Below are 56,177 nucleotides of genomic sequence, written 5' to 3' on the forward strand. Positions count from 1 at the left end.
CGGCGCTCCGGCTCGGGCCCGGGCGCGGCGGGATCGTCGGTCGGCCCCGAGCAGGCCGTCAGCGCGGCGAGGGCCGGGGCGCCGGCGAGCAGGGCGCGACGGGCGGGACGAGGGGCATCGGCGGGCATCCTCCGATTCTCGCATCGGCGGGGCCCTCCGTGGTGACCGGGCGGCGCGCTCCACACCACCTGCACATGGGCCGCCCGCAGGGCCTGCGCGGCCGCGGGAGGACCAGTACTGTGGCCGGTATGACGAGCACGCAGCGCATCGCCCAGCTTCCGGCCCCCGACGGCACGACCGATCCCTGGCAGCATCTGGAGGACGTGACGGGCGAGGAGGCCCTCGCCTGGGTGCGGGAGCGCAATGCCCGTGCGGAGCGCGAGATCGACGCGATCGCCGGGCCCGGGGGAGAACCCCTCGCCGCGACGCTGCAGCAGGAGATCCGCGAGATCCTCGACGCGAAGGACCGCATCCCCGCGGTCACCAAGCGCGGGGGCTTCCTCTACAACCTGTGGACCGATGCCGAGCACGAGCGCGGCCTGTGGCGCCGGACGACCCTGGACTCGTACCGCACCGAGGACCCCGCGTGGGAGGTGCTGCTGGACATCGACGCGCTGAACGAGGCCGAGGGCGAGAACTGGGTGTGGCACGGTGCGAGCCTGCTGCGCCCCGCCCCGGAGGAGGGCCCGGACGCCCCCTACCGCCGGGCGCTCGTGACCCTCTCCCGCGGCGGCTCCGACGCCGACGTCACCCGTGAGTTCGACCTCGAGGCCCGCGCCTTCGTGCCCGAGTCCGAGGGCGGCTTCGTGCGCCCCGAGTCCAAGGGCGGGATCAGCTGGGTCGACGCGGACACCCTCCTGGTGGCGACCGACTTCGGCGAGGGCACGATGACCAGCTCCGGGTACCCGCGCCAGGCGCGCCGGTGGCGGCGCGGCACCCCGCTCGACCAGGCGGAGCTGCTGTTCGAGGCCGATGTCGAGGACATGGGCGTGTTCGTCTCCCATGACTCGACCCCCGGCTGGGAGCGGGACTGGGTCATCCAGATGCATGCCTTCTACTCCTCGACCGTGCACCTCCTCGACCTCGCCGCCGAGCCCCCGCAGCTCACGGCCCTGCCGGTCCCGAAGGACATGGAGGCCAGCGCCCACCGGGACCTGGGCGTGTTCATGCCCCGCTCCGACTGGGAGATCGAGGGGACCACCTTCCCGGCCGGGTCCCTGGTCGTCGCGGACTTCGACGCCTTCCTGCGGGGAGAGGCATCCGCGCGGGCCCTGTTCGAGCCGACGCCGTCCTCGTCCCTGCAGGGTCTCGCCATCACCCGCAGCACCCTGGTCCTCACCATCCTGGAGGACGTGATCGACCGGCTCGAGGTCCATCACCGCGACGGCGCCGGGGCCTGGATCCGCGAGGACCTGTTCCCGCAGCTGGAGGGGGCGATCGGCGTGAGCGCCGTCGACGCCGACGAGGACGACCGCGTGTGGGTGAGCGTGACCGGCTTCCTGACCCCGACCACGCTGCTGATGGGCGACCTCGCCGGCGTCCCCTCCGGAGCCGGCGCCGGCGACCTCGAGACGATCAAGGCCACGCCCGCCCGCTTCGATGCGACCGGCCTGCAGGTCACCCAGCATTTCGCGACGAGCGTGGACGGCACCCGCATCCCCTACTTCGAGATCGGGCCCGATGCCGAGCACGCCCCCGCCGGCCCGCGCCCGACGCTGCTGTACGGCTACGGCGGCTTCGAGATTCCCATGACCCCCGCCTACCTCGGCGCGATCGGCAAGGCCTGGTGCGAGCGCGGCGGCACGTACGTCGTGGCGAACATCCGCGGCGGCGGCGAGTACGGCCCCGCCTGGCACCAGGCGGCGCTGCGCGAGAACCGGCACCGCGCCTACGAGGACTTCTCCTCCGTCGCGACGGACCTCGTCGAGCGCGGCGTCACCGACCGCGATCACCTGGGCGTGCGCGGAGGCTCGAACGGCGGGCTCCTCACCGGGAACATGCTCGCCCAGTACCCGGAGCTGTTCGGCGCCGTGATCATCCAGGTGCCGCTGCTGGACATGAAGCGCTTCTCGCACCTGCTCGCGGGCGCCTCCTGGATGGCGGAGTACGGCGATCCGGACACCGAGGACTGGGAGTTCATCCGCACCTTCAGCCCCTACCACCTGCTGCGCGAGGACGTCACGTACCCGCCCGCCTTCGTGCTCACCTCGACCCGAGACGACCGGGTCCATCCGGGGCACGCCCGCAAGTTCGCGGCGGCGCTCGAGTCGATGGGCGCCGATGTGCGCTCCTTCGAGAACATCGAGGGCGGCCACGGGGGCGCGGCGACCAACGAGCAGGCCGCCCGCATGAACGCGCTCATGTACACGTTCCTGTGGAAGAGCATCGGCGGCAGGTCCGCGCAGCGGTGAGCGGGAGCATCGGACGTCCCGTGCGGCGGGCCGTGCCGTGAGACGGGGCGGGGCATGAGCAGGGCACGGATCCTGGACCGCGCGGCGCAGGACGAGCTGCTGCAGATCCGCAACGACCTGGTGACCGTGTACCGGCCGATCAGCGCCGAGGACCCGCGGCTGTTCCCGCTGCGGTACTCCCGGCAGAGCCCCCGCCCCGTGCTGCGCCCGCGTCGACGGCGCGCGCCCGCACCGGCGCCCGTGCCGCTGCTGCTCATCCCGGACGGCCCCGGCCTGGCCTCCGTCCTGCCGTACGATCCGCTACGCCGCGCCTTCAGCGCCGCCGGCCTGGACGTGGTCATGGTCGAGCACCGCGGTGTGGGGCTGTCCCGCCTCGACGCCGAGGGCCGCGAGCTGCCGGGGGCCGCGATGCGGGTGCGGGAGGTGATCGAGGATCTGGCCGCCGTGCTGGACCATGCCCGGATCCGGCAGGCGGTCGTGCTCGGCACCGGCTACGGTGCCTACCTCGCCCAGGGCCTCGCCGCCCTTCACCCGCAGCGGGTGCACTCGCTGGTCCTGGACTCGCCGCTGACCTCCGCGGACGATGAGCTCGTCGCGCAGGCGGAGCTGCGGCGGCTGTACTGGCACGGGGAGGACCCGCGCACGGACACGATCGCCGCGGCGCTGCGCCGCCTGGTGGACGACGGTGTGATCGACGGCCCGCATGCCGGGTCGGTGATCCTCGCGGTCCACGAGTACGGCGGCATCGGCGCGGTCCGCGAGCTGGTGGACCTGCTCGCGACCGGCCGCGGCGCCCTGACCTGGCGCAGCGTGCGGCAGGTCCTCGCCCAGGACTGGCTGCAGTCCACGCCCTACGTCCACGAGCTCGATCTGGTGGCCCCGATCGCCCGGACCCGGCTGGGCCAGGGCGCCCATGCCGACGGCGGCCCGCTGGACAGCCTGCAGATGGTCGAGCAGCGCACCCGCGGCGTCGCCGACTTCGCGGGGGAGGAGCTGGACCTCCACGCGCTCTCGCGCCGCATCGAGGCCCCCGCGCTGGTCCTCAGCGGGGAGCTGGACCTCATCACCCCCCGCCGCGTCGCCGAGGACCTGGTGGACCGCATGCCGCGGGCACGGCTGCTGCCGCTGCGGGAGTCGGGCCACGGGATGCTCGACGTCCACTCGTCGATCGCGCTGGTCGCGGCACGCTGGAGCGCCGCCGGGGCCGGGCACCTGCTGCCCGAGCACGCGACCGCGCTCGCCGGCCTGCCCTCGGCCCCGGCCACCGTCGCCCTGCGCGGCAGCCTCCACCTCGCGCTCGCGGCGGAGCAGATCGCTCCGTGGCGCCTGCGCGCGGAGACCGTCCGGCAGGCGCGCGAGGGCACGCATATCGATCCCTCCTCCCGGCGCGCCCGCACCGCCCGGCCGTGATCCCGGGCGGCGGACGGATCCGGCTTCGGGTGGGCCGGGGGCGCGGGCGCCGATAGGATCGGGCGACACGGGGCGCCCCGGGACGGCGCCGCGCCGGCACGCTCGAGAGGGACGAGATGCGCAGACGAGCACGCGGGGTCCGGTCCGCCTCGGAGGTCCGCCGCCCGCGGCCCTACGCGGCCGTGGCCGGCGCCGCCCTCGCGATCCTGGCCGTGGGCTCCCTCGCCGTCGCGGGAGTGGCGGGCATCGGCCCGCTCGCCGCGCTCGCCGGGGAGGGGCCGGGCACGAGCGCACCCGTCTCGAGCACGCCGGGGCAGTCCGCGTCCTCCGCGGCGGAGTCGACCGCGCCGGCCCCGACGAGGACCATGCCCTCGACGACCCCGGTCGCCACCTCCTCCGCCCTGGGCGAGGACCCCGAGCAGGATCCGAGCAGCGAGCCCGAGCCGGCGACGGAGCCGGAGCCGAGCAGCGAGCCCGAGCTGCGCGAGGACGACACCCGCGACCCGCCGGCGACACGTCCGTCCCGTCCCACGACCACGGATCCGACCACCACCGTGCCGGAGCCCGAGGAGCCCGGGACGACCGAGCCCGAGCCGACGGAACCGACGGAGCCTGGGACGACGGAGCCGACGGAGCCAGAGCCGACGAGCCCCGAGAGCCCGGGACCCACGGAGCCGGAGGGACCGGGGACGACGGAGCCAGGGACGACGGAGCCAGAGCCCACGGAGCCGGAGAGCCCGGGGACGACGGAGCCGGAGAGCCCCGGGACGACGGAGCCGGATGGCCCGGGGCCGACCGCGACGGAGCCGAACACGACGGAACGCGCGGCGACCGCCCCGACCACGGTCGAGCCGAGCGGGAGTGCGCCGGTCACGATCGAGCCGGGCAGGACCGCTCGGTCATGACCGTGCCGGGTGGGGCCAGCCCGACCACGACCGAGCCGCGGACCATCTGACCCCGTTCATCGGCGCCCGCTGCTCCGCATCCGTCCGCAGCGAGCCGTCTTCCGGCATCACATCGATGCGATGTCGCCTCCGCCGATCCTGTCGCGGACGATCGTGGACGAGCAGGCGTCCCGCACCGATCAGCGCCCCGCAGCATCCGTCGATACGGCGGTGTGGACGACGGAGACGACGGTGGAGGACGGCCAGCGCGGGGGCGGCGGTTCCGGGGGGGCAAAGGATGAGTGACGTGTTCGTGTCGTTCTGGGCGGTCAGAACGGCGTGGATCCTTCGGCCGGCCCCGAAGGCGGCCGATCAGGAACCGGCCGTCTCCGGAGGACCGTTCAGAGGACCTCGGGTCGGCAGGTCGCGATGAAGCCGCCCTCCTCCGACAGCGGCTGGTATGCGACCTGGTAGGTGTCCGCCGCCCACTGCACAGGATCGGCGGGCGGGGCACCGGACCAGGAGAAGGCGGCACGGTCGATGACCACGCAGTCGGGCACCCGGGCGTTGGGCCCGTGCGTCCACTGCACGTCATGGCCCGGGACGAGATAGGCCATGAGGGTGATGTCGGAGGCGACGGTCGTGCCCGCGGGGAGCACCGCCATCGTCTGCTGCGCCGCGTCCCATCGGGGGCTGCGGGCCAGAGGATCGGCGGAGGCGAGGGAGGCGATCGGCATCTGCCCGCCCAGGATCGCGGTGACCGCCACGCTCGCGAGCACCGCGCCGCGCTGCACCAGCCGCCGCGGGCGCAGCGCGGCATCGGTCGCGAGGTACGCGGTCGCGCGGCCCGTGCGACGGTCGCCCAGCGCATCCAGCAGGGCGACGAGCGCGATCGGGACGAGGACCGCGTTGTAATGCCAGTACCAGGTCCAGTAGTGCTCGACGGTGCCGGTGAAGCGCCAGCCCAGGGTGGGCACCATCAGCCAGATCAGGGGGGAGCGGGCGCCGATGACCCCGGCGGCCAGCAGCAGCATCCCCACCGTCATCCATTTCTCCGCCGGGAAGAACACATCCAGCGGCGAGCCCAGGTTCCCCGTGTAGTCGTACTGCCCGGCCGTGTTCAGCAGCGGCAGGATCACGAAGGTCGACAGCAGGAACCAGCCCAGACCCCAGGCGGCGAGGACGGCGCCGTGCAGGCGATGACGCGCGTCCCGCAGAGCGATCACCCCGCCGAGCACCGCGACCGTGAGCCCCAGATCCTCCTTCACGAAGACCAGCAGCCCGGCGAGGACCAGGGCCTGCCGGAGCCGGCCGCGCAGCAGGGCGGTGAGGGAGAAGGCCAGCAGCGGGACCGCGAGCGCGATCTCGTGGAACTGGACATCGGCCGCCGCCTGCAGGCCGAAGGAGAAGGCGTACCCGACCCCGGCGAGGATGCCGAGACCGCCGCCCAGCCGGTCGATCGCCAGCCGCGTCAGCGGGATCGCGCTGATCCCCAGCAGCAGCGCCTGCGCCCACAGCAGCGCGAGGCCGGAGGGCCAGAGGGCCCAGACCGGGCCCAGCACCACCAGGAGCGGATGGAAGTGGTCGCCGAGGAGATTCACCGCGTCGCCCTTGATCGACACGATCGGCGCGTCCAGGCGCGAGTAGGCCTTCGCGAGCTCCGAGAAGATGCCGAGGTCCCAGGAGCGCGGGGCCAGGGATCGCCATTGCTGCACGCCCAGCAGCCCGTAGAGGAGGGTCGCGGTCGCGGCGATCGCGAGCGGCGCGGCCCAGCACAGCCACGGCGAGGGGCGCTCCGCCGGGTCGGGGGTGCCGATGGGATCGGTGCTCACGGCCTCGCTCATGCGCACGAGGGTACCGGCGCCGTCCCCGGGCCCGCGCCGGAGGTCGGGTGCGGGGCGCGACCTTCGTCGTGACGGGCCTCGGCGGCAGGCTCCTAGACTCCCGATATGACGACGCACCCCGCCGCCCTCGCCGCCCGCCCCGCCGCCGTCCGCACCGGGAGGATCGCCGCGCTCGCGATCGGATACGGTGCGCTGTCCCTGGTCGATCCGCGCGAGCTCGGGCCGTGGGCGCGGTCGGCGCACCGCACCGCCCGAGCCACGATCACCGCCGTTCTGGTCGCGGACACGCCTGGGGAGCGGCTCGTCGGCTCGATCCAGGACGGCGTGGTCGCCGGCTCGCTCGAGATGGGATTCTCCGAGCTGACCGAGCATCTGGACGCCCGCGGCGTCGCCTGGCTGGGTCGCCGCGGCGTGCCCCGTCCGCGGGTGCTGCTCGCGGGGCTGTCGGCGCTGTCCGTCGGGGCCGCCTACGTCCTGCCGGCCCTGCTCGAGAGGGTCGCCGAACGTGCCGAGGAGCGTGCTCAGGAGCGGGACGGAGAGCTCGAGGACGCCCCCTCCGTGTCGCTCGACGAGGCCACGGCGGCGCTGGTCGAGAGGCTCCTCCAGGCGGCAGGACCGCAGGCCGCCGGGGCCGATGCGCTGCGCGGGCAGCTCGCAGCCGCCCGGCGGGAGGACCTGCCCGAGCTGACCGACGTGGTCTTCGAGGTCACGGAGCCGGCGGCGCGCGCCGTGCCCCACACACAGGTGTGGCCGGTGCAGGGTGCTTTCGCACATGAGGGGCTGCGCTTCCTGCTGCAGCTGCACATCGACGGCGGGGTGCTCGAGGCGCTCACCGTGGTGCCGGACGTCGAGGACCCCGATGACCAGGACGAGGCCTACGCCCTCCTCGTCGAGGGCTTCCCGCTCCCGCGCGCGGACGAGCTCGAGCTCATCGCCGAGACCGCCTGAGGGGCCCGCCCGGCGCAGGAGAGGGAGCAGGCGACGCCCGGGAAGCCGCCGTGGATGCGGCGGCCGCCGGGGGTTCGTCGCGGTGATGTCAGCGCGAGAGGATCCAGTCCATGTCCAGGCGGGCGATCATGATCGTCTCGTCCTGGCCCTCGTAGGCGAGCAGGTACTCGTCGCGGCCCGTGGCGATGATCACCGAGTACTGGCAGGCGCCGGGCTGGAAGACCCGCTTGCGAGCCCAGCTGGCGCCGTCGTCCTCGGAGATCTCGACGGTGCCGTTCACGCGGTCGTTCGGCGCGTGGTCGGCGTGGGAGAACAGCAGCACCCGCGCCTTCGCCGACCCCTCCGGCGCCTGCGGGTAGGCCCGCGTGAGCTGGGCGTTGTTGCCCGGGTCCACGAGGCTCGGATCCCGGTGCAGATCCTCCCAGGTGGCCCCGCCGTCGTGGCTGAGCGCGACCCAGCGCCGGCCGGTGCGGCGGTTCTCGCGGGAGTTCATCATGAGGGTGCCGTCGGAGAGCTCGGCGACCTTGTTCTCGTCCAGCTCGGTGCCGACGGGGGTGCCCATGGTCCAGGTCTCGCCGTGGTCGTCGGAGAACACGGAGTAGGCCTGGACGATCTCGCCGCCCTCGGGGCCGCGGAACCACCCGGCGTACTGCTGCACCAGCCGTCCGCGGTGCGCGCCGTAGCGCAGCTGCACCCCACAGCCGGAGCTCGCGAACATGGCCCGGCAGTCCTCGGGCTTGACGACGTCGGTGAGGGAGCGGTGCTCCCAGGTGCGACCGGAGTCGTGGCTCACGGAGAGGCTCGCGCTGACGACCATGCGGTCCTCGTCGTCGTCCCCGTAGACGCCGTTCCACACGCCGGCGTCCTTGGAGTGGACGCAGAACAGGAAGATCGTGCCGGTCTCGGTGTCCACCACGTAGGAGGGGTCCGAGTAGCCGGTCTTCTCTCCGGGCACGGTGGACTCGTTCCCGGCGCGCACCACCTCGGGTTCGCCCCAGGTGCGGCCGCCGTCCGAGGAGCGGCGCTGCCAGATCGAGTTGGGGCTCGGGGCGTCGCCGTGCACGGGACGCTTGTCGAAGGCGGCCAGGAGGTCGCCGTCGGGGGCGACGGCGAGTGCGGGGATGCGGAAGTTCGCCACGCCCCAGTCACCCGGGGCGGCCAGGACCTGCTCCTCGTACATGCCTCGTCGGGTCCTCTCGTCCTGGGCGGGCGGCAGCGCGGCAGCGGTGCCGGCGCCGGTGAGCGCGGCGCCGATCGCGGCCGAGGCGCCGATCAGTCCGCGGCGGGTCATCTGTGCATCCATCGGGGATTCTCCTTCATCGGGGGTCCTTCAGGGGGTGCCGGCCCACGGGATCGCGGGGCGGGGTCGGGATGCGCCGGCGCCCGGGCCGGGCCCGCGCCCCCCACCCGTCATGGAACCGTGCTCGGACGCGGGGTGCGGGGGGCGGAGGCCGGCCGACGGCGGGGCTCCGGGACGGGGAGGGCACGGTCAGGGCTGGGTGAGGGCGCGGTGGAACCACGTGGTGAGGGTGGTGGGGTGGGTGATGGCGGTGCCGACGACGACGGCGCGAGCGCCGGCGGCGCGGGCGGCGGCCGCGTGGGCGGGGGTCTGGACGCGGCCCTCGGCGACGAGAAGGGCCGTGGTGGGGAGCGCCTGGGCGAGCTCCTCGACGAGGCGGAGGTCGGGGCCGATGGTCGTGGCACGGGCGGGGGTGTAGCCGGCGAGGGTGGTGCCGACGATGTCGGCGCCGAGGTCGGCGGCGATGTGCGCGCTCTCGACGCTGTCGCAGTCGGCCATGATGGGGCCGTCGAAGCGGCGGCGGACGGCGGTGAGGGTCTGTTCGAGGGTGCGGGAGTCGGGACGGGGGCGGGTGGTGCCGTCCAGAGCGAGGATGTCGGCTCCGGCGTCGACGACGGCGAGGGCGTGATCGAGGGTGGGGGTGATGAGCACGCCCTGGTCGCCGTCCTTCCAGATGCCGATGACGGGGATGTCGACGGCGTCCTTGACCTGGCGGATGTCCTCGAGGCCCTGGGCACGGACGGCCGCGGCGCCGCCGGCCTGGACGGCGGCGGCGATCTGGGCCATGGTGCGGGGGTCGCGCATGGGCTCGCCGGGGTAGGCCTGGCAGGAGACGATGAGGGTGTGCTCGAGCGCGGCGGTCATCGGATGCACGGGAGGGGCTCCTTCGGGAGAGGGGATCAGAGGGAGGCGGCCGCCTGGTGCGCGGCGCCGAGGAGGGCGGCGTGCTGACCGGCCCGGGCCGGCACCACCGGGGTCGCGGCGACCACGTCCATGGCCTGCTCCGCCATCCCCTCGGCCAGCGCCTCGCGCCATACGCCGCCGGGGGCGGAGACGCCGTCCGCCTCCGCGACCCCACCGGTCAGGGCGACCAGCTCGGGGTCCAGCACGTTCAGCAGCCCGCCCAGCACCCGGCCGGTCGCGCGGCCCGCGATCGCGTAGGCGCGGGAGGCAGGGCCCTCCGGATCGGTCAGCGCCAGCGCGGCGAGGTCGCGGCCGTCCGTCACCGCCCCGCCGTCGGCGAGCCGTGCGCCGAGACGACCGGCGAGGGCGAGCACGCCCGGCCCGGAGGCGAGACCCTCGAGGTGGCCGGTCCGTCCGCAGGTGCAGGGCACGTCCGCCGCCTCGGGGACCGCCACGTGGCCCATGTGGCCTGCCGCACCGCGCGCCCCGACGACGACCTCGCCGTCCAGCACGTGGCAGCCGCCGATCCCGGTCCCCACCGCGAGGAGCAGCAGGGATCCGGCGCCGCGGCCCGCACCGGAACGGGCTTCGCCCAGGCCGTGGGCCTGCACATCGTTCAGCACCCGCACGTCCACGCCGAGACCCGCCGCGAGCGGACCCGCGACATCCGTCCCGGCCCATCCGCGCAGCGAGTCGGTGGCATGGGTGATCGTGCCGCGGCGGACGTCCACGACGCCGGCGGAGGCGACCCCGGCGGCAGCCACCTCCACCTCGCCGCGGGCCTCGAGGGCCAGGGCGAGCGCCCGGTCGAGGATCGCCGCGGGGCCGGCCGCGGCCGGGGTGGGGGCGGTGCGGAGGACCAGGACCTCCGCCGTGCCGTCGGCGGCCTCGCGGACGAGCGCGGCGCTCGTCTTGGAGCCGCCGATGTCGAGGGCGAGCAGGTGGCGTCCGGCGGGATCAGGCATCGGCCAGCAGCCCTGCGTCGGCGAGGATCGCGCGGATGCGGTCCACGGCCCCGCCCTCGATCGGGGACATGGGCGTGCTCATGGTGTTCGTGCTGATCACGCCCAGCTCGCGGAGCGCGGTCTTGAAGGCGCCCACGCCTGCGGCGGGGCCGGCCTTCCCCTCCGGCTGGAACACGATCTCGAAGAGGGCCGCGAGGCGGTCCTGCTCGGCGCGCACGGTCTCCCAGTCGCCGGCGCGGGCGGCGCGGTCCATGCGCACGTAGCCGGCGGGGTCCACGTTGCCCAGGCCCGGGACGGAGCCGTCGGCTCCGGCGAGATAGGCGCCGTCCACGACGACCTCGTGGCCCGTGAGCAGGGTGAGCGGGGAGCCGGCGGCCCGGTTGATCGCGGCCAGGCGGCGGAAGGACACGTCGTCGCCGCTGGAGTCCTTCACCCCGGTGAGCACGCCGTCGGAGCCCAGGGCCGCGAGCTCGGCGGGGGAGAGCTTCACGTGCACGCACACGGGGATGTCGTAGGCCCAGATCGGCGCGTCCGCAGCGGCGGCCACGGCACGGAAGTGGGTGTCGATCTCCTGGGGGCCGGTGATCGCATAGAAGGGCGCGGTGACGACGTAGCCGGCCAGGTCGAGGCGCTCGGCGGCGCGGACATGCTGGATCACACGGTCGGTCTGCATGTCGATGACGCCGGCGAGCACAGGCACCTGCCCGGCGACGGTGCCGGTGACGACCTCGAGCACCGCGGCGCGACGGGCGTCGTCGAAGAAGGCGATCTCACCGCTCGAGCCGAGCGCGAACAGGCCGTCCACGCCGCCCTCGAGGTGGCGCGCGACGAGGCGCTCGAGGGAGGGGACGTCGAGGTCGCCGTCCGCGGTGAGGGGGGTCAGCAGCGGCGGGACGACGCCCGTCAGGGGGGTGGTCATGGTGGAGCTCCTCGGCGGTGGTTGGGTTCGGGCGGGCGAGAGGATCAGAGCAGGGTCGGCGCGGCCGCCAGCAGGCTGCGCGTGTACTCGTCGCGAGCGGAGGTGAAGACCGTCTCGGCATCGCCGTGCTCCACGACCTTGCCGCGGTGCATGACGATGATCGAGTCGGCGACGAAGCGCACCGTGGACATGTCATGGGAGATGAACACGAGACCCAGCCCCAGCTCTTCCCTCAGATCCATGAGCAGGTTGAGGACCTGCGCGCGGACCGACACGTCGAGCGCGCTGGTGGGCTCGTCGGCGACGATGACGTCGGGCTGGAGGGCGAGGGCGCGCGCGATCGCCACGCGCTGGCGCTGGCCGCCGGAGATCTGCCGGGGCAGCACGTCCAGCGCGGAGGCGGGGAGCCCCACCTGGTGCACGAGCTCGGTCACAGCGGCCAGGCGCTGCGCCTCGGTGCCGATGCCGTGCACGCGCAGCGGGTCCATGAGCGCCTCGCGCACCAGCATCCGGGGGTTCAGCGCGGTCGCCGGATCCTGGAACACGACCGAGACGGTGCGGCCCAGCTCGCGGCGGGCACGCCGGGAGCGTCCGAGCGCCGTGCCCTGGAAGAGCACCTCGCCGCTGGTCACGGGCTGCAGCCCGGTCATGACGCGGGCGAGGGTGGACTTGCCGGAGCCGGACTCGCCGACGATCCCGAGCACCTGGCCGCGCTCGATGCCCACGGAGACGCCGTCCACCGCGCGGATCGTGTCCGGTCGCAGCAGGGAGCCGGTGCGCAGGGTGTGCACGACATGCACGTCGCGCAGCTCGATGACGGGGGTGCTCGTGCTCATCGGCTCTCTCCTGGCTCGACGGCGACCAGCGGTGCGGGCAGGTCGCCCGTGCTGGCCACGAGGTGGGTGCCGCCCGAGACCTCCAGGAGGCGGGGTCGCAGGTCGGCGCGGGCCGCGGGGTCCAGGGACCGGGGGGCGAAGCGGTCCCCGCGTGCGAACTCGCGGGGCGAGGGCACGGTGCCGGGGATCTGCAGCAGCCGCACGGCCTGCGCCTCGATCGACAGCACGGAGCCGAGCAGACCGCGGGTGTACTCATGGCGTGGGTCCACGAGCAGGTCGCGGGTGTCGCCCTGCTCGACGACCTGGCCGGCATACATGACGGTCACGCGGTGGGCGATCCGGGAGACGAGAGCGAGGTCATGGCTGACGAACACCATGGCGAAGCCGAGCTGGTCACGCAGCTGCAGCAGCAGCTCGACCACCTGCTTCTGCACGGTCACGTCGAGGGCCGTGGTGGGCTCGTCGGCGATGACCAGACGCGGGTCGCGGGTCAGGGCCATCGCGATGAGCACGCGCTGGCGCTGGCCGCCGGAGAGCTCGTGCGGGTACGAGGCGAGGGTGCGCTGCGGGTCCAGGCCCACGAGCTCGAGCAGCTCCTCGGCGGAGCGGGTGCCGCCGCGGCGGGTCAGCTGCGCCATCTGCGAGCGGATGAGCATCGAGGGGTTCAGGGAGCTCAGCGCGTCCTGGTAGATCATCGCGACGCCGTGGCCGCGCAGCGCGTTCAGGCGACGCTGATCGAGGTCCAGGAGGTTCACGCCGTCCAGCAGCACCTCGCCGGAGACCCGGGCGGTGCGCGGGAGCAGGCCCATGATCGCGAGGCTCGTGACGGACTTGCCGGAGCCGGACTCGCCCACCAGGCCCATGGTCTCCCCGGGGCGGACGGTGAAGGAGACGCCGTCGACGATGTCCACGTCGCCGTGCGCCTCGGGGAAGGAGACATGCAGGTCCCGCACCTCGAGCACGGGGGCGGCGCCCGGGTCCGCGGCGGGGCGCGCGGGGCGGGACAGCTCGGCCTCGCGCAGGCGGCGCAAGGAGCTGCGGAGCACCGAGTCGGTCGTCGACTCGGAGACCGCGCCGAGGATCTCGCCGGTCTCCGCCTCCTCCTCGTGGACATCCTCGTCGGCGTCGACGTCTGCGCGGTGCTTCACGCGGGGGCTCGCGAGCGCGTCGGTGAGGCCCTCGGACAGGATGTTCAGGCACAGCACGGTGAGCAGGATCGCCACCCCGGGGAAGAAGGTGGGCCACCAGTAGCCCGCGAGCAGCACGGCCTTGCCCTCGGCGAGGATGTTGCCCCAGGACGGGGCCGGCGGCTGCACGCCCGCGTTGATGAAGGACAGCGAGGCCTCGAAGACGATCGCGTCGGCGACCAGCACGGTCGCGAACACGAGGATCGGCGCGAGGCAGTTGCGGGCCACGTGCCTGAGCAGGATCCACGCGGTGGAGGCGCCCATGACCTGGGAGGCGGCCACGTAGTCCTCGCCGAACTGGGCGAGCACGTTCGCGCGCACCACACGGGCCAGCTGCGGCACGTAGAGGAAGGCGATCGCGAGGATCAGCACCGGCAGCGAGGTGCCGAACACGGCGACGAACACGGCGGCGAGCGCGATGCCCGGGAAGGACATGATCACGTCGAGGATCCGCATGAGGACCTCGGAGGGGAGCTTCGCGGCGGTCGCGGCGAAGGAGCCCAGCAGGGCGGCGACCACGAGGGCCGCGGCGGTCGCGCACAGGCCGATCAGCAGCGAGGCGCGGGCACCGTGCAGGATGCGGCTGAGCACGTCGCGACCTACGGAGTCGGTGCCCATGAGATGCGCGGCGCTCGGCGGCTGCACGGGAGTGCCGGTCTCGAGCGGATCGTAGGGGGCGATGAGCGGGGCCAGCATCGCGGCGAGGACCAGCAGCAACAGGAAGCCGACGGCGATCCGTGAGGGGAGGGGGAGCCCGCGCAGGCCGCCGAGGCGGGCTCCGGAGACGGCGGTGAGACGGTCCTGACGTCGCATGCGCATGTCAGATGCTCCTGATCCGTGGGTTGACGAGGACGTACAGCAGGTCCACGAGGATGTTCACGAGGATGAAGGCGATCGCCACGGTGAGCGTCACGCCCTGCACGAGGAACACGTCGTTGCGCTTGACGCCGTCGAGGATGAGCTGGCCCATGGCCTGGATGTTGAAGATGATCTCGATGATGACGGCGCCGCCCATGAGGTAGCCGACCCGCAGCCCGAGCACCGTGATGGGGGTGATGAGGGCGTTGCGGAGCACGTTGCGGGAGACGACGACGGGGTAGGGCACCCCGGCGCCGACGGCTGTGCGCACGTAGTCGCGGTCCAGCTCCTCGACCATGGCGGTGCGGACCACGCGGGTCAGCGATCCGGCCACGGGCACGCCGAGGGCGAGGGCGGGCAGCGCCACGTTGCGCGCCCAGGTGCCCGGGTCGGCGAGGGCGCCAACCCACGTCGCGACGAGCGCCGGGAACAGGCCCCAGCCGCCGGGGACCTCGCCGAGCCACTGGATGAGCAGGATCGCGAGCCAGAAGCTGGGGGTGGCGAGCGCGGCGATGGACAGCACGCGGATGACCTGGTCGACCCAGCGGTCGCGGAAGAGGGCGGCGAGCACGCCCAGCACCGCGGCGATGACGATCGCGAGCGCGAGGCCCAGGAAGGTCAGCTGCAGGGTGATCGGGAAGGCTCTGGCGACCACCTCGGTGACGGGGGTGTTGCCGGCCGTGGTGCCGAGGTCGCCGCGGACCATGCCCGCGAGGAAGGCGACGTACCGGACGATCAGCGGGTCGTCCAGCCCGTTGGCCTCGCGGTAGTGGGCGAGGGCCTCGGGGGAGGCGGACTCGCCGAGGGCGAGCCGGGCCGGGTCCGAGGGGGAGAAGGACATGACGACGAAGACGAGCAGCGTCACCCCGAGGATCATGAGGGGCAGGGAGACGAGGCGTCGTCCGACGAGTCGGATCAGCGGGGTCACGGGGGCCTCCAGGCGGGCCGGGTGCGAAGGACGGGGGAGTGCGGCGGGGCCGGCGGCGGTCCTCGGCGGGGGAGGGCCGCCGCCGGGCCGCGGTCACCGGGAGGAGCCGACGCCCACGAAGCTCAGCCCGGTCAGCGCCGTGGGCTGGAAGTCGACGAGGGTGGACGCGTCCCACGCGGTGGGCGCCTTGCGGTGGAAGAGCGGGTACAGCGGGACCTCGTCGGAGATGATGTCGAACGCCTGGTGCCAGATGTCGACCTGCGCGGTCTCGTCGGTCTCCTCCATGCCCCGGTCCAGCAGGTCGTGGACCTTCTGGTAGCTCTCAGAGCCCTTCCAGTGCATGCGGGTGTCCGTCCAGGTGTCGGCGTAGTACCACCAGCGCATGAGCAGGTCGGGGTCGTTGCCGAAGACCGAGGGGTCCCCGGGGGCGATCACCACGTCGAAGGCCTCAGGCTTGCCGTCGATGGTGTTGTACACGTCCGCGGACTGCTTCTCCGCGAACTCGACGGTGACCCCGGCGGCCTCGAGGGACTGCTGGATGATCGGCGAGCACTGCTTGACCCAGTCGTGGTCCGTGCACAGCAGGCGGAAGGAGGTCAGCCCCGTCTCGGCGAAGAGGCTCGTGGCCTTCTCGAGGTCGAGGGCGTAGACGGTGGAGGCCTGCTTGTACTGCGGGTGGTCCTTCTGGACGAAGGAGGTGGCGGCCTCGGCCTGGCCGGCGAGACCGTCGGTGATGATCGTGTCCATGTCCAGCGCGTACAGGAACGCCCGGCGGTTCCTCACGTCGGCGAAGGGGTTGGACCTGTCGTTGTTGAACATGGCGAACAGCAGGCCGAAGCCCTGCGCCGACTCGACGGTGCTGCTGGCCTTGAGCTGGTCGATCGAGAGGTAGGGGACCGAGTCGATGGCCTGCGCGGTCGTGGACTGGATCGCGTTGGTGCGGGTCGAGGCGTCCGGGATGATCTGCCATGTCATGGTCTTCGCGAGAGCCGGCTGCGGGCCGTTGTAGGCCTCGAAGCGCTCGAAGCCGACGGACTTCGAGGAGGCGCCGTTGTCGGTCATCCTGTAGGGGCCGGAGCCGACGGGGCTGGCGTCGAAGGCCTTGGCGTCGGCCTCCACTGCGGCCTTCGGCACGATCTTCACGACGCTGAGACGCTCGGCGAGGATCGCGACGGGGTGGGCGAGGGTGACGGTGACGGTGCTGTCGTCCTTCGCCTCGACGGATTCGATGAAGTCGATGAAGCCGGCGTAGAGGGAGGCGTTCGCCGGGTCGAGCACGCGCTCGAAGGAGTAGACCACGTCGTCCGCGGTGACGGGGCTGTCGTCGTGGAAGGTCGCGCCGTCGCGCAGGGTGATGTCGACGCTGGTGCCGGTCGCGCTGGGCAGCTCGGTGGCGAGCGCGGCGTAGACCTCGCGGGTGACCGGGTGCAGCTCCGTCAGGCCCTCGAGCGTGTGCCAGTTGACGGCCGTGGTGAGGGCGGCCGAGGTGGTCATGGGGTCGTAGCCGTTGGTGCCGAGCTCGTAGGAGATGGCGGCGGTGATGGTGCCGTCGGTCTTCGCCTCCGCGGCGCCGGAGGCCTGCTGGCCCGGGCTGCCGGAGCTGTCCCGGGGCGCGCAGGCGCCGATGGTCGCGACGATGCCGGCGGCGCCGGCGAGGACGGTGGTGGCGCGGAGGAATCCGCGGCGGCTGGTCGAGGTGCTCACAGGGGCTGCATCCCTTCGGTCGGGCGGTCCGCTCGGACCGCTTGCACGACTGCTGCGTCCCGGAGGAGCGGTGGACGCCGCCATGGGCGTCCTCCTGCCGGGCGGTTCACGACCCGCTGCGAGTGGGAGGCCGACCGCTTCCTCTTCCAGGACATCAGACGTATGATGTCTGATGTTCAGGACTGTACCTCCTTTCGGAGGACAGCGCGAGCCGCGCGCTCGGGGTCGTGACCGCTTCGAGACCTTCCGTTTCGAGGTCTTCCGCCCCGAGCGGCGCGCGTCGCCGGGCAGAGCCAGGCAGACTAGGGATCCACAGGGGAGAAGGAGACGATATGGCCCGCATCAGGACCGAGGGGACCGCCGTGCGTCGCATCCAGGACCTGATCCTGGAGGAGGGGCTGCGCCCCGGCGATCCCATGCCCACCGAGAGCGCCCTGTGCGAGCGGCTGGAGATCTCGCGGTCCTCGCTGCGGGAGGCGATGCGCACGCTCGCCTCCCTCGACATCGTGGAGGTGCGTCACGGGCACGGCACGTTCGTCGGCGCCCTCTCGCTCGCCCCGCTCGTGGACGGGCTGCTCTTCCGCGCCCGGCTCGACGACGGGAACGACCTGCGCGCCCTGCGAGAGGTGGTCGAGCTGCGCATCGCCCTGGACCTCTCGGTCGCGCAGGAGCTCGTCGAGCACTACCGCGGCACGCAGAACCCCGAGCTCGAGGAGCACGTGGAGGAGATGCGGCGCCTCGCGGACCTCGGCGAGCCCTTCCCGGAGGCCGATGCCGCCTTCCATGCGCGCCTGCTCGCCCCCGTCAGCAACGGCCTGCTCGTGCAGCTCGCGCAGGCCTTCTGGGAGATCCACACCTCCGCGGTGCCGATGCTCGGGCTGCCGCCCGCCCGCGACATCCTCGAGACCGTCGAGGCGCACCGGGCGATGGTCGCCGCGGTCGAGGCGGGCGACGCCGACGCCTACCGGCAGGCGGTGCGCGTGCACTACGGACCGCTGTCCCGCGTGCTGGCCGCCGCCTCCGCGCAGGCGCAGGGCTGAGCGGGAGCGGAGGGCCGATCAGCCGATCGTGCAGGCGACGCCGTTGAAGCCGTGGTTGCAGTAGCCGCCCGGGTTCGTGGCGAGGTACTGCTGATGCTCGGGCTCCGCGGTGTAGTAGCGGCCGTTCCCGGCCTCGGCCAGCGGCGCGAGCTCGGTGGTGATGGTGCCGCGCCCGGCCGCATCCAGCGCCTCCTGGTAGCGGCGGGCCGAGTCCTGCACGATCCGTCCCTGGTGCGCGGTCGTCCAGTAGACGGCGCTGCGGTACTCGGTGCCCACATCGTTGCCCTGTCGCATCGCGGTGGTCGGGTCGTGCTGCTGCCAGAACTCGGTCAGCAGCGCCCGCAGCACCCTGTCCCGCGCCTCGTGGTCAGCGCCGCGGTACACGACGCGGACCGCCTCCGCATGCCCGGTCCGAGCGGAGAAGACCTCCTCGTAGGTGGGATGCGGGGTGTATCCGCCCGCGTACCCGGAGGAGGTGGTGTGCACCCCCGGGATCTGCCAGGCGATCCGCTCGATGCCCCAGAAGCAGCCGCCGGCGAGGATGATCTCCTCGGCATCGGCGGGCCAGGGCCGGGGGTCCTCCGGGGCGTCCGGCCCCAGCATGTCGGTGCCGAGCACGGCATGGATCCGGGCCAGGGGGTACGGGGAGCTGCTCCGGCCCGGGAGCGACTCCTCCGCCGTGACCATCTGCTTCTTGTGCCCGTACAGGAGGTCCATCATCTGCCACATGGCACACACGGTAGACCCGCGAGCTGGCCGGCGGCGGAGAAGTCCCGCTGCGCGGGGTGCGGGTCCGCGGGTCGCCGCCCGGTCCTCTCCGCTCAGCGGCGCCGACGCCGCTGCGGGGCCACGAGCGGCTCCTCCCGCGGCATGAGCATGATCAGCAGCACGACCAGGGCGAGAACCCCGGGGATCATCGCCCAGCCGCCGATCCGCAGGCCCTCCGCGGCGGCGAGCCACAGCACCGCCCCGCCCAGCAGACCGAGCCCGAGGGCCGGCAGGCTGCCGCGGGCGTGACGGCGCACCGCGCCGCCCCGGATCACGCCGTAGGCGGGGGAGATCGCGGCGAGCGCCCAGCAGGAATGGGCGAGGAACAGGACGGCCGCAAGGGAGAGCAGGTGCGTCAGCGGGAACGGTCCCCGCGCCGCCGCCGTGAGGATGATCAGCCCGAACGCCACGAGGCCCACGTCGGAGTCGGGGCGCAGGGTCTGCGCGAGCCCGAGGACCAGCACGAGCACGCTGACCAGGGTGGGGACCGTGCCGCCCAGCGGATCCAGGTCCAGGGCGAGCACGTCCGCGGCCACCAGGAGGGCGAGCGCGCCCAGGCGCAGGGCCCAGTGGCTGCGGCTGACGATCCGCAGATCCGCGAGGGACTGGGCGATGGTCTCGACGAGATGCCGCATCAGGACCTCCGGATCCGGGGTGCGGAGCCCGCCGCCATGAGCGAGAGCACGATGGGTGCCAGGGAGGCGGGGCCCTCCCAGGCGGTGACGGGGACGCCGCGCTCGCGCAGCTCGCGGACGGTGCGCTCGCGCAGCAGGCGCCGCATGACCCAGGCCTCGGTCCAGAACCGGTCCGAGGCCCGCCCGTCGGGGCGCCGCTCCGGTCGGCCGTGCAGAGCGGACGCGTCGCCGACCCCCAGGGGCAGGGTATCGACCACGATCACATCGGCCCCCTGCGCGACCAGATCGCCGATCTGCGCGACGACCTGGTCGTGCAGCAGCGGGGTGAAGACGACCGTGAGCGTTCCCGAGCGCACCGAGCGCAGCGGCACCGCGCGGCCGGTCCCGGTGTCGCGGGCGGCGCGCGCGAGGGCGTCGGTGAGGACCCGCAGATGGCGTGCGCCGGTGCCCGGACGCACGGGCCCGATGAGACGTCCCAGGTCGTGCAGGGCGACCCGGTCCCCGGCCGTCAGGTAGTGGCGGGCCACGGCCGCGGAGGCGCGCACGGTCACGTCCAGGCTCGAGGGGGAGTCCTCGGGAGCGGACGGCGGGGGCACCACGTCGACCAGGGTGTCGGTGACCAGGAGGACGTCGGTGTCCTGCTCGGTGAAGGTCGCGCTGGTGTGCATGACCCCGGTGCGGGAGGTGACCCGCCAGTTGATGCGATGGAGCCGGTCCCCGGGCTGGAAGGGACGGACGTCCGCGAGCGCCGTGCCGGGGCCGCGCCGTCGCGAGATGTGGACGCCGCTGATGCCGATCACGGACGGCACGTCCACGGGTGCTTCGAGGACGGGAGCATCCGGGGTGACCTGCAGGTGCAGGGGGCCCAGGTCGACCTGCGCCCGGAAGGCCCCGCTCGGGTCGAGCAGCTGCACGGTCGCGGGGCCGACCTCGTAGTCGCCCCAGCGCCGCACGGTGAGGGAGATGCCGGCGCTGTCGGCATCGGCCTCGGCCCCGTGACGGGGGCTCGAGTAGGCGTGGGCCCGTGCCGGGAGCACGGCGCCGACGAGGAGCCCGGGGGAGGCGTGCACCCGCGCCGTCACGGTGCGCCCCTCCGCCACCCGGTTCGTGGACAGGCGCAGCACGGGGGCGGCGACGGTGCCGGGCTCCGGGCCGGGGCGGCGCAGGCGGGCGACATGGGCGAGCAGCACCCACACCAGCAGCGGCAGCACGAGGACCAGCAGATCCGGTCGTCCGGCGAGCACGGCGATCAGCGCCGCGAGGGCGCCGGTGAGAAGCGCGCGGGTGTGCGCCGCGGTGGGGCGCAGCGCCGGCCGCTCCTCGGCGCGCGTGCGGGCCCCGCCTGCGGGCATGACGGGCGCATCGGAGGTCATGAGCGGTTCACGCCCGGGCCGCGGCGGGCGTCTGCGCGGCGGACCGCGCGACGGGGACCTCGACCTCGGAGAGCGCGGCCTCGACGACGCCGTGCCCGCTCGCGTTCTGCAGCCACAGCTCCGGCTTGATGGTCACCCGATGATCGAGCGCGGCATGGGCGAGGACCTTGACGTCCTCCGGCAGCACGAAGCCCCGTCCGCGGATCACGGCGAGGGCACGGGCGCAGGTGATCAGGGCGAGGGTGCCGCGTGGCGAGGAGCCGACCAGGGCATGCGGGTGCCGCCGAGTGGCGCGGACCAGCTCGACCGCGTAGGCGCCGACCTCGTCGTCGACGTGCACCTGCTCGACCGCCTCCTGCACCGCCAGCAGTCCGGCCGCATCGATGACCTGCGGCACGGACTGGTCCTCGGTGCCGCGTCGCAGACGGCGGGAGAGGACGTCCCACTCCTCCTGCGCGCTGGGGTAGCCGAAGGACAGCCGCAGCAGGAAGCGGTCCAGCTGGGCCTCCGGCAGGGGATAGGTGCCCTCGTGCTCGACCGGGTTCGCGGTGGCGAGCACGTGGAAGGGCCGCGGCAGCTTCCGGGTGGTGCCCTCGACGGTCACCTGGCGCTCCTGCATGGCCTCCAGCAGGGCGGACTGCGTCTTCGGCGGGGTGCGGTTGATCTCGTCGGCCAGCAGCAGGCCGGTGAACACCGGACCGGGGCGGAAGGCGAACTCGCCGGTGCGCTGGTCGAAGACCTCCGCTCCGGTGAGATCGGCGGGCAGCAGGTCCGGCGTGAACTGGGCGCGGGTGAAGGGCAGCCCCAGCGCCTGCGCGAAGGATCGGGCGGCGAGGGTCTTGCCGAGTCCCGGGAGGTCCTCGAGGAGCACATGGCCGCCCGCGAGGATCCCGGCGAGGATCTGCTCGAGGACGGGGCGCTTGCCGACGACGGCCTGCTCGACGGCGTCGAGGACCTCGGCGGCGCTGCGGGAGGCGCGGGCGGGATCGACGCTCGCCGGGCGGGGGTCGCTGGGGGCGGGGGTGCTGGTCATGCGGGGATCTCCTCGGTCGCGGGCGGGGCCTTCGGGGGTGTCGGGACGGCGGCGAGCTCGCGCAGGTGGCGGTGCAGCGCGGCGCGGTCGATGGGGCCGATGGGATGCGCGTCGTGGTCCCCTTGCTGGGACTCGGCGATGAGCCGGCGCAGCCCCTCCGACAGCGGCGGCACGTCCTCGCGGTGCTCCCGCTCCTCCGCGATGCGTGCGAGGATCTGGCTGACCGCGCGGCCCGTGATCTTCCGGGAGGGCTGCGCGGAATAGGCGGCGGCCTCCATCTTGCGGACCAGCACGTCGCGGGCGTCGGGACGGGCGGCGTCGGGGTCCAGGTCGAGCTCGGGATGGTCGGCGGCGTCGGCCCGGGAGATGCCCCGACGCAGGAACCACAGCCCGGTCGCGCCGAGCACCGCGAGGGACAGCGGCAGGATCGGCTGGAGGTGCATGCCCACGAAGGACAGGACGATGATCGCGAGCAGGGCCGTGGCGAGGCCGATCGCGATGTCGCGCAGGAGGACGGCGAGCTCCCGCGCGCCGGGGGCCGGGGTCATGCCGTCCCTCCCGCGCGCGCCGAGAGCTGGCCGGACAGCCGGGTGAGCAGGGAGAGCGCGGTGTCGCGGTCCTCCTCCGTGATCGGCTCCCCGGAGAACAGGGCCTGCCCGTAGAGCGCGGCGAAGGACTCGAGATCGGTCCGGTCCAGGTCGAGGGCGCCGAGGACGGCGACCACGAACTCCTGCGTGGTCTGGGTGGGGCCGCGGCGGATCCCTGTCCGGGCTATCGCGCCCTGCAGGGCGAGCCAGGCGGCGATCACGGCGTCGCCCGGCCTGGCGGTGCGGGTCAGCTGCACGACGGCGTCGTCGATCGCCTCCGCGGCCTGCGCGGCGGTGAGCACGTCGAGGTCCTCGTCCTCGGCGGCGACGGCGCGCTGGGCCCGGCGGCGCAGCGCGAGGGTGCGCTGGATGATCCAGAGGATCAGCAGGAGCAGGCCCAGACCGCCGATGATCGCGAGGGTGATGATGACCGCGCGGAGGACGTCCGCTCCGACCCCGGGCTCGGTCGGCTCCGGGAGCTCCGGCGGTGTGAACTCGGGCGCCTCGCGGGTCTCCTCGGACTCCTCGGCGGTGGCGGTCGTCGACGCGGTGGGCCGCGGCGGATCGAAGGTTGCGAGCACGAGGTCGCTGCGGGTCGAGGCGAGGGCCAGCAGCAGGAGGCAGACGATGCCGATCAGCAGCACCAGCGGTGCCCACGAGCGGGGCGCACGGCGGCCCCGCTCCTCCGGCTCGGGTGCGCTCGGCGAGGACTCCGTCGTCCCTCCGGCGCTCATGCGATCGGTTCCTGCGGGCGGTGCGGCGAGGCGACCACCACCGACTGCTCCCCGGCGATCCGCGTGAGGATCAGCGTCGCGGACTCGTCGCCGAAGCGGCGGGGGCGGAGGGAGCGGCGCAGCTCCTCGGGGGTGATCGCGGTGCCCCGCTTCTTGATCTCGAGCACGCCGATCCGGTGCTCGCGCAGATAGGAGGTGAGCCGCTTGAGCGAGAAGGGCATGACGTCGCGGACCGCGTAGCCGTGGACGAAGGGGGAGGCGATCCGCGCATCCGAGCTGAGATAGGCGATCGTCGGATCGAGGGTGTGCGCGGCGAGGTCCGCGGCGACCTGGCCGATGAGCCCGGCCCGGATGACCGCGCCATCTGGCTCGTACAGATGCGAGGCCACGGGACCGGGATCGGGGTCGGGGACCTCGGCGCCCTCTCGCAGCGCGATCCCGTGCGCGCCCTCGCGCCCGATCACGAGCGCGCTGCGCCGCACGCCCTCCCGCGCGAGCGGCCCGAACCAGCAGGTCGCCTCGAGAACCTGGCCGTGCCAGGACAGCCATTGCGTCTCGGTGCCGCCGGGCAGGGCGGCATGGTCGATGCCGGGTCCCAGCTTCGCGCCGAGCGGTCCGGCCTGCCCGTCGCGCCCGATCCGGCGGGCGAGCGCCTCCACGGTCGACAGCGGCGGCTCGTACTCCTCCGGGTCGTGGAGGCGACGGGTGCGACCGCGGGCGGGAGCACGGCGCGCGGGATCCAGCCAGATGCCCTCGGTCAGGGCGGGGTCGTGGTCCTCGGCCGTGCCCAGGCGGACCTGCGCGGCCGGGAAGGGGCGCAGGTTGATGGTCGCGACGGCGACGGTCGCGGGATCGCGGTCCACGGCGAGGACGTCGGTGCCCAGGGCCGCGCTCGCCATCGCGTCGCCGCCGATGCCGCAGCCGAGGTCCGCGACCGAGGCGACCGCGGCATCGCGGAAGCGGCGGGCGTGCAGCGCCGCGACCGGCAGCCGGGTGGCCTGCTCGAGACCGTGCGGGGTGAACAGCATGGAGCGCGCGAACTCGCCGAACTTGTCCGCGGCCCGGGCACGCAGGCGCGACTGCGTGAGCACCGCGGAGACGAGCTCCGGGGAATGGCCGGCGCCTCGCAGCCGTGCCCCGAGGGAGAGCGCGTCCTTCTCCTCGTAGGGCGGGAGGGAGGCGAGCAGCTCCCATCCTTCGGGCTGGAGCAGCAGCTCGAGCGCTGCCACGAGCGGGTCCGGGGGAGGATCCGGGGCGGCGGTCGGAGCAGGCGTCGTCGGATCCATGCTTGCGAGCCTAGCGGAAACCGCCCTCCCGGGCGGGGCCGCCCGGGGTCAGGCGTGCGCCTCGAGGATGAGCTTCCCCCGGGTGTGCCCGGTCTCGAGGAGCTCGTGGCCGCGCGCGACCTCCGCCAGAGGCAGGACCTCGCTGATCTCCACGTCCAGCAGCCCTTCGGCGTGGGAGCGGGCGAGCAGCTCGAGGCGGCCCCGGGTCGGCGCCATCCGCGTGATGTGCGCGCTGATGCCGCGGTCCTGGGCGGGGGTGATGTCCGCCAGGGTGGGCACGGCGACGATGCGGCCGCCGTCGGCGAGGACGTCGAGGCTGGGCAGGAACGTCGAGAAGTAGTGCAGGTCGATGATCGCGTCGACGCCGCGGCCGCGCGTCTCCTCCCGCACCCGGGCGACCCAGTCCTCCTCGTCGTAGGCGATCGGCTCGCCGCCCAGCTCGCGGATCCGCCCCGCGTTCGCGGCGCTCCCGGTCGCGAGCACCCGGGCGGCGCCGGCCTGGAGGGCCAGCGGGATCAGCAGCTGCCCCACCCCGCCGGTGCCTCCGTGCACGAGCAGGGTCTGCCCGGGGCGCAGACGGGCGTCGTCCTCGAGGGCCGTCAGCGCCGTCGAGCCCGCGAGCGCGAGCCCCGCATAGGTGCGCAGGTCCGGCTGCGCACCGGGCACGGTGACCACGTCCTCGGCGCGGATCGCGACGGTCTCCGCGTAGGTGCCGCGCAGATCGTCGGTGCGCACCCCGAAGACGGGGGAGCCGATCGCGAGGCCCCGCGAGGCGAGGTCGACGTCATCGGCCGCTCCGATCACGTGACCGGACAGCTCCCGTCCCAGCACCGCGGGCAGCTCGAGCATCCGGGACAGCCCCGAGCTGCCGTCGCGCATCTTGTGGTCGACCGGGTTCAGCCCCGCGTAGGCGACGCTGACCAGCACGTCCCCGGGGCGCGGCACCGGTGGGGAGCTCTCGTGCAGCCGCAGGACGTCCGGGGTGCCGAAGGACTCGATGATGATCTCGCGCATGCCCCGATTGTGTCGCACCGATGGGATCATCGGGGCGGACGCGGACGCAGCAGCGGCCGTGACGCCCCCGAGAGGAGCCCTGTGGTGCATGCCGACGAGCATCCCGATGCGTGGCGGTGGCGGGCGCGGACGCGGGAGCTGCTGGGGCCGCTGCTCGCGCAGCGGAGCCGCGGCGCGGATGCCGTGCCGGCGGGCGCGTCCGGCGCGGAGCCCGGGGCGGTGCTCGCGGTCCTCGGGGGGATCCTGCGCGAGGACCTGCGCTCCCCGGAGGACGTCCCGGGCCTGCCGGTCTCCGCCATGGACGGCTTCGCCGTGCGTGCCGCCGACGTCGATCCCGCCGGGGGCGCGAGCCTGCCGGTGGCCCTCGATCTTCCGGCGTCCCCGGGCCCGGCTGCCACGGCGGGCCAGCTCCCGCCCGGGGCCGCGGCGCGGATCATGACGGGCGCGCCGATCCCGCACGGCGCCGATGCCGTGATCGAGGTCGAGCGCACCGACGCCGACCCCCACGGGGCCGCCCCGGCGCGGATCCTGATCGGGCCCGTGCCCGGGCTGCGCGCCGGGCGTCATGTGCGCGGCGCCGGGGAGGAGATCGCCCGCGACAGCCTGCTCGCCCCCGCGGGGACCCGCGTGGGTCCGGGGCTCCTGGCCCTCGCGGCGATGCTCGGCGTGACCGACCTCCCCGTCCACGCCCCGGATCCGGCGGCGCGGGGAGCCGTCGACGCGCGGGCGCCGCGCGTCACGGTGCTCGTCACCGGGGACGAGGTCCTGCCCGGGGGCGATCTCCCGTTCGGGCAGGCGACCGGCGCGGTCCGGGACTCCAACGGGATCATGCTCGCCGCCGCCGTCGCCGAGCGGGGCTGCGCCGCACGGATCCTGCGCAGCGGCGACGATCCCGCCGCCTTCCTCCGGATCGTCCGGGACGCGGCGCAGGACGCGGATCTGGTGCTGACCACGGGCGGGATCGGGCATGGGGCCTTCGACGTCGTGAAGGCGGCCCTGGGACCGGCCGGGGAGGGGACCTCGCATTTCGCGCATCTCGCCCTGCGGCCCGGCGGGCCCCAGGGGCGCGGCACGCTCCCCGGACCGGACGGCCGCGCGGTCCCGGTCGTGCACCTGCCCGGCACCCCGGTGGGGGCCCTGGTCGGATTCCACCTCGTCGTGCGCCCGCTGCTGGGCGAGGAGGATCTCACCGCTGCGGTCCTCCTCGGCGGTCCCGGGTCGCCGCGCCCGCCGCTCGGCCGTCCCCGCGGGGCCCGGGATGCCGCCCGGTCGCGCCTGCACGCCCTGCCGGCCCGGCTCGAGCAGCGCGCGGGGGAGGCCCCGCGCGCGCGTCTGCTGCCCGGGCGGCGCCTGGCGCCCTTTGCCACGGCCGATGCCCTGGTCATCGTGGAGCTCGCCGCCGGGGAGGCGCTGCCGTACGGGGAGAGCGTGCGGTGCCTGGATCTTCGGCCGGCCCATGGATGAGGGCCCGTACCGGTCGTCCTCCCGAGGGCCGGGGCCGGACTCGTGCGGCGGGCTCAGCGCCGAGCGCGCCCCGGGCCGTTCCCCGGAGCTCCGTCGACGGCCGCCGCGGCCCGCCGGCGATCGCGCTCCTCGCGTCGCATCCGGCGATGGTCCCGCACGCTGCGGACGAGGGCGGCGCCGAGCATGATCGCGGCCCCGAGCGCGAAGCCCAGGGCGAAGGCCGCGATCCAGGCGCTGTAGAGGTAGCCGGCGAGGAGCACGAGCGGCAGCACCAGCAGCCCCGCGGGCCAGGGGCCGATCCCGCGATGTCCCAGCACGTCGGCCAGGGCGACCGCGGCGAGGACGCCGACCACGAGGACGAGCAGGTGCAGGAAGGTCACGATTCGAGCATATCTGGCACCTGAGCACGCGGCGGATCCTGACCCTGAGGCATGGTGGAGCGTTGTCAAGCGTTATCGTGACCCGTGGAACATCGCCCGACCGGGGAGGTTCCAGTCCCTCTGCGACCTCCGATGCTCGTACATCGTGCCCGGGGTTCCGCAGCGTCCGGAGCCCGTGGGCCCGGCGATGGCGCCGGAGCTCGATCAGAGCCGGGGACGCCGGACGGACACCCGGGGTATGAAAGGAAGACTGCGTGATGTGTGAACGCGACCAGGGGAGGCGACGTGCTTAGATTCGTCTCCATCCGGCTGCTGACCTACGTGATCCTGGCGTTCGTCGCCACGAGCTTCGCCTACCTGCTGGCGGCCTCGCTGCTGCACCCGGAAGAGGTGCTGTACCCGCCGATGGCCACGGAGCCGGTGCCTGCGGCGACAGCCCAGGAGTACCTGAACGTCCGGAACGTCAACCCGGCCACCCCGCTGTTCGAGCGGTATGCGACCTGGCTGGGCGGGCTGATCCGGGGTGATCTGGGGGTCACGACGGGGACCAACAAGGCGATGGTCCCGGTGATGGAGGAGCTCGGCAACCGCGTGCCGATCTCGCTGCGCCTCGTCGTGCTCGGCACCGTCATCGGCACCGTCCTCGGGGTGCTGATCGGCATGGTGACCGCGGTGCGCCGCAACGGCATCGGCGACCGCGTCGCGACGATCCTCGCATTCCTGCTCGTGTCCCTCCCGACCCCGGTGGTCATCCTCGTCGTGCAGCAGACCAACCAGGGGATCATGGACCTGAGCGGCTGGGGCCTGCCCGCCATCAATCCGATCAACCCGCTCCTCCCCGAGGGCTCCTGGGCCTCGATCAGCTACCAGGCCAAGGCTCTGGTCATGCCGACCATCGTGCTCGCGCTCTTCGCCGCGGCCTCCTACTCCCGCTATATGAAGGTCACCACGCTCGACGTGCTGGGCAGCGACTACCTCCGTACGGCCCGCGCCAAGGGCCTGACCCGAGGGAAGGCGATGACCAAGCACGGCCTGCGCATGGCGCTGATCCCCATGGGCCAGTACTTCGCCTTCGCCGTCGGGGGAGCCTTCACCGGTTCGCTGTTCGTCGAGCTGATGTTCAACTGGCAGGGGGTCGGCCGCTTCGCCGTGTCCTCGATCGGCATGGCCGACGTCAACGGCACCGCCGGCGTCGTGCTCTACACGGCGATCCTGACGCTTCTCTCCGCGACCTTCGCAGATTTCCTGCAGGGCCTGCTCGACCCGAGGATCCGGTGACACCATGACGAATCCTTCCGACATGCGCGGCACCGACGATGCCGCGAAGCTCCAGCAGACGACGGATCCCTCCGCGAATCCCGTGCTCGGCGCCGTCCTCGAGGACCCCGCCCTCGCGGATCTCGACGTCCCCGCCGGCGACGCTCGGTCGATCGAGTCGATGGGTCGCGGCGAGCTGCTGCGACGGCGGTTCCTGCGCAACCGCAGCGCCTGGGTCGGCATGATCATCTTCGCGCTGCTCGTGCTCATGGCGATCTTCGCGCCGATGTTCTACCAGTACGGGCCCTTCGAGCGGGACCTGCGCAATGCGCTCACGGGTCCCAGCGCCTACCACTGGTTCGGCGTGAACGAGAACGGCCTGGACATCTTCGCGCGCACGATGAAGGGCCTGCGGATCTCCCTCGTGATCGGCCTGGGGACCGCTGTGCTCACGTCCCTGCTCGCGCTCATCGTCGGCATCGTCGCCGGCTACGTGGGCAACAAGGGCAAATGGGGAGCGATCGCGGACGGCGCGCTCGTGAACCTCATCAACCTGTTCCTGGTGATCCCCTCGCTCCTGCTGCTGATGCTGTTCAGCCCCGTCCTGCAGCGGGCGACCTGGCTGCTGCTGATCCCGCTGCTGGCCCTGTTCGCGTGGATGCTCACCGCGCGTGTGCTGCGCGCCATGACCCAGCAGCTGGTGCGCACCGAGTACGTCGAGGCGGCGCGCTTCATGGGCGTGCATCCCATCGTCACGATGACGCGGCACATCATCCCGAACATCGCGAGCTGGATCATCATCGACACGACCCTCGGGGTCAGCGGCGCCATCCTCGGCGAGACGGGCCTGTCGTTCATCGGCTTCGGCATCCAGTACCCGCAGGTCTCGCTGGGCACCGTGCTGCAGGACTACAACATCTCGGCTCCGTACACGTGGATCCCGCCGGCGATCGTGCTCGCCGCCCTCGTCATCTCGATCAACCTCATGGGCGAGGCGCTGCGCGACGCCCTCGACCCGACCAGCGGCTCGAGCCGTCTGTAGAAGGGGAGCAGAATGTCTGAACCGATCCTCTCCGTCCGGGACCTCAGCGTCACCTTCCCCTCGGAGGCGGGAACCGTGCATGCGGTCTCGAACCTCAGCTACGAGGTCCACAAGGGCGAGGCCCTCGCGATCGTCGGCGAATCCGGCTCCGGGAAGTCCGTGAGCTCCCTCGCGGTGATGGGGCTGCTGCCCGGAACCGCCACCATCACCGGCGACATCGAGCTGATGGGCCGGAAGATCTTCACCCTCGAGGACCGTCAGCTCTCCGAGCTGCGGGGCAACACCATCTCGATGGTCTTCCAGGACCCGCTGTCCGCTCTCACCCCCGTCTACCGGGTCGGCGACCAGATCGCCGAGGTGGTGCGCATCCACCATCCGAAGACGACCGCGTCGGCGGCCTTCGACCGGGCGGTGGAGCTGCTGGACGCCGTGGGCATTCCCGAGCCGGGCCGCCGTGCCCGGCAGTACCCCCACGAGTTCTCCGGCGGCATGCGCCAGCGCGCCATGATCGCGATGGCGATCGCCAACGAGCCCGAGCTGATCATCGCCGACGAGCCCACCACGGCTCTCGACGTCACGATCCAGGCGCAGGTCATGGAGCTGCTGAAGTCCGCGCAGGAGATGCTGGGCGCAGCGACCGTGCTCATCACCCATGACATGGGCGTCGTCGCCGGCTTCGCCGATCGGGTGCTGGTCATGAAGGACTCCCGCATGATCGAGACCGGCGGCGTGGACGACATCTTCTACCGCCCCCGCGAGCAGTACACGCGGGATCTGCTCTCGGCCGTGCCGCGCGTGGACCTCGCCGAGTCCGAGGGGTCCCAGAGCGTGGCCGGCAGCGCGCTGCGCAAGGTCGCCGAGGCGGCCGAGCAGGCGGCCCCCGACGCCGCGCCCCGCGAGGAGCGCCCGGCCGTCCTCGAGGTCGAGGACCTCCACCGCGTCTACCCGATCACCAAGGGGGCGCTGGTCCGCCGCAAGGTGGGGGAGCAGCGGGCCGTGGACGGCATCTCCTTCGACATCCGCGAGGGCGAGTGCTTCGCCCTGGTCGGCGAGTCGGGATGCGGCAAGACGACCACGCTGATGGAGATCATGCAGCTGCGCACGCCGCAGCAGGGCGTGATCCGGATCGGCGGCAAGGAGACCGGCGCCCTGACCAGCAGGGAGCGCAAGACGCTGCGCTCCGATGTCGCCATCGTCTTCCAGGACCCGATGGCGGCGCTCGATCCACGGCTGCCGATCGGCGACATCATCCGGGAGCCGATGCGCGTGCAGGGATACTCCGCGGAGAAGATGGCCGAGCGCGTCGAATGGCTCCTGAAGATGGTGGGCCTCCAGCCCGAGCACGCGATGCGCTATCCGACCGAGTTCTCGGGCGGGCAGCGGCAGCGCGTCGGCGTGGCCCGTGCTCTCGCCTGCGAGCCGAAGCTCATCGTGCTCGACGAGCCGACCTCGGCGCTCGACGTGACGGTGCAGGCGGGCGTGCTCGCGATGCTCGCGGACCTCAAGACCCGGCTGGGCGTGAGCTTCCTGTTCGTCTCCCACGACCTCTCCGTGGTCCGCCACATCTCCGACCGGATCGCGGTCATGCGCAAGGGGAAGATCGTGGAGATGGGGCTGACGGAGGAGGTCTTCTCGAACCCGCAGCACGAGTACAGCAAGGAGCTGCTCAGCGCCGTCCCGATCCCGGATCCGGCGATCGCCCGCTCGCGTCGCCGGCAGGTCATCGACCGCGAGGCCTTCGAGGGGAGCGGGGATCTCGACGCGGCGTCCTGAGCACCGCGTCCTCTCCGGGCGCCGCGTGTTGCGAAGCGATAACAGCGGCCCCGGGAGGACCCCCGCGCGGCCCCCGGTCCCTAGACTGATCACACCTGGGGAGGACGGCTGCGTCACCAAGAAGGTTTCACAGCGTCCGTGCCCCGGTCTCGACCACGAAGCGACAGCGAAGATCTCGGTGCTCGCGAATGAAGGAGAATCATATGCGTTTCACGCGGCGATCCATGCTCGGGGCGACGGCGCTGTCCGTCTCGATGGCGGCGCTGGCGGCCTGCACCCAGGATCCCGGCACGGGCGGCGGTGGCGGCGGGGCGTCGGACGGCGGCGGTGAGGGCCCGATCGCCGCGGACGCCAACGACATCAACCCCAAGTCCCGCGAGGAGATGGGGGAGGGCGGGGTGCTGCGCCTGGCCAACAACGCCTTCCCGGCCAACTGGAACGGCAACCACACCGACGGCAACGAGGGCAACACCTCAGAGATCCTCAACGCGATCATGCCGAGCCTCACGGTGAACGACGCTGCCGGCGTGGTGACGGCGAACCCCCAGGTCACCAAGCGTATCGAGCTCACCTCCGAGGACCCCCAGGTCATGGAGATCGAGCTCAACGAGGGCATGGCCTGGTCGGACGGCACGCCCATCAACTACCAGTCGATCGCCAACGTCTTCGAGACGATGAACGGCTCCAAGGAGGGCTACGCGATCGCCTCCTCGACCGGCTACGACCAGGTCGAGAAGATCGAGCAGGGCGCGAACGACCTCACGGCCGTCATCACGTTCAAGACCAAGTTCGCGGACTGGATCGGCCTGGCGGGCGTCATGCCCGACTCCCTGGTCGCCTCCGCGGACGCCTTCAACTCGAGCTGGGCGGCCGAGCCCCTCGTGACGGCCGGCCCCTACAAGATCGGCAAGATCGACGCCGCCAACAAGACCGTCCTGCTCGAGCAGGATCCCAACTGGTGGGGCGACAAGCCCTTCCTCGACCAGGTCCTCTTCACCACGATCGAGGACCCGGCGGCGACGGCGACCGCCTTCCAGAACGGCCAGCTCGACGTCATCGAGACCTCGGTCCCGGCGACCTACTCCGTGGTCGAGCCGATGATCGGCCAGGGGGCGACCCTGCGCACCTCCGCGGGCCCGAACTGGACGCACATCACGCTCAACGGTGCGGAGGGGCGCCCCCTCGCCGACCAGGCCGTGCGCCAGGCGATCTTCCGGGCGATCGATCGCCACGAGGTCTTCCTCTCCGTCAACGCGACGATGCCCTACCCCAAGGACACGAAGCCGCTGAACAACCACCTCCTGATGACCAACCAGGAGGGCTACCAGGACAACGCGGGGGACCTCGGCACCTACGATCCCGAGGCCGCCAAGAAGCTGCTGACGGACGCCGGCTACACCATGGAGGGCGACAAGGCCACCAAGGACGGCAAGGCCATCGAGATCACCTATGTCTACAACGACGGCTCGAAGACGAACGAGGCCGTGGTCCCCGTCGTCCAGGAGCAGCTCGCCGCCGTGGGCATCACCATGAAGGTGCAGAAGGTTCCGCCGACGGACCTCTTCTCGAAGTACGTCATCCCCGGCGACTTCGACCTGACCCTGTTCGGCTGGCTCGGGACGCCGATGCTCTCCTCCGGCGACTCGATCTGGACGACCGGCGGCGAGCAGAACTTCGGCAAGATCGGCGACGAGGCCACGGATGCGCTCATCGCCGAGGCCGCGGTCGAGACCGACAAGACGAAGCGGCTCGAGACGATCAACAAGATCGACGCGAACCTGTGGACGCTCGCCGGGACGATTCCGCTGTGGCAGCAGTACGACTTCTTCGTGCAGAACGACGATCTCGCGAACTACGGCTCGAAGGGCTTCGCCTCGATCGACTGGACGCTCGTGGGCTACGTGAAGGGCTCCGCGAAGCTCGAGGGCTGAGTCGGAGCGAGTCCTCTCGGATGACAGCGGGGGCCGGGTGCGCATCGCACCCGGCCCCCGCCCCGTGGTCGAGGTTCTGCATCGTCACCCGCCCGCGAAGGGCGGCAGCACGTCGATCCGGTCCCCGGTGGCGAGCGCACGCCCCTCGTCCCGGCAGACGACCGAGTTCACCAGCACGCTGCAGGCGCGCACGATCCGGTCGCCGTCCCCGCCTGCGAGGTCCCGCAGCTGGCCGAGGGCCCCGGCGACATCGGCCGCCTCGAGGTCCAGGCGCTCCGTGCCGAGAGCCGCGGCGACGCCCGCGAACAGGTGCACCTCCACCCGGACGGGGGATCCGGTGATATCGGCCGGCGTATTCGTCATGGTCATCCTCCGATCGCGCTCATCGGTCGCTGGGGCTGGACGAAGTCCGGGGAGTCCATGCCGTGACCGGCCGCCTTGCCCCACTGGGCGGCCCGCCACATGTCCGCGATCTGCGCATCGGACGCCCCCGCGCGCAGGGCGCCGCGCAGGTCCGTCTCCTCATGGGAGAACAGGCAGGTGCGCACCCGACCCTCGGCGGTGAGCCGTGTGCGTCTGCAGTCGGCGCAGAAGGGGCGCGTCACCGAGGCGATGATGCCCATCCGTCCCCGGTGCGCGCCGGTCACGGGATCGGCGACGTCGAACAGCTCCGCGGGCGCGCCCTCTCGCGCCACAGGGGCGGGCGAGAGGCGGTAGTGCGGGGCGAGCAGGGCATGGACATCGGCGGCCGTGATCATGCGTGCGCGCTCCCAGCCGTGGTCGGCATCCAGCGGCATCTGCTCGATCACCCGCAGCTGCAGGTCCCGCTCCAGGCACCAGTCCAGCAGGTCCGGCAGCTCATGGTCGTTCACCCCCGGCAGCAGCACGGCATTGACCTTGATCGGGGCCAGCCCCGCCTCCCGCGCGGCCTCGATCCCCTCGAGCACCCGGTGCAGCAGGGGGCGGCGCGTGATCCGCTCGAAGGTCGCCGAGACCACCGAGTCCAGGGACACGTTGATCCGGTCCAGGCCCGCGGCGCGCAGCTGCGCGGCCCGGGACTCGAGGCCGATCGCGTTGGTCGTGAGGGACACGTCCGGGGCCGCGGGCAGGGCGGAGATGCCGGCGACGATCTCCGGAAGATCGTGGCGGGTCAGCGGCTCCCCGCCGGTCAGGCGCACCTGCGTGACGCCCAGCAGCTCCGTGGCGATCCGCACCATCCGGATGATCTCCGCGGTGCTCAGCAGCGCCTCGCCGCGCAGGAACGTCAGGCCCGAGGCGGGCATGCAGTAGGAGCAGCGCAGGTTGCAGAAGTCCGTCAGCGAGATCCGCAGATCGGTCGCCTCCCGGCCGAAGCTGTCCAGGAGAGCCGGAGTCCGCGGACGGTCCGTCGTGTCCGGGAGCCGCACCGCCATCGGATCCGTGGTGCGGGGTCGGGGGATCCCGAGCGACACGCCGCGTCCGGCCATGGGATGTTCGCCGCCTCTCGCCTCGGGAGCATCGGACGCATGCGCGCGATGCATCCTGGCCTCCAGGATAGGCGCCCCGCCTCCACGGCGGCCGGACGAAGGTCCCGGCCTCGGTCGGGGGCTCCCTCGGGGGAGATACTGGACGGTGCAGGGACCGGATCGACGGGTCCTGCGGCCGGCGGCAGGAACCACGAGGAGGCAGGCGCATGGAGGACAGATCCCGGATCCCCCTCGCGGACCATCGGGATGACGCGATCGCCCTGCTCGGTGCGCACCGCCGGCACAGGGACGAGCCGGTCACGGAGATCCTGCTGGGGCGCGTGTGCGCGAGCGATGTCCGCTCCCGCGTCGACGTGCCGGCCCTGGACAACTCCCAGATGGACGGCTTCGCGGTCGTGGCCGCCGATCTGCGGGCCCCGGGGGAGGAGGTGCGCCTGCGCGCCGCCGCGGCGATCGCCGCCGGGCAGGGCGTGGCAGGCCACGTCCCGGGCACGGCGAGCCCCATCATGACCGGCGCGCCGATCCCGACCGGCGCCGATCTCGTCGTGCCCGTGGAGGAGTCCGCCCCCGGTTCCTTCGATGCTCTCCCCGCCCCCGGGGAGAGCATCGCGCTGCGGCCCGCCGCCGTGGACGCGGGCCGGTTCGTGCGCCGGGCCGCCTCCGACACCCGCGCCGGGGACGTGATCCTGCGCGAGGGGACCGTGCTCACCCCCGCCCGCATCGCGCACCTGGCCGCCTGCGGCGTGGAGCGCGTGCGCACCCTCGCGCCCATGAGGGCGCTCGTGATCTCCACCGGCAGCGAGGTCCGCAGCGCGGAGCGCTCCGGCGGCCTGCTGCGCGAGGGGGCGGCCTTCGACGCGAACGGGCCGGGGCTCGCCGCCGCCCTGCTCGAGGCGGGCGCGGAGATCGCCGCGACCGCGACGGTCCCCGACGACCCGGAGGAGCTGCGTGCCGCCATCGGCCGCCTGACCGCCGAGACGGGCGCAGATCTCGTCGTGACCAGCGGCGGCGTGAGCGCCGGAGCCTACGAGGTGGTGCGACAGGCCGCCGAGCTGCCGGGGGTGCGCCTCTCCTTCCCGAAGGTCGCCCTGCAGCCCGGCGGACCGCAGGGCATCGGCATCATCGAGATCGACGGGCACCGCCTGCCCTGGCTCGCCTTCCCCGGGAATCCCGTCTCCGCCCTGCTGAGCCTCGAGCTGATCGCCCGGCCGGCCCTCGGCGCTCCGCCGCGGACGATGCTGCGGGCCCCGCTCCGCCTCGAGGAGCCGCAGTCCTCGCCGGTCGCGCTCGAGCAGTACCGCCGCGCCCGCCTGCTGCCCTCGGGGGAGGTGCGGCTGGTCAGCGGGGCGTCCTCGCACCTGCTGGGCGCCCTCGCCCTGTCCGATGCGCTCGTGCGGATCCCGGTCGGCGTCGACATGGTCCACGATGGGGACATGCTCGAGACGATCCTCCTGCCGGGGGCCGGCGCATGACCGCCCCCGGCGCACCCGACCTGTCGCATGTGCGCGCGGACGGCTCCGCCCACATGGTCGACGTCACCGACAAGGCCTCCACCTCTCGGGCCGCCCGCGCCCGCGCCGTGCTGCGCACCCGCCCCGATGTGATCGCCCGTATCGCCGAGGGCACCCTGCCCAAGGGGGAGGCGCTGCCCGTAGCCCGGATCGCCGGCATCATGGGCGCCAAGCGCACCCCGGACCTCATCCCGCTGTGCCATCCGCTGCCGCTCAGCGGGGTCGAGGTCGACCTGGATGCCCACGACGACGTGGTCGAGATCAGCGCCCGCGTCCGCACCCGCGGCGTGACCGGCGTCGAGATGGAGGCGCTGACCGCCGTCACCGTCGCCGCCCTCACCGTCTTCGACATGATCAAGGCCGTCGACCACCTCGCCGTGATCGAGCAGATCCGGGTCGAGGAGAAGTCGGGCGGCAAGAGCGGTGACTGGAGCCGCGAGGGCGCGGACGGCGAGGCCCCCCGGGAGCCCGGCGACCGCACCGTCCACGACGAGCCGCCCGCCTCGGGAGACGCCCGATGAGGGACATCCCCGCGCGCCGCAGCGACCTCGACTGCCGCGCCCCGGCCCCCGAGGGCAGGGCGGCGCTGTGCGGGCGCGCCCACGTCCTCATCGCCTCGACCCGCGCGGCCGACGGCACCTATGAGGACCGCACCGGTCCGATCCTGCATGACTGGCTGTGCGCACGGGGCCTGGACGTCGCCCCCGTGCAGGTGGTCTCCGACGGCCCGGCCGTGGGGGAGGCGATCGGTGCGGTCCTCTCCACCGGCGTCGATGTCCTCATCACCTCCGGGGGGACCGGGATCGCCCCGAGCGACGTCACCCCCGAGCAGACCGCCCCGTTCCTGGACCGGGAGCTGCCTGGGGTCCTCGAGGAGGTCCGCCGCCGCGGCGCGGGGACGGCCCCGGCGGCGCTGCTCAGCCGCGGCCTCGCAGGCATGGCAGGACGCACCTTCGTGGTGAACCTGCCCGGTTCCCGGGGCGGCGTGCGGGACGGGATCGCCGTCCTCGACCCGATCCTCGACCACCTCCTCGAGCAGCGCGACGGCGGAGGGCACGAGCAGGCCGACGAGGCAGAGATCGGGCGGTGCGACGACGGGCCTGGCCGGTCCGGAGCGGACGGGGCATCGGCATGAGCGAGCACGACTCCCGCCTCCAGGCCTCGCAGGGCCCCACCCCCTTCGCCGCCGACCCGCAGTCGCTGCGCGTGCCCGGCGACCCCGACCTCGGCGCCGCCGCGCAGCGCGTGCGCCATGCGAGCATCGGGGAGGGGCCGGTCTCCGTCGCGGAGATGGCCTCCGCGGTCGGCGACGCCCGCTGCGGTGCCGTCGTCACCTTCGACGGGGTGGTCCGCGACCATGACGGCGGTCGCGGCGTGCTGACGCTGGACTACAGCGCCCACCCTCTCGCGCCGCAGGCGATCGCCGAGGTCGCGGCCGATGTCGCCGAGCGCTACACGGACGTCCTGGTGGCCCTCGCCCATCGCGTCGGCCCGCTGCGGATCGGCGATTCCGCGCTCGTGTGCGCGGTCTCCGCCCCGCACCGCAAGCTCGCCTTCGCCGCCTGCGACGAGCTGGTCGACGAGGTCAAGCGCCGGGTGCCCATCTGGAAGCACCAGCGCTTCGCGGGTGGGGACTCCGAGTGGGTCGGGCTCTGACGTCCCGGCCCTCGATCCGCTCACGGCGTCCCGGCTCATCACGGGGCGTCCCGGCTCGGCACGGGCGGCGTTGCGTCGTCCCGGGGGCGGGCGGGCCGTGTCCTTTGGGGACGCGTCCTGCCCCCGAACCACCGACCGCGCAGCTTCCGGCATCAGTGTGCCCGGACAGCGGAGGTCTGCCCGGGAATGGCGCAGAAGTGTTCCGGTGTGCCTCATCCCCGGGCAGCAGTACCGGGCTCCTCGTGCGTCTGCCTCATTCCCGGGCAGCGGTGCGGGGCGGGGTCTGCCCGGGCCGGGAGGACGAGGCATCCGGCGGCACGACGCCCGGCGTTCGCCCGCTCGTCACCTCCGACCGATAGCGTCGGCCCATGCGCATCCTGCATCTGACCGACACCCACCTGTTCGGCGACCCGACCGCCCGGCACTACGGCCGCATCGACACCGCGGCCGCGCTCGCGGCGGTCCTCGAGAGGCTGTCCCACCTGGAGGGCATCGACCTCGTCGTCCATTCCGGCGACGCCTCCGAGGACGGCACCGAGGAGAGCTACCGGCGTCTGCACGCGCAGCTCGATCCCTTCGCGCAGCACCTCGGGGCGGCGCTCGCCGTCGCGATGGGCAACCACGACATGCCCCTCGCCTACGCCGCGGTCGCGGGCCCCGGTGACCACGCCGCGCCCTTCCAGGACCGCCTGGTCCCCATCGCCGGGGGAGCCCGCGCGATCGTGCTGGACTCGAGCGTCCCCGGTGCCGGCTACGGGCACCTCGAGCCGGCCCAGCTGGACTGGCTGCGCGGAGTCCTCGCCGAGCCGGCTCCGGGCGGGAGCGTCCTGGTCCTGCACCATCCGCCGCTGACCGGGGCGACGCCGCTGCTGCAGGCGCTCGAGCTGGACGGCCTCGAGGAGCTCGCGGCCGTCCTCTCCGGGAGCGATGTGCGCGTCATCCTCTCCGGTCACTACCATCACGGTCTCGACGGCGCGCTCGCGGGCATCCCCGTGCACGTGGCACCGGGTATCACGAACGTCGTCGATCCCCTCGCCGGAGGGGGAGAGGAACGGGCGCACGCGCTGTCCGGGGCGAGCCTCGTGGAGATCGACGCATCGGATCCGCAGGCGCCCGCGCGCATCACCACCTCGCTGTGGGCGAATGCGGGCGACAGCCTCGAGGAGGCCGACGTGCGGCGGCCCGTCTACTCCTTCGACGAGGCGGCCGTCCGGCGGATCATCGAGGCGGCGGGACGCCCCTGAGCGCGGGTGGGTGCGGCCGGAACAGCAGCGCCAGGCACTCCAGATCACGCGCACGGCCCGGAGCGCGGGCGGCCGCGGAGGCCCCGGAATGCGGAGCGGCCGCACCCGGAAGGGTACGGCCGTGGCAGGTGCGGGCGGCGCCGGGACCGGCGCCCCGCGGATCAGCGGGCGAACAGGAGGCGCAGACGGTGCGAGGAGGAGACCTCGTCCTCGGTGCGGGTCGTGCTCTGGGAGGCGACCCGGTCGATGCGGTGCAGCTGGTCGACGCGGTGGAAAGTGTTCATGGGTGTGGTTCCCCTCGGTGCGATGGTGCCGTGACGCCCCCGGATCGCGGGCGGATCGTCACGAGATGACACTCGATGCAACCACTGCGCGGAGCTGGTGTCTTCCGAATATCCCGCCGTTGTTGTCGGCTTCACAATCCGGACATGACCTGCAGATCCTTCTGTGATCGGGGTCGTTGATCTGCCTCGCATCCGGACGGCTCGGAGGGCGGCGGGGGCCGCTGCTCGCCCAGTGCCCGAGCCTCCGCCCGCGACGTGCCCGACGCCTCGCCCGGGCGGCGGGGATGCCGCCGGTCGACACGGATTAGCACTCGTCTTGCGCGAGTGCCAGAGCGGTTCTAGAGTGGTCCTCGTTGGCAGTCACCTGGCCCGAGTGCCAGAGCTGCCAGACGGGTCCCCACCCGGTCGGCACCGCGACGACGACCGCTCCGGGGATCCGAACCCAGAACTCGCAGAGTCATTCATCGAAGAAGGAGTGGATCCGCATGTCGGTCTCCATCAAGCCCCTCGAGGATCGTGTCGTCGTCAAGCCGCTCGAGGCAGAGCAGACGACCGCGTCCGGTCTGGTCATCCCCGACACCGCCAAGGAGAAGCCCCAGGAGGGCGAGGTCGTCGCCGTCGGCGAGGGCCGCTTCGACGACAAGGGCCAGCGCGTCCCCATGGACGTCAAGGTGGGCGACAAGGTCGTCTTCTCCAAGTACGGCGGCACCGAGCTGAAGTACGGCGGCGACGAGTTCCTCATCCTGGGCTCGCGCGACATCCTCGCGATCGTCGAGGCCTGAGCCCCATGGCGAAGGAGATCATCTACGACGAGGAGGCGCGGCGCGCCCTCGAGCGGGGCGTCGACCGCCTCGCGAACACCGTCAAGGTGACGCTCGGCCCCAAGGGCCGCAACGTCGTCCTCGACAAGAAGTGGGGCGCCCCCACCATCACGAACGACGGCGTGACCATCGCTCGTGAGATCGAGCTCGAGGACCCCTTCGAGAACCTCGGCGCCCAGCTGACCAAGGAGGTGGCCACCAAGACGAACGACGTCGCCGGTGACGGCACCACCACGGCCACGGTCCTCGCTCAGGCGCTCGTCCACGAGGGTCTGCGCAACGTCACCTCCGGCGCGGCGCCGGCCGCCCTCAAGCGCGGCTTCGAGGCCGCCGTCGAGGCCGTCTCCGCCAAGCTCGGCGAGATCGCCATCGAGGTCGACGGCAAGGAGCAGATCGCGGATGTCGCGGCCGTCTCCAGCCAGGACCGCGAGATCGGCGAGCTGCTCGCCGAGGCCTTCGACAAGGTCGGCAAGGACGGCGTCATCACGGTCGAGGAGTCCTCCACGACCGCGATGGAGCTCGACTTCACCGAGGGAATGCAGTTCGACAAGGGCTTCATCTCCCCGCACTTCGTGACCGATGCCGACCGTCAGGAGGTCGTCCTCGAGGACGCCCAGGTCCTGCTGCACCAGGGCAAGATCTCCGCGGTCGCGGACATCCTGCCGCTGCTGGAGAAGGTCGTCGAGGGCGGCAAGCCCCTGTTCATCATCGCGGAGGACGTCGACGGCGAGGCCCTGTCCACGCTGGTCGTCAACAAGCTGCGCGGCGCCTTCAAGGGCGCGGCCGTCAAGGCCCCCGCCTTCGGCGACCGCCGCAAGGCGATGCTGCAGGACATCGCGGTGCTCACCGGCGCGCAGGTCGTCACCTCCGACCTGGGCCTGGACCTGAAGACCGTCGGCACCGACGTCCTCGGCCACGCGGGCCGCGTCGTGGTCACCAAGGACACCACCACCATCGTCGGCGGCGCCGGCGATGACGAGGCCGTGGCCGACCGCGTCGCGCAGATCCGCTCCGAGATCGCCGCGACCGACTCCGACTGGGATCGCGAGAAGCTCCAGGAGCGTCTCGCCAAGCTCGCCGGCGGCGTGTCCGTCATCAAGGTGGGCGCCCACACGGAGGTCGAGCTCAAGGAGAAGAAGATGCGGATCGAGGACGCGGTCTCCGCGACTCGCGCCGCCATCGAGGAGGGCATCGTCGCCGGCGGCGGCAGCGCCCTCGTCCAGGCCTCCTCCGTGCTCGAGGGCGACCTCGGCAAGGAGGGCGACGAGGCCGTCGGCGTGCGCGCCGTCGCCAAGGCGCTCGTCGAGCCGCTGCGCTGGATCGCCGAGAACGCGGGCCTCGAGGGCTACGTCGTCGTCGAGAAGGTCCGGGCCGAGGAGATCGGCCACGGCCTGAACGCTGCGACCGGCGACTACGTCGACCTGGTCGCCGCGGGCATCATCGACCCGGTCAAGGTCACGCGCTCCGCCCTGCGCAACGCGTCCTCGATCGCGACCCTGGTCCTCACGACCGAGACCCTCGTGGTCGAGAAGAAGGACGAGGAGGACGCCGCCTGATCGGCGCCGGCTCCGGCCGGAGAGGGCGTGAGGAACGAGCGTCCCCCGAAGGCCGGTGCTGACGTCGATCGGGCAGTCGGACAGGGTCTGACCAGGGCCCCGTCCGGTCGTCCCCCGGACGACCGCCCCGTGAGGAGGGCGGGTGGCACGGCATGCGCCGTCGTCGCCCGCCCTTCCTGCATCCAGATGCGTCCGACCCGCGGCGATGCGCAGGATCCGGACACCCCGTCGGCCTACTATGACGTGGCCCCGCACACATCGGCGGGAGGGAGGAGGACCTGTGAGCCGCGCTCGACGCAGCACCCCGGCATCGGCCGTCGCGCAGTCCACGCGCGTCTTCGGCCCCCCGGCACCCGCGGTGATCGGCACGCTCCTCGCGGCCGTCGTCTTCGTGATCGTGCTCGAGTTCCTGGTCCTGATCAGCTTCATCGGCCAGCGGCTGTGGGGCGACCCCCGCATCCTCCACGACGCCGTGTTCTCCCTGCCGCTGCTGGGCTGGGTCGCCGTCGCCGCCGCGAGCGTCGTCCTCGTCGCCCGGATCCTCACCACCTGGCTGCAGCTGACCGAGCACGGGATGGCGGTGCGCGGCCTGTTCCGCCGCGCCGTCGACGTGCCCTGGGGCGAGGTCTCCCGTGTGCTCGCGGTGCACCGGATCGACCGCGGCGCCACCCCGGCGGAGATGCTCGACCTGCCCGATGCGCCGTACGACGGCGTCTTCGTCATCGACCGCGAGGGACACCGCCTCGTGAACGTCTCCGGACGCTTCTTCGGCATCGGCGCCCAGCACGCCATGGTCGAACGGGCCCGTGCCGCCGGCGTCGAGATCCAGCAGATCGAGGAGATCACCCCGCGGGCGCTGCGGGAGCGCGAGCGCCACGCGCAGACCTGGATCGACCTGCACCCGAACCTCGTCCTGGCCACCCTGATCGGCTTCTACCTCGCGCACAACATCGCCACCTTCGCGATCTGGGGACTGTGACCCGCCGCCCCGCAGGTGAGGGCCCCGCTGCGCCGGACGGACGCCGTCCCGGCAGGGCGGCCCGCGCCCGCGCACGCCGCCTGCCGCCGCCGCTCCCGCAGCGCGAGGGCCTCGATCCGATCCATGTGCGCGCTCCCCGCCCGGGACCGGCCCTCGAGATCCTCGCCAGCCGCCTGCCCGCCCTGCTCGCCCCAGGCGCCACCGACCTGTCGCTGCGCTTCGCCCGCGGAGAGATCGTCCGGGCCGATGCCTCCGTCCTCGCCGCCGACACCCCGATCCACGAGGGCGAGGAGATCTGGCTGCACCGCGAGCTCGCCCCCGAGGACGTCCCCGACATCCCGCTGCCGATCCTCCTCCAGGACGCCCACCTGCTGGTGCTCGACAAGCCCCATGACATGGCGACCATGCCGCGCGGAGCGCACATCCTCGCCAGCGCCCTCGTGCGGCTGCGCCGCCTGACCGGCATCGAGACCCTCACCCCGCTGCACCGGCTGGACCGTCGCACCGCCGGGGTCCTCGCCTTCGGGATCCGCCCGCAGGAGCGGGCCGCCTACCAGGGGCTCTTCGCCCGCGGCGAGGTCACCAAGGAGTACCGCGCCCGCGTGCACGCCCCGCCCGGGGAGATGCCCGTCGTGGGGGAGCGGTTCACGATGCGCGACCGCCTGGTGCGCGAGCGCGGCATGCTGCAGACCCGCGTCGAGCCCGGGGAGCCCGACGCGTTCACCGAGGTCCAGGTTCTCGACGCGGCGGACGGATTCCTCGACCTCGCCCTGCTCCCGCGCACCGGACGCACCCACCAGCTGCGCGTCCAGCTCTCCCACCGCGGCATGCCGATCCTGGGCGATGACCTCTATCCGCGCGTGCGGCGTCCCGGTCCCGCCGACCCGCCGCTCGCCCTGCTCTCCCGCCGCCTCGCGTTCACCGACCCGATCACAGGACAGCGGCGCGAGCTCCTCAGCACCCGCCGCGTACCCTGATCCCGTGGCGGAGGACCAGGACGGACAGCACGCGGGCACCCCGGCGCAGGGCTGGGCCCACGAAGGCGCGGCACCGGCGCCGCGGCGCACCCGCGACGGCCGCGTGATCATCGGCCCCACCGTGGCGTCGCGCTACCGTCCGGGCGCGCTGATCGGGCTCCCGCTCGTCGCCGCCGTGCTCGCCGCCTTCCCGGCCGCCGGTCTCGAGCAGTGGCGCGCCGCACGGATCGCGGCCGGGGACGCGGGCCGGCTCACCGAGCTGCTGCAGCCGATGGCCGTCCAGCTCGTCCTCAGCTGGCTGGGCCTGTGGGCGCTGCTCGCGCTGTGGGCGCTCGTGCCGCTGATCGCGACGCACCGCGCCGCGCTGCTCGATGAGGCCGCGGGCCGGCTCGCGCTGCGCCGCGGTCTGCGGGTCAGACAGGACGTCCCGCTCGCGGAGGTGGTCTACGCCGTGGGGGAGGCCGAGCGGGGCTACGACGCGCTCATCGGCATCGGCGCCCCCACCGCCCCGGACGAGGCCGCGCGCGAGCAGTGGCGCATCCCCCACATCGGCTGGGACGACCCCGGCTTCGACGGGCTGCGGGTGCTCCAGGCCGCCGCCGGGCTGCGACCCTCCCCGCCGCGGGCGGAGCTCATCGCCGCCTCCCGCAGGGGACGACGCGAGGCGGCCCATCGCGAGATGGCGCAGCGCATCGGCATGATCTGGAGGCCCGAGTACGGGCAGGACGAGGAGCGCTTCCAGCGCGACTTCGACCATGCCCGGAGGGTGCTCGGCGGGAAGGAGCCCGCCCGACCCGGCGACCCCGTGCTCTCTCCCGACCCGTCCCCGGTCCCCGAGCAGGGACCCGGCCGCAGATGACCCGAGGGCATGCCGGGACCCGGTCGCCTCGCCCTCCGGACGGGGCGGCTCAGCTCGCGGCGTCCGATTCCCCGTGCTCGTAGCCGATCAGCCAGTGCAGGCCGAAGCGGTCCCGCACCTGCCCGTCCGAGGCGCCCCAGGGGCGGCGCTGCAGGTCGTCGACCACCTCGCCGCCTGCGCTCAGACGCGCGAACCAGGTGCGCAGCGTCGTGGAGTCCGCCGCGCCGAGCAGCGAGAGCATGAGGCCCTCGACGCGGAGGGACCCATCGACGCCGGAGGCGTCCGCGCCCTGCAGATCCACGATCCCGCGCAGCTCGCCGTGCGCGATGGCCTCCGGGGTCCCCTCGTCGCGGGAGAACTCGGCATGGGTGTGCAGCGAGAGCTCGCCGCCGAAGACCTCGCGGTAGAAGGTCAGGGCGTCACGAGCGGTGCCCGGGAACAGGATGTACGGGGTCGGTGCGCTCATGCGGGAAGGGTACGCCCCCTCTCCGAGCCCGCGCCTCGTCCCCGGCCACGTGGTGGGGACCACGTCGTCCGGGGACTGCCGCGCCGAGGACCCCCGGGTAGCATCGGTGCATGACGAGTGCGGATCCGTTCGGTTTCATCGGCCTGACCTACGACGACGTCCTCCTCCTCCCCGGAGAGACCGACGTCATCCCCTCCGAGGCGGACACGACCAGTCGCCTCACCAAGGAGATCTCCCTGCGCGTGCCCCTCGCGAGCGCCGCCATGGACACCGTCACCGAGGCGCGCATGGCCATCGCCATGGCCCGGCACGGCGGCATCGGCATCCTCCACCGCAACCTCTCCATCGAGGACCAGGCCCATGAGGTCGACCTCGTCAAGCGCACCCAGACGGGGCGCATCACCAACCCGGTGACCATCGGCCCCGAGGCCACGCTCGAGGACTTCGACTCCGTCTGCGGCCAGTTCCGCGTCTCCGGCCTGCCGGTCGTCGACGACGGGGGCGTCCTCCTGGGCATCTGCACCAACCGCGACCTGCGCTTCATCCCCGTCGCCGAGTGGTCCTCGACCCGGGTCGGCGACGTGATGACCTCCCAGCCGCTGTTCACCGCGCCGGAGGACGTCACCTCCGAGGAGGCCACGGCGCTGCTGCGCCGCAACAAGCGCGAGCGCCTCCCGATCGTGGACGCCGCCGGGAAGCTCACCGGCCTCATCACCGTCAAGGACTTCGTGAAGTCCGAGCAGTACCCGAACGCCTCCAAGGACGGCCAGGGCCGCCTGCTGGTGGGCGCCGGGGTCGGCTTCTTCGGCGATTCCCTGGACCGGGCGGGTGCGCTGCGCGATGCGGGAGCGGATGTGCTCGTGGTCGACACCGCGAACGGCCACGCGCGCCTCGCCCTGGAGATGATCGCCCGGATCAAGAACGACCCGTACTTCGCGGACGTGCAGGTCATCGGCGGAAACGTGGCCACGCGGGCGGGTGCTCAGGCGCTTGTGGACGCGGGGGCGGACGCCGTCAAGGTGGGCGTGGGCCCCGGATCGATCTGCACCACCCGCGTCGTCGCCGGCGTCGGCGTCCCGCAGATCACCGCGATCCACGAGGCCTCCAAGGCCTGCCGCCCGGCGGGCGTCCCGCTGATCGGCGACGGCGGTCTGCAGTACTCCGGCGACATCGCCAAGGCCCTCGTGGCCGGGGCGGACACCGTCATGCTCGGCTCGCTGCTGGCCGGCACCGAGGAGTCCCCGGGCGAGGTCGTCCTCGTGGCCGGAAAGCAGTTCAAGGCCTATCGCGGCATGGGCTCCCTGGGCGCCATGGCCTCCCGCGGCAAGAAGTCCTTCTCCAAGGACCGCTACTTCCAGGCCGACGTCTCCAGCGACGACAAGATCGTCCCCGAGGGCATCGAGGGCCGCGTCGCCTACAAGGGCCAGCTGGGCTCCGTCGTCCATCAGCTCGTGGGCGGCCTCGCGCAGTCGATGTTCTACGTCGGTGCGCACACGGTCCCCGAGCTCCAGGAGAGGGGCCGCTTCGTCCGCATCACCTCGGCGGGTCTGAAGGAGTCGCATCCGCACGACATGGCCGCGATCGTCGAGGCGCCGAACTACTCGGTGCGCTGACGGGCGGGGGCACGCCCGCCGCCTTCGCGTCCGCCCCTGTCCGAGAGGGCCGTTCCGGTTCAGATCCGGTGAGATCTGAGCCGGAACGGCCCTCTCGTTCGTGCGCTGGTTCCCGTGCTGCGGGTGCCGCTACCGTGGATCCATGAGCCCGCCGGAGCCGCTCCCCCCGATCGATGCCGCCCGCCGCGGGGATCCGATGCCGGGCGCCGCACCTCGCCTCGGCCTCGTGGCTCTGCTCCTGGCCCTCCTCGCGGTCCTGATCGCGCTCGTGGGCGCCGGCGGGATCGGTCTCGTGCACGCGACGCAGGGCTCGGGCGTGCGGCTGCTGGTGGCGCCGGCGCTCCTGGGGACCGGCCTCGGCCTCGCGGCGATCGGCTCCGGTGCCGCCGGGCTGCTCCGGCACGAGCGGCCGCCGGCCTCGGCGTGGGGGATCGTGCTCGGCCTGCTCGCGCCGGTGATCGCCGGCGCCTCGCTGATCCTCGGGGTCCTCGCCGGACGCCTCGTGCTCGCGGCCTGAGAGGGGCGGTGACGGCGGATCCGGGCCGCGGCACGGCGGCGGCCCGTGCCGGGGAGGCATCCGGGGCGGCCTCGCCCGTCGAGCGCCGCGAACGGCGGGCGAGGACTGTCCGCCCCGACGCCTAGGGTGGAGCCATGAACACCGCATCCTCGTCCTGGGCCGAGCGGCCGCTGCTCGGCTTCGACACCGAGACCACCGGCACCGACACGGCGAAGGACCGCATCGTCACGGCCGCCCTGGTCCACTCCGTCGGGCCCGGCCGGGAGAACGAGACCGTGGCGACCTGGCTGATCGATCCGGGGATCCCCATCCCGGAGCAGGCGGCCCGCATCCACGGCATCAGCAGCGAGCATGCCGCCGCGCACGGTTCGGCCCCCGCTCCCGCCCTCGAGGAGGTCGCCTCCCTGCTCGCGGACGCCCTGCTCAAGGACGTGCCGGTCGTGGCCTTCAACGGCAGCTTCGATCTGGCGATCCTCGAGAACGAGCTGCGACGCAGCGGCCTGCCCACCCTCGCCCAGCGTCTGGGGCGGCAGATCGCCCCGGTGATCGATCCGCTCGTCCTGGACCGGGGCCTGGACCGCTATCGCAAGGGCAAGCGCACCCTCACCGACCTGCTCGAGGTCTACGGGATCAGCCAGGACGGGCGTCTGCACACCGCGGACGTCGACGTCTCCGCGACGTTGGACGTGCTGCGTGCCCAGGTCGCGAAGTTCGACGTGCTCGGTGCGACCCCGCTCGCCGAGCTGCATCAGCGGCAGATGACCTGGCACCGCGAGTGGGCGGAGAACTTCAACCGGTTCCTGTCCTCGAAGGGGAGGACGCCCGATGTCCCCCTCGACTGGCCCCTGGGGGATCCGGTCGCCGTCGCGCCGGTAGACTGAGCCCGTGATGAGCGAGATCGAGATCGGCCGCAACAAGCGGGGACGACGCAGCTACAGCTTCGACGACGTGGCCGTGGTCCCCTCCCGCCGCACGCGGGACCCCGAGGACGTGTCGACCGCCTGGCAGGTCGACGCCTACCACTTCGACATCCCGATCTTCGGGGCGCCGATGGACTCTCTGGTGTCCCCGGCGACCGCGATCGAGCTGGGGCGTCACGGCGGCCTCGGGGTGCTCGACCTCGAGGGCCTGTGGACCCGCTACGAGGACCCCACGGAGCAGTTCGAGCGGATCGAGAACGCCTCGGACTCGGAGATCGTGCAGGTCCTCCGCGACGCCTACGCCGCTCCCGTCCAGGCGGAGCTGATCACGGCGCGGATCGGCGAGCTGCGCGAGGCGGGGGTGACCGCGGCCGGCGCCCTGTCCCCGCAGCGCACCCAGGAGCACTGGCGCACCGTCGTCGACGCCGGGGTCGACCTGTTCTTCATCCGCGGGACGACCGTGTCCGCGGAGCACGTGTCCTCGGGCCGCGAGCCGCTGAACCTCAAGCGCTTCATCTACGAGCTCGACGTGCCCGTGATCGTGGGCGGCTGCGCGACCTACACCGCGGCCCTGCACCTCATGCGCACCGGCGCGGCCGGCGTGCTGGTCGGCTTCGGCGGCGGCGCCTCCCACACCACGCGCGAGACCCTCGGCATCCAGGTGCCGCTCGCGACCGCGGTGGCCGACGTCGCCGCCGCCCGCCGTGACTACATGGACGAGTCCGGCGGCCGCTACGTGCACGTCATCGCCGACGGCGGCCTGGGCCGCAGCGGCGACCTCGTCAAGGCGATCGCCTGCGGCGCCGACGGCCTCATGGTCGGCGCGGCCCTGGCCCGTGCGGAGGAGGCCCCCGGCCGCGGCCGCCACTGGGGCAGCGAGGCGCACCACGCGAGCCTGCCGCGCGGGCACCGTGTGGAGGTCGGCACCGTCGCCCCGCTCGAGCAGATCCTGTTCGGACCGGGCCTGAACGCGGAGGGGACCACCAATCTCGTCGGCGCCCTGCGTCATGCGATGGCGACCACGGGATATCTGGACCTCAAGGAGTTCCAGCGCGTCGAGGTCGTCGTCACCACCTGAGGCCGAGGCAGATCCGATGACCACCAGACCTCGGAGGCCCGGCGACCGGTCCCGCGCCGCCACCGTGGTCCTCGGCGTGGTGCTGGTCCTCGGCTGCTCGCCCCTGCTCACGGTGGGCGCGAGCTCCTGGCCCACACCCGGCGAGATGATCGCCCGCCGCATGGCAGGCGCTGTGGACCTCCTGGGGCTGCGGGACCTCGCGCATCTGCTGTACAGCAGAGCCTTCGAGGTGCAGCTGCTCGTGCTGGCCATCGCCTTCCTGGGGATCCCCCTGCTGGCGCTGCGGCGACGTGACGCACCGGCGGAGGCACCCGGAGGGGAGGCCGCTGCGCCGGCGCACCCGCCCGTGTCCGCTGCGGGGAAGGCCCCGACGACCGCGCCCGTCCGGACGGTCCGGCGCCGTCGCGGCCGTCTGGCCCCCATCGATCTGGATGCCTCGACCCCCGTGACCCGCACGGTGGCTCAGCTGCAGGACCTCGCCGCCGCGGCAGGGATCCCATGGCGGGACGAGTTCGCGACCCCCGGCGGTGCCCGTGCCCTCGCAGAGCTGCTGGGGCGGACGCCCGGCCTCGAACCATCGGGCGGCCCCCAGCTCTCCGAGGATTCTGGGCCGGACCCCGACCAGGACACGAGGAAGGGCTCCGGGCCCGGTCCGGAGTTGGTCCTGGCGGCGTCGGCCGCAGACCCCGGAGACCCGCCGGAGGCGGGCACCGGAGCGGACGCCGGGGACGGCACAGGAGATGACGAGGTCGCCACGGCACCCCCCGCATACCCGGGAGCCTCCGACTTCGAGATCGGCTCCGTCTACACGCCGACCACGCTGTACGACTCCCGCGAGGAGGAGCCATGAGCCGCCGCCGGGTGGTCGGGGGAACGGTCCTCGCGGCCCTGCTCGCGCCCGTCCTCGCCCTCGTCGTCTTCGCGCCCTTCGACGACTGGGCCTTCACCCCGCGGCTGCTGCCCTACATCATCCCGAACCTGCTGCGGCCGGGCGAGGGCTACCTCACTCTGGTGCTCCTGCTGTTCCTGGTCATCTGGGTGCCGCTCGTGCAGCCGGCGGCCTGGGGCGCGGAGGGTCGCCGCTCGCGCCGCCCGTTCCCGGGACCCGACGCGCCGATCGGGACCGCGGACCGGGCACCGCGTCTCCCGGCCGCACCTGCGGATCCCCGGGCCCGCGTGGAGATCCCCCGCGCACCGCTCACGGCGCTCGATGCCCGGCAGCGTCATCAGATCGCGATGGCCCTGGACATCACGTGGGACGGTCGGCTCGCCCGCGACGACCGTCTGTGGGAGCGGACGGTCCGCCGGGCCCTGCGTCGCACCTCCCGCGGGGCATAGACGAGCCCCCGCCGCCCCGCGGCGCGGGTCGACGGGGGCCGCGATCCTCGGGTCAGGAGCGGACGCGGGCGACGATCCCCCAGATCAGCAGGATGAGAGCGACGATGCCCAGCAGCACCGGGATCGCGAAGCCGACGACCAGCCCGATCAGCGTGCCTGCGACACCCAGGGAGGTGTAGGCGACATCGCTCGTGCCCGTGCACTCCACGGAGACCTGCTGCGTCCCGGCGGGGTCCACGCTGAAGGCCTGCACGTACTCGACGCCGCCGATCTGCCCGGCGCTCATGGTGCCGCTCTCCGGCGTGAGGAGCGCCCCGCCGTCCGGGCTCGTGCACTCCACCGTGCCGAGATCGGATGCGGGCACGGCGATGTAGTAGATCGATGAGTCCTCGACCGGGAAGGAGCCTCCCGTCGGCCCCAGCGAGACCGGATCTCCCATCGTGCCGAGGGCCAGGGCCGTGGAGATGAACACCGCGACGATCGGCATCACCAGCAGCCCGATCGCGTTCGCGACGATGCCCAGGGAGCCGAAGATGATCCGCTTCATGCCCTTGCGCCGGCGCGGCCCGATCGGCGCCGCCGCATAGGCGGAGGCGTACGGTCCTCCGGCGCCCGGGCCCGCCGAGGACGGGGAGGCGCCGCCGAACTGCGGTCCCGACGGCGGGAGTGCGTACTGCGCCGCGGAGTCGAACGGTGACTGCGCAGGCGCGTACTGCGGTGCGGAGGAGGTCGTGCCCGTGCTGTACGGGTCAGGGCCTCCCGCATACGGCTCGGAGCTCGAGCCCTGGCCATCGCCCTGCTGCGGGCTGCCGGTGAACGGGTCGCGGTAGGTCACGGTGGGGTCCCCTCGTCTGCGGAGCCCCGGGTCGGGCCCGTCGTGATCCTACCGGGGCTCCCCGCCCCGCCGGATCCCGGCGGTCCCGTCCCGATCAGCGGGAGCGGCGCCGGGCGGCGACCTCCGCGGCCTGCTGCGCGATCGCGAGCTCCTCGTTGGTCGGGACCACGAGCACCGTCACCCGTGAGGACGGTGCGGAGATGACCCGCGCCTCCTTGCCCCGCGCGGCGTTCGCCTCCGCGTCGAGCACGATCCCGAACTCTTCGAGGCCCGCCAGGGCGAGCGCCCGGACGGTCGCGGCGTTCTCCCCGATCCCGGCGGTGAAGGTGACCGCGTCCAGCCCGCCCAGGGCGAAGGCGTAGGAGCCGATGTACTTCCGCAGCCGGTGGATGTACACCTCCATCGCGAGCTCCGCCTGCTCGTCGCCGGCCTCGATCGCCGTCTCGATGTCGCGGAAGTCGCTCATCCCGCACATGCCGAGCATGCCCGAGCGCTTGTTGAGGATCGTGTCGACCTCGGCGGGGGAGAGGTTCCCCTGCCGGTGCAGATGCAGGTATACGGAAGGGTCGATATCTCCGGTCCGGGTGCCCATGACCAGGCCTTCGAGCGGGGTGAGGCCCATCGACGTGTCGATGGGCTCCCCGCCGTCGATCGCGGAGACCGAGGCGCCGTTGCCCAGGTGCAGCACGATCTGGCGCAGCGACTCCGGGGTCCGGCCGCGCCCGGCCATCATCGCGGCGACGGCCTGGGAGACGTAGCGGTGGCTGGTGCCGTGGGCGCCGTACCGGCGGATCCGGTACTCCTCGGCGATCTCCCGGTTCAGGGCGTAGTTCGCGCTGCGCGCCGGCAGCCCCGTGAAGAAGGCGGTGTCGAAGACGGCGACGTGCGGAACCTTCGGCAGGAGGGCGCGCGCCCCGTCGATCCCGTCGACCGCCGCATAGTTGTGCAGCGGTGCGAGGGCACCCAGGTCGTGGATCTGCCCCCGCACCCAGGAGTCGATGAGCGTCGGCTCGGAGAAGCGGGCCCCGCCCTGCACGACCCGATGGCCGACGGCGAGCACGCGGTCCTCGTCCAGGGAGATCCCGACCTCGGAGAACAGCCGCTCGACCACCCGCATCGCCTCGACGTGATCGGGGACCTCCCCGTCGACGGCGGCCTCCCGGTCGCCCGCCTCGATCCTCGCGCTCCCGGTCGGGAGGCCGATCCGCTCGACGATCCCGGAGGCGTCCACGTGACCGGTCGCCGGGGCGAGCAGCTGGAACTTCAGCGAGGAGGAGCCGGAGTTGATGACGAGGACGCGCGCGTCCGGCGCGGGGTGCGGGGTCATGAGGGGTTCGAGCCTCCTGCAGGGGCGTCCTGCGTCTGCGCCTGGATCGCGGTGATCACGACGGTGTTGATGATGTCCTCGACCAGCGCTCCGCGGGAGAGGTCGTTGACGGGCTTGTTCAGCCCCTGCAGCACGGGGCCGATGGCGATCGCCCCGGCGGAGCGCTGCACCGCCTTGTACGTGTTGTTGCCGGTGTTGAGGTCCGGGAAGACGAAGACCGTGGCCCGGCCCGCGACCGCGGAGTCGGGCAGCTTCGTCTTGGCGACGGAGGCGTCCACGGCCGCGTCGTACTGGATGGGGCCCTCGATCGAGAGGTCCGGGGCGGCAGCACGCACCAGCTCGGTGGCCTTGCGGACCTTGTCGACATCGGCCCCGGAGCCGGAGGAGCCGGTCGAGTAGGACAGCATCGCCACCCGCGGCTCGATGCCGAACTGCTCCGCGGTCGCCGCGGACTGGGCGGCGATGTCGGCGAGCTGCTCGGCGCTCGGATCGGGGTTCACGGCGCAGTCGCCGTAGACCAGGACCCGGTCCTGCAGGGCCATGAGGAACACGGAGGAGACGATCTTCGCATCCGGGCGCGTCTTGATGATCTCGAAGCTGGGCCGGATCGTGTGCGCGGTCGAGTGGACGGCGCCGGAGACCATGCCGTCGGCCTCGCCCATCTGCACCATCATCGTGCCGAAGTAGGACACGTCCTGGACCTTCTCGCGGGCCTGCTCGAGGGTCACGCCCTTCTTCGCGCGCAGCCGCGCGTACTCCGCCGCGTACTTCTCGACGTGGGCGGCGTCCTGCGGCGAGACGATGCTGGCCTCGGAGATGTCGTGGCCCAGCAGGGACGCCTTGGCGCGGATCGTGTTCTCATCGCCCAGCAGGATCAGGTCGGCCACGCCGCGGGCGAGGATCGACTCGGCGGCGGCGAGGATGCGGGGCTCGTCGCCCTCGGGGAGGACGATCCGCTTCTTCTCGCCGCGGGCCCGGGCCAGCAGCTCGAACTCGAACATCAGGGGGGTGACGACGTCGGGACGGGCCACGTCGATCCGCTCCAGGAGCTGCGCGAGCGGCACATGCTCGCTGACGGCGCGGCGGGCGGCGTCGATCTTCTGAGGGCTGTCCGCGGTGAGCCGTCCCCGCGTCCGGGCGATCCGCACGGCCGCGTCGAAGGTCGAGGCCTCCGTCGCGATCACCGGCAGGTCCTGGCCCACGCCCTCGATCAGCGCGGTGATCTCCGCAGGGATCTCGTAGCCGCCGGTCAGCACGATCGCGCTGAGCGCCGGATGCGCGCCGGACTGCTGCGCCATGAACAGGCCCGGCAGCAGGTCGTAGCGATCGCCGGGGGCGACCACGGTGCAGTTCTCGCTCAGGTGGCGCAGCACGCCCGGCAGGCTCATCGCGGCCACCACCGTGCCGAGCGACACGCGCCCCAGCCAGTCGGCGCTGCCCTGGACGAGCTCGCCGTCCACCGCGTCGCGGATCGCCGTCACCGTGGGCGCCATGATCACGGGGTTCTCCGGGACCGCGGCGACGATCACGTCCTCGCCCAGGCGCCGGGCCACGGCCTCCCGGTTCGCGGCGAGGGCATCGGCCGCGGAGCGGTTGACGATGAGGGCCAGCGGCCGTGCATGATGCGCGGCGAACTCGCCGACGCTGAGAGCGGCGAAGCCCGCGATCTCCTCGGGGCTCCGGTCCAGCCCCGAGACGACGATCACGACGGGGGATCCCAGGTTCGCGGCGACCTCGGCGTTGAAGGCGAGCTCGGTGGGGTTCGCGACGGAGTCGTAGTCCGAGCCCAGCACGACCAGCACCGTGTAGCGCTGCGCGAGGGCGTGGTACCGACGCAGGATCTCCTCGTGAGCGGCCTCCGGATCCGCGAGCGCGGCCTGGGTCTCGACGCCGAGGGCGTCCTCGTAGCGCTGGGAGACCGCGGGGTGGGACAGGAGCAGGTCCACCGCCTCGTCCTGCCCGTCGCCGGATCGGTACACCGGTCTGAACACGCCGACGCGGTCCGAGCGCGCGGCGAGAGCTTCGAGGAGTCCGAACGCGATCGTGGACTTCCCGGTCAGACCTTCAGGGCTGGCGACGTACACACTGGGCGACACGGCACCAGGATAGGCGCGGGACGCGGCGGCGGCAGGGACTTTGGGCCCGCGGCGACCGGCGTCCGTCGTGCTGCGGCACCTGCCTGCTCCCAGGGGCGCTCCGTACCATGAGGCCCATGCTCCGCGTCGCCGTCCGCCCCCGCTTCCTGGGGCTGCTCGCCCTGATGGTCGCGGCGACCCTCGTGTGCGGGCTGCTCGCCACGTGGCAGTGGGACCGGGCGCATCGTGCGATCACCTCCCGCTCTTCACCGACCGATGTCGCGGTCCCGCTCGAGGAGGCGCTGCCGCTGGGAGGCGCGGTCACCAACGAGGTGTCCGGCGACCCGGTCCTGGCAGGCGGCACCTTCGCCATCCAGGAGCAGGTGCTCGTGCCCGACCGGCGGATCGACGGGACCACCGCCGTGATCGTCGTGACCGCCTTGCACGTCGAGCAGGAGGGCGGCGGGGAGGCGCGCCTGCCGGTGGCCCGCGGCTGGATCCCGCAGGCCGATGTCACCGGCCCTGACGGCAGCCTCGACCCCGCCCTGGTCCCCGCCGCCCCGTCCGGCCACGTCGAGATCCGCGGCCTGCTCGAGGCGAGCGAGGCGGCCACCGGCGGCATCGAGGACGGCATCGTCCACGAGATCGCGACCCCGCTGCTGGTCAACGCCTGGGGCGAGCCGATGTACGCCGGGTATCTCGCCCAGACCTCCGCCGCCGAGGGCCTCTCGCCGATGCCCTCGGCGCAGTCCTCCTTCCAGGCGGGCCTGGACTGGCAGAACCTCGGCTATGCGGCGCAATGGGTGCTGTTCGGCGCCTTCTTCCTCTACCTGTGGTGGCGCTCGGTGCGCACGGCGTATCTTGACGAGCGGGCCGATGAGCTCACCCGGCTGAGCGCCCGGCTCGACGCCGCAGCCGCGGGCTCTTCCGAGAATCCGATCGACCAGAAGGACGTGACTGGTGTCGACCCCGACTCCGCGACCACTCGATGAGGTCGGCATCCGTGCCGCCTTCGCCCGCTACCGCTTCGCCTCCTTCGCGGAGGGCATCGCCCTGCTCGTGCTGGTGGCGATCATGGTGATGCGCTACGGGGTGTACGGCGGCGACGGCCTGTTCACCTCGACCTCGGAGACCTGGGAGACCATCTCGCGGACGTGGTCGCCCATCCACGGCGTGATCTACATGATCTACGTCGTCCTCTCCTTCGACGTGTGGATGCGCCTGCGCTGGCGCCTGCCGCG

The 56,177-nt window shown here is 73.1% G+C and carries 53 protein-coding genes (1 of these 53 running past the window's edge); 27 read left to right on the forward strand and 26 right to left on the reverse strand.

The window, feature by feature from the left end:
* Positions 1-248: 248 nt before the first annotated feature.
* Together ACFFF6_RS14840 and ACFFF6_RS14845 are read left to right on the forward strand one after the other, a co-directional pair.
* On the forward strand, positions 249-2,411 hold the full coding sequence (locus tag ACFFF6_RS14840) for a prolyl oligopeptidase family serine peptidase (protein ID WP_376982087.1): 2,163 nt from the start codon (positions 249-251) through the stop codon (positions 2,409-2,411).
* 54 nt (positions 2,412-2,465) lie between these two features.
* Positions 2,466-3,821: an alpha/beta fold hydrolase gene (locus ACFFF6_RS14845; RefSeq protein ID WP_376982089.1), complete on the forward strand. Its 1,356-nt coding sequence runs from the start codon at positions 2,466-2,468 to the stop codon at positions 3,819-3,821.
* 172 nt (positions 3,822-3,993) lie between these two features.
* On the opposite strand, the gene ACFFF6_RS14850 is transcribed toward ACFFF6_RS14845, so the two are convergent.
* Together ACFFF6_RS14850 and ACFFF6_RS14855 are read right to left on the reverse strand one after the other, a co-directional pair.
* On the reverse strand, positions 3,994-4,695 hold the full coding sequence (locus ACFFF6_RS14850; protein ID WP_376982091.1) for a hypothetical protein: 702 nt from the start codon (positions 4,693-4,695) through the stop codon (positions 3,994-3,996).
* Positions 4,696-5,106: 411 nt separating this feature from the next.
* Complete coding sequence (locus tag ACFFF6_RS14855) at positions 5,107-6,549, reverse strand: DUF2079 domain-containing protein (protein WP_376982092.1); 1,443 nt, start codon at positions 6,547-6,549, stop codon at positions 5,107-5,109.
* Between the two features lie 105 nt (positions 6,550-6,654).
* Here ACFFF6_RS14855 and ACFFF6_RS14860 point away from each other — a divergent pair, with 105 nt between their 5' ends.
* The gene (locus ACFFF6_RS14860) at positions 6,655-7,497 is read left to right on the forward strand and encodes a hypothetical protein (RefSeq protein WP_376982094.1); all 843 of its coding nucleotides are present in this window, start codon (positions 6,655-6,657) and stop codon (positions 7,495-7,497) included.
* Between the two features lie 88 nt (positions 7,498-7,585).
* Here ACFFF6_RS14860 and ACFFF6_RS14865 read toward each other — a convergent pair whose 3' ends face one another.
* The 8 genes from ACFFF6_RS14865 to ACFFF6_RS14900 form a co-directional block, all read right to left on the reverse strand.
* On the reverse strand, positions 7,586-8,800 hold the full coding sequence (locus ACFFF6_RS14865) for a sialidase family protein (RefSeq protein ID WP_376982096.1): 1,215 nt from the start codon (positions 8,798-8,800) through the stop codon (positions 7,586-7,588).
* Between the two features lie 186 nt (positions 8,801-8,986).
* Positions 8,987-9,661 (reverse strand): N-acetylmannosamine-6-phosphate 2-epimerase, encoded by a 675-nt coding sequence (locus ACFFF6_RS14870; protein WP_446680632.1) that lies wholly within the window; start codon positions 9,659-9,661, stop codon positions 8,987-8,989.
* Positions 9,662-9,696: 35 nt separating this feature from the next.
* Positions 9,697-10,665, reverse strand: a complete 969-nt coding sequence (locus ACFFF6_RS14875; RefSeq protein WP_376982100.1) for an ROK family protein — start codon at positions 10,663-10,665, stop codon at positions 9,697-9,699.
* Positions 10,658-11,584 carry a dihydrodipicolinate synthase family protein gene (locus ACFFF6_RS14880; protein ID WP_376982102.1) on the reverse strand — a complete coding sequence of 309 codons (927 nt, stop codon included), beginning with the start codon at positions 11,582-11,584 and terminating at the stop codon, positions 10,658-10,660. The genes ACFFF6_RS14875 and ACFFF6_RS14880 overlap by 8 nt, the downstream gene beginning before the upstream one ends.
* A 44-nt stretch (positions 11,585-11,628) precedes the next feature.
* A complete protein-coding gene (locus ACFFF6_RS14885; protein WP_376982104.1) occupies positions 11,629-12,420 on the reverse strand; it encodes an ATP-binding cassette domain-containing protein in 792 nt (263 codons plus the stop codon).
* Entirely contained in the window at positions 12,417-14,426 is a 2,010-nt protein-coding gene (locus ACFFF6_RS14890) for a dipeptide/oligopeptide/nickel ABC transporter permease/ATP-binding protein (protein WP_376982106.1), read from the reverse strand. Before ACFFF6_RS14890 ends, ACFFF6_RS14885 begins: the two co-directional genes overlap by 4 nt.
* Position 14,427: 1 nt before the next feature.
* A complete protein-coding gene (locus tag ACFFF6_RS14895) occupies positions 14,428-15,393 on the reverse strand; it encodes an ABC transporter permease (protein ID WP_376982108.1) in 966 nt (321 codons plus the stop codon).
* A 93-nt stretch (positions 15,394-15,486) separates the two neighbouring features.
* Positions 15,487-17,097, reverse strand: coding sequence for an ABC transporter substrate-binding protein (locus ACFFF6_RS14900; protein WP_376982110.1), 1,611 nt, complete (start codon positions 17,095-17,097; stop codon positions 15,487-15,489).
* A gap of 332 nt (positions 17,098-17,429) precedes the next feature.
* On the opposite strand from ACFFF6_RS14900, the gene ACFFF6_RS14905 reads away from it, so the two are divergent.
* Positions 17,430-18,137 (forward strand): FadR/GntR family transcriptional regulator, encoded by a 708-nt coding sequence (locus ACFFF6_RS14905; protein WP_376982113.1) that lies wholly within the window; start codon positions 17,430-17,432, stop codon positions 18,135-18,137.
* A gap of 18 nt (positions 18,138-18,155) precedes the next feature.
* On the opposite strand, the gene msrA is transcribed toward ACFFF6_RS14905, so the two are convergent.
* The 8 genes from msrA to ACFFF6_RS14945 all read right to left on the reverse strand — a co-directional run bounded on the left by msrA (position 18,156) and on the right by ACFFF6_RS14945 (position 25,567).
* Entirely contained in the window at positions 18,156-18,866 is a 711-nt protein-coding gene (msrA, locus tag ACFFF6_RS14910) for a peptide-methionine (S)-S-oxide reductase MsrA (RefSeq protein ID WP_376982115.1), read from the reverse strand.
* 92 nt (positions 18,867-18,958) lie between these two features.
* A complete protein-coding gene (locus ACFFF6_RS14915) occupies positions 18,959-19,540 on the reverse strand; it encodes a hypothetical protein (protein WP_376982117.1) in 582 nt (193 codons plus the stop codon).
* Entirely contained in the window at positions 19,540-20,913 is a 1,374-nt protein-coding gene (locus ACFFF6_RS14920) for a DUF58 domain-containing protein (RefSeq protein WP_376982119.1), read from the reverse strand. Before ACFFF6_RS14920 ends, ACFFF6_RS14915 begins: the two co-directional genes overlap by 1 nt.
* A 7-nt stretch (positions 20,914-20,920) precedes the next feature.
* Complete coding sequence (locus ACFFF6_RS14925) at positions 20,921-21,946, reverse strand: AAA family ATPase (protein WP_376982121.1); 1,026 nt, start codon at positions 21,944-21,946, stop codon at positions 20,921-20,923.
* Positions 21,943-22,494 carry a hypothetical protein gene (locus ACFFF6_RS14930; RefSeq protein ID WP_376982123.1) on the reverse strand — a complete coding sequence of 184 codons (552 nt, stop codon included), beginning with the start codon at positions 22,492-22,494 and terminating at the stop codon, positions 21,943-21,945. Before ACFFF6_RS14930 ends, ACFFF6_RS14925 begins: the two co-directional genes overlap by 4 nt.
* Complete coding sequence (locus tag ACFFF6_RS14935) at positions 22,491-23,267, reverse strand: DUF4129 domain-containing protein (RefSeq protein ID WP_376982125.1); 777 nt, start codon at positions 23,265-23,267, stop codon at positions 22,491-22,493. The genes ACFFF6_RS14930 and ACFFF6_RS14935 overlap by 4 nt, the downstream gene beginning before the upstream one ends.
* Entirely contained in the window at positions 23,264-24,553 is a 1,290-nt protein-coding gene (locus ACFFF6_RS14940; RefSeq protein ID WP_376982127.1) for a THUMP-like domain-containing protein, read from the reverse strand. The genes ACFFF6_RS14935 and ACFFF6_RS14940 overlap by 4 nt, the downstream gene beginning before the upstream one ends.
* 48 nt (positions 24,554-24,601) lie before the next feature.
* Positions 24,602-25,567, reverse strand: coding sequence for an NADP-dependent oxidoreductase (locus tag ACFFF6_RS14945; RefSeq protein WP_376982129.1), 966 nt, complete (start codon positions 25,565-25,567; stop codon positions 24,602-24,604).
* Between the two features lie 84 nt (positions 25,568-25,651).
* Here ACFFF6_RS14945 and ACFFF6_RS14950 point away from each other — a divergent pair, with 84 nt between their 5' ends.
* The gene (locus tag ACFFF6_RS14950; protein ID WP_376982131.1) at positions 25,652-27,031 is read left to right on the forward strand and encodes a molybdopterin molybdotransferase MoeA; all 1,380 of its coding nucleotides are present in this window, start codon (positions 25,652-25,654) and stop codon (positions 27,029-27,031) included.
* Between the two features lie 53 nt (positions 27,032-27,084).
* Here ACFFF6_RS14950 and ACFFF6_RS14955 read toward each other — a convergent pair whose 3' ends face one another.
* Positions 27,085-27,411, reverse strand: coding sequence for a hypothetical protein (locus ACFFF6_RS14955; protein ID WP_376982133.1), 327 nt, complete (start codon positions 27,409-27,411; stop codon positions 27,085-27,087).
* 261 nt (positions 27,412-27,672) lie between these two features.
* Here ACFFF6_RS14955 and ACFFF6_RS14960 point away from each other — a divergent pair, with 261 nt between their 5' ends.
* The 4 genes from ACFFF6_RS14960 (at position 27,673) to ACFFF6_RS14975 (ending at position 33,414) form a co-directional block, all read left to right on the forward strand.
* On the forward strand, positions 27,673-28,689 hold the full coding sequence (locus ACFFF6_RS14960; protein WP_376982135.1) for an ABC transporter permease: 1,017 nt from the start codon (positions 27,673-27,675) through the stop codon (positions 28,687-28,689).
* A gap of 4 nt (positions 28,690-28,693) precedes the next feature.
* Positions 28,694-29,710 (forward strand): ABC transporter permease, encoded by a 1,017-nt coding sequence (locus ACFFF6_RS14965; protein ID WP_376982137.1) that lies wholly within the window; start codon positions 28,694-28,696, stop codon positions 29,708-29,710.
* A 12-nt stretch (positions 29,711-29,722) separates the two neighbouring features.
* Entirely contained in the window at positions 29,723-31,483 is a 1,761-nt protein-coding gene (locus ACFFF6_RS14970; protein WP_376982139.1) for an ABC transporter ATP-binding protein, read from the forward strand.
* A gap of 203 nt (positions 31,484-31,686) precedes the next feature.
* Positions 31,687-33,414 (forward strand): ABC transporter family substrate-binding protein, encoded by a 1,728-nt coding sequence (locus ACFFF6_RS14975; protein ID WP_376982141.1) that lies wholly within the window; start codon positions 31,687-31,689, stop codon positions 33,412-33,414.
* A gap of 84 nt (positions 33,415-33,498) precedes the next feature.
* Here the strand turns inward: ACFFF6_RS14975 and ACFFF6_RS14980 are convergent, their stop codons facing one another.
* Positions 33,499-33,777 carry a MoaD/ThiS family protein gene (locus ACFFF6_RS14980; protein ID WP_376982143.1) on the reverse strand — a complete coding sequence of 93 codons (279 nt, stop codon included), beginning with the start codon at positions 33,775-33,777 and terminating at the stop codon, positions 33,499-33,501.
* Between the two features lie 2 nt (positions 33,778-33,779).
* Positions 33,780-34,880, reverse strand: coding sequence for a GTP 3',8-cyclase MoaA (gene moaA / locus ACFFF6_RS14985; RefSeq protein ID WP_376982145.1), 1,101 nt, complete (start codon positions 34,878-34,880; stop codon positions 33,780-33,782).
* A gap of 206 nt (positions 34,881-35,086) precedes the next feature.
* Between moaA and ACFFF6_RS14990 the strand changes: the two genes are divergently transcribed.
* The 5 genes from ACFFF6_RS14990 to ACFFF6_RS15010 all read left to right on the forward strand — a co-directional run bounded on the left by ACFFF6_RS14990 (position 35,087) and on the right by ACFFF6_RS15010 (position 39,291).
* Positions 35,087-36,352 (forward strand): molybdopterin molybdotransferase MoeA, encoded by a 1,266-nt coding sequence (locus ACFFF6_RS14990; RefSeq protein ID WP_376982147.1) that lies wholly within the window; start codon positions 35,087-35,089, stop codon positions 36,350-36,352.
* Complete coding sequence (gene moaC / locus ACFFF6_RS14995) at positions 36,349-36,912, forward strand: cyclic pyranopterin monophosphate synthase MoaC (RefSeq protein ID WP_376982149.1); 564 nt, start codon at positions 36,349-36,351, stop codon at positions 36,910-36,912. The genes ACFFF6_RS14990 and moaC overlap by 4 nt, the downstream gene beginning before the upstream one ends.
* On the forward strand, positions 36,909-37,526 hold the full coding sequence (locus ACFFF6_RS15000) for a MogA/MoaB family molybdenum cofactor biosynthesis protein (protein WP_376982151.1): 618 nt from the start codon (positions 36,909-36,911) through the stop codon (positions 37,524-37,526). Before moaC ends, ACFFF6_RS15000 begins: the two co-directional genes overlap by 4 nt.
* Entirely contained in the window at positions 37,523-38,047 is a 525-nt protein-coding gene (locus tag ACFFF6_RS15005) for a molybdenum cofactor biosynthesis protein MoaE (RefSeq protein ID WP_376982153.1), read from the forward strand. Before ACFFF6_RS15000 ends, ACFFF6_RS15005 begins: the two co-directional genes overlap by 4 nt.
* 368 nt (positions 38,048-38,415) lie before the next feature.
* A complete protein-coding gene (locus ACFFF6_RS15010; protein ID WP_376982155.1) occupies positions 38,416-39,291 on the forward strand; it encodes a metallophosphoesterase in 876 nt (291 codons plus the stop codon).
* 161 nt (positions 39,292-39,452) lie between these two features.
* Here ACFFF6_RS15010 and ACFFF6_RS15015 read toward each other — a convergent pair whose 3' ends face one another.
* Positions 39,453-39,575, reverse strand: a complete 123-nt coding sequence (locus ACFFF6_RS15015; RefSeq protein ID WP_376982157.1) for a hypothetical protein — start codon at positions 39,573-39,575, stop codon at positions 39,453-39,455.
* Between the two features lie 485 nt (positions 39,576-40,060).
* Here ACFFF6_RS15015 and groES point away from each other — a divergent pair, with 485 nt between their 5' ends.
* The 5 genes from groES to ACFFF6_RS15040 all read left to right on the forward strand — a co-directional run bounded on the left by groES (position 40,061) and on the right by ACFFF6_RS15040 (position 44,767).
* The gene (gene groES, locus ACFFF6_RS15020) at positions 40,061-40,357 is read left to right on the forward strand and encodes a co-chaperone GroES (RefSeq protein WP_376982159.1); all 297 of its coding nucleotides are present in this window, start codon (positions 40,061-40,063) and stop codon (positions 40,355-40,357) included.
* Between the two features lie 5 nt (positions 40,358-40,362).
* The gene (groL, locus tag ACFFF6_RS15025; protein ID WP_376982161.1) at positions 40,363-41,952 is read left to right on the forward strand and encodes a chaperonin GroEL; all 1,590 of its coding nucleotides are present in this window, start codon (positions 40,363-40,365) and stop codon (positions 41,950-41,952) included.
* A gap of 280 nt (positions 41,953-42,232) precedes the next feature.
* The gene (locus tag ACFFF6_RS15030; RefSeq protein ID WP_376982163.1) at positions 42,233-42,931 is read left to right on the forward strand and encodes a hypothetical protein; all 699 of its coding nucleotides are present in this window, start codon (positions 42,233-42,235) and stop codon (positions 42,929-42,931) included.
* A complete protein-coding gene (locus ACFFF6_RS15035; RefSeq protein WP_376982165.1) occupies positions 42,928-43,908 on the forward strand; it encodes a pseudouridine synthase in 981 nt (326 codons plus the stop codon). The genes ACFFF6_RS15030 and ACFFF6_RS15035 overlap by 4 nt, the downstream gene beginning before the upstream one ends.
* Positions 43,909-43,912: 4 nt before the next feature.
* On the forward strand, positions 43,913-44,767 hold the full coding sequence (locus ACFFF6_RS15040) for a hypothetical protein (RefSeq protein WP_376982167.1): 855 nt from the start codon (positions 43,913-43,915) through the stop codon (positions 44,765-44,767).
* A gap of 49 nt (positions 44,768-44,816) precedes the next feature.
* Here the strand turns inward: ACFFF6_RS15040 and ACFFF6_RS15045 are convergent, their stop codons facing one another.
* Positions 44,817-45,233, reverse strand: a complete 417-nt coding sequence (locus tag ACFFF6_RS15045) for a VOC family protein (protein ID WP_376982169.1) — start codon at positions 45,231-45,233, stop codon at positions 44,817-44,819.
* A 110-nt stretch (positions 45,234-45,343) separates the two neighbouring features.
* Here ACFFF6_RS15045 and guaB point away from each other — a divergent pair, with 110 nt between their 5' ends.
* From guaB to ACFFF6_RS15075, 6 genes are all read left to right on the forward strand, one after another.
* Positions 45,344-46,846, forward strand: coding sequence for an IMP dehydrogenase (gene guaB / locus ACFFF6_RS15050; RefSeq protein ID WP_376982171.1), 1,503 nt, complete (start codon positions 45,344-45,346; stop codon positions 46,844-46,846).
* Between the two features lie 142 nt (positions 46,847-46,988).
* Positions 46,989-47,363, forward strand: coding sequence for a hypothetical protein (locus tag ACFFF6_RS15055; protein WP_376982173.1), 375 nt, complete (start codon positions 46,989-46,991; stop codon positions 47,361-47,363).
* 134 nt (positions 47,364-47,497) lie between these two features.
* A complete protein-coding gene (locus ACFFF6_RS15060; protein ID WP_376982175.1) occupies positions 47,498-48,244 on the forward strand; it encodes an exonuclease domain-containing protein in 747 nt (248 codons plus the stop codon).
* 7 nt (positions 48,245-48,251) lie between these two features.
* The gene (locus ACFFF6_RS15065) at positions 48,252-49,361 is read left to right on the forward strand and encodes a GuaB3 family IMP dehydrogenase-related protein (RefSeq protein ID WP_376982177.1); all 1,110 of its coding nucleotides are present in this window, start codon (positions 48,252-48,254) and stop codon (positions 49,359-49,361) included.
* Positions 49,362-49,377: 16 nt separating this feature from the next.
* Positions 49,378-50,211, forward strand: coding sequence for a hypothetical protein (locus ACFFF6_RS15070; RefSeq protein WP_376982179.1), 834 nt, complete (start codon positions 49,378-49,380; stop codon positions 50,209-50,211).
* The gene (locus ACFFF6_RS15075; RefSeq protein WP_376982181.1) at positions 50,208-50,699 is read left to right on the forward strand and encodes a hypothetical protein; all 492 of its coding nucleotides are present in this window, start codon (positions 50,208-50,210) and stop codon (positions 50,697-50,699) included. Before ACFFF6_RS15070 ends, ACFFF6_RS15075 begins: the two co-directional genes overlap by 4 nt.
* 52 nt (positions 50,700-50,751) lie before the next feature.
* Here the strand turns inward: ACFFF6_RS15075 and ACFFF6_RS15080 are convergent, their stop codons facing one another.
* From ACFFF6_RS15080 to pta, 3 genes are all read right to left on the reverse strand, one after another.
* Complete coding sequence (locus ACFFF6_RS15080) at positions 50,752-51,534, reverse strand: hypothetical protein (protein ID WP_376982183.1); 783 nt, start codon at positions 51,532-51,534, stop codon at positions 50,752-50,754.
* A gap of 94 nt (positions 51,535-51,628) precedes the next feature.
* Positions 51,629-52,861: an acetate kinase gene (locus ACFFF6_RS15085; RefSeq protein ID WP_376982185.1), complete on the reverse strand. Its 1,233-nt coding sequence runs from the start codon at positions 52,859-52,861 to the stop codon at positions 51,629-51,631.
* Positions 52,858-54,957 carry a phosphate acetyltransferase gene (gene pta, locus ACFFF6_RS15090; protein ID WP_376982188.1) on the reverse strand — a complete coding sequence of 700 codons (2,100 nt, stop codon included), beginning with the start codon at positions 54,955-54,957 and terminating at the stop codon, positions 52,858-52,860. Before pta ends, ACFFF6_RS15085 begins: the two co-directional genes overlap by 4 nt.
* Before the next feature lie 116 nt (positions 54,958-55,073).
* On the opposite strand from pta, the gene ACFFF6_RS15095 reads away from it, so the two are divergent.
* The gene (locus ACFFF6_RS15095) at positions 55,074-55,928 is read left to right on the forward strand and encodes an SURF1 family protein (RefSeq protein WP_376982191.1); all 855 of its coding nucleotides are present in this window, start codon (positions 55,074-55,076) and stop codon (positions 55,926-55,928) included.
* Positions 55,897-56,177, forward strand: the 5' portion of a protein-coding gene (locus ACFFF6_RS15100) for a DUF3817 domain-containing protein (protein ID WP_376982193.1). 163 nt of this gene lie beyond the right edge of the window; the window shows 281 of its 444 coding nt (coding positions 1-281); its start codon is at positions 55,897-55,899; the stop codon falls past the right edge of the window. The genes ACFFF6_RS15095 and ACFFF6_RS15100 overlap by 32 nt, the downstream gene beginning before the upstream one ends.

This window comes from Brachybacterium hainanense (assembly GCF_042434575.1).
GTDB lineage: Bacteria > Actinomycetota > Actinomycetes > Actinomycetales > Dermabacteraceae > Brachybacterium > Brachybacterium hainanense.

Coding starts and splice junctions, on each gene's coding strand:
- ACFFF6_RS14885 (WP_376982104.1), bottom strand. CDS start 12,420: ATGAGCACGAGCACCCCCGTCATCGAGCTGCGCGACGTGCATGTCGTG.
- ACFFF6_RS14925 (WP_376982121.1), bottom strand. CDS start 21,946: ATGACCAGCACCCCCGCCCCCAGCGACCCCCGCCCGGCGAGCGTCGAT.
- ACFFF6_RS14865 (WP_376982096.1), bottom strand. CDS start 8,800: ATGGATGCACAGATGACCCGCCGCGGACTGATCGGCGCCTCGGCCGCG.
- ACFFF6_RS14915 (WP_376982117.1), bottom strand. CDS start 19,540: ATGCGGCATCTCGTCGAGACCATCGCCCAGTCCCTCGCGGATCTGCGG.
- ACFFF6_RS14930 (WP_376982123.1), bottom strand. CDS start 22,494: ATGACCCCGGCCCCCGGCGCGCGGGAGCTCGCCGTCCTCCTGCGCGAC.
- guaB (WP_376982171.1), top strand. CDS start 45,344: ATGACGAGTGCGGATCCGTTCGGTTTCATCGGCCTGACCTACGACGAC.
- ACFFF6_RS14940 (WP_376982127.1), bottom strand. CDS start 24,553: ATGGATCCGACGACGCCTGCTCCGACCGCCGCCCCGGATCCTCCCCCG.
- ACFFF6_RS15075 (WP_376982181.1), top strand. CDS start 50,208: ATGAGCCGCCGCCGGGTGGTCGGGGGAACGGTCCTCGCGGCCCTGCTC.
- ACFFF6_RS14920 (WP_376982119.1), bottom strand. CDS start 20,913: ATGACCTCCGATGCGCCCGTCATGCCCGCAGGCGGGGCCCGCACGCGC.
- ACFFF6_RS14870 (WP_446680632.1), bottom strand. CDS start 9,661: ATGACCGCCGCGCTCGAGCACACCCTCATCGTCTCCTGCCAGGCCTAC.
- ACFFF6_RS15070 (WP_376982179.1), top strand. CDS start 49,378: ATGACCACCAGACCTCGGAGGCCCGGCGACCGGTCCCGCGCCGCCACC.
- ACFFF6_RS14890 (WP_376982106.1), bottom strand. CDS start 14,426: ATGCGCATGCGACGTCAGGACCGTCTCACCGCCGTCTCCGGAGCCCGC.
- ACFFF6_RS14840 (WP_376982087.1), top strand. CDS start 249: ATGACGAGCACGCAGCGCATCGCCCAGCTTCCGGCCCCCGACGGCACG.
- ACFFF6_RS15065 (WP_376982177.1), top strand. CDS start 48,252: ATGAGCGAGATCGAGATCGGCCGCAACAAGCGGGGACGACGCAGCTAC.
- ACFFF6_RS15085 (WP_376982185.1), bottom strand. CDS start 52,861: ATGACCCCGCACCCCGCGCCGGACGCGCGCGTCCTCGTCATCAACTCC.
- groL (WP_376982161.1), top strand. CDS start 40,363: ATGGCGAAGGAGATCATCTACGACGAGGAGGCGCGGCGCGCCCTCGAG.
- ACFFF6_RS15000 (WP_376982151.1), top strand. CDS start 36,909: ATGAGGGACATCCCCGCGCGCCGCAGCGACCTCGACTGCCGCGCCCCG.
- ACFFF6_RS14935 (WP_376982125.1), bottom strand. CDS start 23,267: ATGAGCGCCGGAGGGACGACGGAGTCCTCGCCGAGCGCACCCGAGCCG.
- msrA (WP_376982115.1), bottom strand. CDS start 18,866: ATGTGGCAGATGATGGACCTCCTGTACGGGCACAAGAAGCAGATGGTC.
- ACFFF6_RS14975 (WP_376982141.1), top strand. CDS start 31,687: ATGCGTTTCACGCGGCGATCCATGCTCGGGGCGACGGCGCTGTCCGTC.
- ACFFF6_RS15015 (WP_376982157.1), bottom strand. CDS start 39,575: ATGAACACTTTCCACCGCGTCGACCAGCTGCACCGCATCGACCGGGTC.
- moaA (WP_376982145.1), bottom strand. CDS start 34,880: ATGGCCGGACGCGGCGTGTCGCTCGGGATCCCCCGACCCCGCACCACG.
- ACFFF6_RS14945 (WP_376982129.1), bottom strand. CDS start 25,567: ATGCGCGAGATCATCATCGAGTCCTTCGGCACCCCGGACGTCCTGCGG.
- ACFFF6_RS14980 (WP_376982143.1), bottom strand. CDS start 33,777: ATGACGAATACGCCGGCCGATATCACCGGATCCCCCGTCCGGGTGGAG.
- ACFFF6_RS15060 (WP_376982175.1), top strand. CDS start 47,498: ATGAACACCGCATCCTCGTCCTGGGCCGAGCGGCCGCTGCTCGGCTTC.
- ACFFF6_RS15045 (WP_376982169.1), bottom strand. CDS start 45,233: ATGAGCGCACCGACCCCGTACATCCTGTTCCCGGGCACCGCTCGTGAC.
- ACFFF6_RS14905 (WP_376982113.1), top strand. CDS start 17,430: ATGGCCCGCATCAGGACCGAGGGGACCGCCGTGCGTCGCATCCAGGAC.
- ACFFF6_RS14845 (WP_376982089.1), top strand. CDS start 2,466: ATGAGCAGGGCACGGATCCTGGACCGCGCGGCGCAGGACGAGCTGCTG.
- groES (WP_376982159.1), top strand. CDS start 40,061: ATGTCGGTCTCCATCAAGCCCCTCGAGGATCGTGTCGTCGTCAAGCCG.
- ACFFF6_RS14860 (WP_376982094.1), top strand. CDS start 6,655: ATGACGACGCACCCCGCCGCCCTCGCCGCCCGCCCCGCCGCCGTCCGC.
- ACFFF6_RS14970 (WP_376982139.1), top strand. CDS start 29,723: ATGTCTGAACCGATCCTCTCCGTCCGGGACCTCAGCGTCACCTTCCCC.
- ACFFF6_RS14875 (WP_376982100.1), bottom strand. CDS start 10,665: ATGCCTGATCCCGCCGGACGCCACCTGCTCGCCCTCGACATCGGCGGC.
- ACFFF6_RS14880 (WP_376982102.1), bottom strand. CDS start 11,584: ATGACCACCCCCCTGACGGGCGTCGTCCCGCCGCTGCTGACCCCCCTC.
- ACFFF6_RS15055 (WP_376982173.1), top strand. CDS start 46,989: ATGAGCCCGCCGGAGCCGCTCCCCCCGATCGATGCCGCCCGCCGCGGG.
- ACFFF6_RS14990 (WP_376982147.1), top strand. CDS start 35,087: ATGGAGGACAGATCCCGGATCCCCCTCGCGGACCATCGGGATGACGCG.
- ACFFF6_RS15005 (WP_376982153.1), top strand. CDS start 37,523: ATGAGCGAGCACGACTCCCGCCTCCAGGCCTCGCAGGGCCCCACCCCC.
- ACFFF6_RS14965 (WP_376982137.1), top strand. CDS start 28,694: ATGACGAATCCTTCCGACATGCGCGGCACCGACGATGCCGCGAAGCTC.
- ACFFF6_RS14855 (WP_376982092.1), bottom strand. CDS start 6,549: ATGAGCGAGGCCGTGAGCACCGATCCCATCGGCACCCCCGACCCGGCG.
- moaC (WP_376982149.1), top strand. CDS start 36,349: ATGACCGCCCCCGGCGCACCCGACCTGTCGCATGTGCGCGCGGACGGC.
- ACFFF6_RS15010 (WP_376982155.1), top strand. CDS start 38,416: ATGCGCATCCTGCATCTGACCGACACCCACCTGTTCGGCGACCCGACC.
- ACFFF6_RS15095 (WP_376982191.1), top strand. CDS start 55,074: ATGCTCCGCGTCGCCGTCCGCCCCCGCTTCCTGGGGCTGCTCGCCCTG.